This window comes from Cupriavidus sp. OV096 (assembly GCF_900115455.1).
GTDB lineage: Bacteria > Pseudomonadota > Gammaproteobacteria > Burkholderiales > Burkholderiaceae > Cupriavidus.
The window spans coordinates 171119-216887 of record NZ_FOWM01000009.1; the positions used below are offsets into that span (position 1 = coordinate 171119).

Below are 45769 nucleotides of genomic sequence, written 5' to 3' on the forward strand. Positions count from 1 at the left end.
CCAGATCACGCCCGCAATGCGCGTGACCGAACTGCCGGCCTGAGCCCGGATCAGACGCTGCCTAGGCGATCTAGAACAGCGCCGCTTGTGGCCGGGCCTCGTGCCCGGCTTTTTCATGGCCGGACGTCGGGCGGGCCAGGATCTTGCGGATCTGCTCCAGATACCGCTCGCCCACCGCGCGATGGCTCTTGCGAGCCTCGTCCGCCAGCGCGCGGCGCGACGGCGCCCGAATCCCGATCAGGCGGCAAATCGTTGAAAGATAAGGCTTTTTATCGTCGACGGTGGCCCGGTGCGCGGCCGACAGCAGGGCGGCATCACCAATGCGCCCCCGCAGCCAGACCAGCACCTGGCGGTCATATTCGTTCTGCACACGGATCAGGTGGATCAGGTGTTCCATTCCGCACTCCGATATACTGTTCATTCATACAGTTACTGTAAATATATACAGTGCATCGGAATTTTCAAGGTGTGCGTCGGAAAATGCTTGAAAGTTCTTGCGCTGGGCCGGCACGCGTGGCCACCATGGCGGTCTGCCAGCCGCCTTTTCGCATCGAATCATGGACGACACCACCGCCACCTTCCACAAGCTGCGCCCGCGCCTGCACGGGATTGCCTACCGGATGCTCGGCGCCGTGGCCGAGGCCGAGGACGTCGTACAGGACGCCTGGCTGCGCTGGCACACGGCTGACCAGACGGAAATCGAAAATGCCGAAGCCTGGCTGGTCTCGGTAACCACTCGCATCGCCATCGACCGCCTGCGCGCCGCCAAGATCCAGCGCGAGCACTACACCGGGATCTGGCTGCCCGAGCCGCTGATCACGGACAGCCCGGACAACCCCGAGGCCATCAAGGAGCGCGCCGACGACATCTCCGTCGCCTTCCTCCTCCTGCTGGAGCGCCTGACGCCCGAGGCCCGCGCGGCCTTCCTCCTGCGCGAGGTTTTCGACAACGACTACGACGAGGTGGCGCGCGTGATCGGCAAGAGCGAGGCCAACTGCCGCCAGCTGGTCAGCCGGGCAAAAACCCAGCTACGCGACGACCGGCCGCGCTTCACGGTGTCCCCGGACACCCATCGGCACATAGTCCAGGCGTTCGCCCAGGCGATGCAGGGCGGCGACTTCGCCGGCATCCAGGCGCTGCTGGCCAACGACGCCACCCTGGCCGGCGACGGCGGCGGCAGGGTCCAGACCTTCCCCAAGCCGCTCGAAGGCGCCCGCCGCATCGCCCAACTGTTCTACGCCACCCGCCTCAGATTCCCCGGCGAGGGCCTCCGGGTGCGGCTGGTGCTGCTCAATGGCGAATGGGCGCTGCTGCGCTACTTCGACGGTGCGCTGGAGTCCGCGCAGACCTTTGTGGTCGAAGGCGACCGCATCGCCCGCATCCACGTGCAACGCAACCCGGACAAACTGGCGCGGATTGCGGCGTATTTTGGCGGAGAGGCGTAAGGAAGGGGCGGCCGCTGTGAGTTCGTGCGCCTTGATCGCAGTCATGTCCAGGTACGGGCTTGTCCCGGCTGCACCGGCATAACGCCCGGCGGGCGTTTTCTGCGGCCTGATCCAAAAAAGAGCCCGCCAAGGCGGGCCCAAAGACGAAGGGAAAGTCTCCGTCAAGTGGATTTCAGCGTGGCCGCTGCGCTCAGAAGCGGTGGCGGATGCCGACGATGGCGCCGAACTGGTTCTGGCCGGCGCCCACCTGTTCGGTTGTGGCCGTCAGGGTGCTGGCGCTGCGGTTCAGCGACGGGCCGAAGCCGGACAGGCCCATGGCCGAGCCGTCCCGGTTCTGGGCGTAGGCGACGATGGTGTACAGGTCGGTGCGCTTGGAGAACGCGTACGTGCCGGACAGCACGAAGCTGTACGGGTCGCCGCCGCTGTTGCGCACGTCGGTGTAGTAGGCCGCGCCAGTCAGCGTGATGGCCGGCGTGACCTGGTAGTTCGCGCCGATCCAGTACAGGTTGGTGCGCAGCGAGCTGCTGGCGAAGTCGCCGTAGTACCAGCGATAGCCGGCGAAGGCACGGGCCCGGCCGAAGTCGTAGCTGGCGCCGAGGGTGGCGCGGCGCTCGCGGTTGTCGTCCGTGACGACGGTGCTGCCGCGCACTTCGTCGTACACCACGCGGGCGGACAGCGGGCCGGCCGTGTAGCCGACGCTGGCGCTGAAGTTGCGGCCGGCCTTGTAGTCGCCCGGCACCTCGCCGCCGGCGCTGCTGTCGTAGCCGGTGCTGTAGAACAGACCGTAGTACAGCGCGCCGGTCTGGCCGGTGAACTTCACCGAATTGTCGGCGCGGCCGGACATCCACTTGTCGTGCATCAGCACCGAGTAGCGCGTGGCGATGGCCATCGGGTCATAGGCCAGCGAGAAGTCGTACAGCACGGTCTGATGGCGGCCCAGCGACAGCGTGCCGTACTGGTTCTGCAGGCCGACGAACGCCTGACGGCCGAACATGCGGCCGCCCTGGTTGGCGCTGCCGGTGTCGAGGTCGAAGCCGTTTTCCAGCGTGAAGACGGCCTTCAGGCCGCCGCCCAGGTCTTCGGCGCCGCGCAGGCCCCAGCGGGAGGTGGAGAGGTTGCCGGCGGACATCCGCACGACGTTGTTGCTGCCGCCGGTGGCCGCGTTCGGCACGTTGGTCAGGAATTCCACGCCAGCGTCGACGACGCCGTAGAGCGTGATGCTGCCCTGGGCGTGGGCAGCAGCGGGCAGGGCAGGGAGGATGGCCAGCGTGGCCAGGCAGGCGAGACGGGTCTTCATGCGTTCGTGATCCTTGTTATGGTCGCCGCCCGCGCACCCCGTAAGGGCTCGGGCGTGCCGGCGGCGACTGCAATGTAACGAGGGATCAGGAACGGGAGAAGCGCGTCTGGGCTGACAGACTGTCCCGGGATTTGAACAATTGGGGCGTCAAGCGCCCTTCAGCGCTCCGTCAGCGGCTGCCCTTGAGCAACGGACATTGCGACTTCGACGGCGGGATGAACGCCTGGTCGCCCGGCACCGTGGCCAGCACCTTGTAGTAGTCCCACGGGTACTTGGACTCGGCCGGCGTCTTGACCTCGAACAAATACATATCGTGCACCATGCGCCCATCGGCGCGGATGCGGCCGTTCTTGGCGAAGAAGTCGTTGATCGGCATCGCCTTCATCTTCTCCATGGTCGGTGCGGTCTCGTCCGTGCCGGCCGCCTGCACGGCCTTCAGGTAGTGCGTGACGGAGGAGTAGACGCCTGCCTGGCTCATGTTCGGCATCTTCTTGACCTTGTCGAAGTACTTGCGCGACCACGCGCGCGTGGCGTCGTTCATGTCCCAGTAGAACGCCTCGGTCAGCACCAGCCCCTGCGCGGTCTTGAGGCCGAGCGCGTGGATGTCGTTGATATAGAGCAACAGTCCGGCCATGCGCTGCTTGCCGTCGCGCGTCAGGCCGAACTCGGAGGCGGCCTTGATGGCGTTGACCGTGTCGCCGCCTGCGTTGGCCAGGCCCACCACCTGCGCCTTGCTCGCCTGCGCCTGGAGCAGGTAGGAGGCGAAGTCGCTGGTACTGAGCGGATGGCGCGCGGCGCCGAGCACCTGCCCGCCGGCCTCGGTGACCACCGTGGTGGCTGACTGCTGGAGCGTGTGGCCGAACGCGTAGTCGGCGGTCAGGAAGAACCACGTCTTGCCGCCGCGCTGGACCATGGCCTTGGCCGTGGTGTTCGCCAGCGCGTAGGTGTCGTAGGCGTAGTGGACCGAAACCGGCGTGCACAGGTCGTTGGTGAGGCGCTCGCTGCCGGGGCCGGAGAACACCACGATCTTGTTCTTCTGCTTCGCCACGTCGAGCACGGCCAGCGCGGGTGCCGAAGCCGCCACATCCAGGATGGCATCGACCTTGTCCGTATCGAACCATTCACGCGCCTTGTTGGCGGCGATGTCGGCCTTGTTCTGGTGATCCACCACCACCAGCTCGATTTTCTTGCCGAGCACCTTGCCGCCGAAGTCGTCGATGGCCATCTGCGCCGCCGTGGCGCTGCCGCGCCCGGTCACGTCGGCGTAGAGGCCGCTCATGTCGAGCAGCAGGCCGATCTTGACGACATCATCGGAAATCCCTGCCTTCGGCTGGGCCGAGGCGATGCCGGCCACACCGCCAGCACCGGCCAGCGCCAGCAGGGCAGCGGCCGTCCGCCGCCATGTCGCGGAAGTCTTCATGGTTGTCTCCTCCAGTTTTTTATCTAGTTCTTCTACGATTTAAAAACGCACACCGCAGATCACACCGTGGCCACCGGCGTCACCGGCGAGCCCACCGCGCCCGGCAGCCGCAGCGGCGGCGCCGTGAGCATGAAGCGCGAGCGGCGGTGCGCGCGCAGCCAGTCCGCCAGGTCCTTGAGATACCAGAGTTCGCCAAGCGGCAGCCCCAGCTTGAACAGGCAATGGTGGTGGAGCGGCAGCAGCGGATGCGTCTTCGCCTCGTCGGGCGGCGGCAGGGCCGGGTAGCGCTCCACGGCGTAGTTGTCGGCGATCAGCGCGGCGATGCCGGAATCGGTGATCCAGTTCAGCAGCCGGGCGTCGCGCCCGTTTAGCGCTGCGCAACTGTGGTGGAGCACCGCTTCGTCGGGCTCGCGCTGCATCGACAGCACGACTTCGGCAAAGCCGGTGCGCAGCAGGAGCATGTCGCCGGGCTCCACTTCCACGCGATGGGTGTCCATGGCGTGCATCAGGTCGTCGTAGCCGACGTTGCGGAAGTCCATGCCGAACACATCGGCCAGATCCACCAGCACGCCCCGGCCCTGCATGCCCTTGACGGCGAAGTTCTCGATGCCGAGCGCATCCGCGTGGCTATGGGTATGGCCGTGGCTGCAATCGTGGGCGGCGAACTGGTCGTCATCGGCATAGTCGACCGGGCCGACGATGTCCGCGTTGGCGCGATAGCCGTTGTAGTAGACGCGCTCGAGCTTGCCATCGCCGTCCGCATCGAACAGCGCGCCCACGTGCGCCAGCGAGTCCCACTGGGTGGAGTACTGGAGGCAGAGCAGCACCTGATCGTCGCTGATGACATCGGTCGCGGCCGGGTTCACCTTGGCCAGCGGGAAGTTCATGTACGGGGAGTCGTCGCGGAAGGTGGGGCGCAACTCGGGCGGATGGCGGCGCGGATTGAGCTTGTTGCCGCCGGGGTAGTCCAGCGGCAGCGAGAGGCAGAAGCTGCGCCCCGCCTGGATCTCGCGCGCGCCCTTGACCACCTGCTCGGGGCCGATCAAATTGACGCGCCCCAGTTGATCGTCAGGACCGAAATCGCCCCAGTTGGAGCCCTGCGGACGTTGCTGCCAACGCATGCCTGATACCTCCCTCGCGAAAGATGTTGTCGGTTGAAGCGCCGCCGCCACATCGCGGCGCAGCATCCGGTTATACGTGATCCATGCGGCGCGGTCATTCTGCGTCGCATCAAGTTCCGCGTGACGAAATAGGAGGAAGGAAGGCGAGGGGGACGGCTATTCGCCGAGGAACTCGGCCACCACCTCGAGCCCTTCGACGTGGTCGGCCACGACCTTGGCGATGACGGCCAGCGGAATCGCCAGCAGCATCCCCCAGGTGCCCCAGAGCCACGTGAACAGCAGCAGCGAGACGAAGACGGCGACGGCGTTCATGCGCGCCATGCGGCCCGTCATCCAGGTGGTCATGCCGGAGCCGATCAGCGTGGCGATCAGCATCGACCCACCGGCCGCCGCTGCCGCGACGGACAGCGTGCCGAACTGCATGAACCCGGCCACGCCCAGGCACAGGGCGATCAGTACCGCGCCGAAGTACGGCACCAGGTGCAGCGAGGCAGCCGCCAGCGCCCATGCGCCGGCATTGTCGATCGACAGATACCTGAGCAGGATGTACGTACAAAGCCCCAGCGCGGCGTTCGTGATGACCAGCATCAGCATGTAGCGCTGGATCGCCCGGTTGATCTCGTCGAGCATGTGCACGCTGATCTTCTTCTGGCTGATGGTGGTGCCGGCCATCTTGATGAACTTGCGCTTGAACATGTCGCCGCCCAGCAGCAGGAACCAGGTCAGGAACAGCACGACGATGGCCTGCGCCAGCATCGCGAAGACGCCCATCGATCCCACCCAGATGGCGTTGTTGAGGGCGTCGGCGGAACGTTCGACGACGATCGGCGCGCCCTTGGCCGGCGGTGGCTGACCGGTACCGACCAGTACCGTGGTGGCGCGGCGGATCTTTTGCAGCATGGAGTCGTCGCCGCTCACCAGTTCGCCCAGCGAGCGGGAGAGCTTGCTGGCGATGGCGGGCAGCCGGTCGACGATAGATTCAATCTGCCCCTGGAGCAGATAGGCGCCGCACAGCAGCAGGGCCAGCATGCCGAGCAGCACCACGGTCGCGCCCACGGCGCGCGGCACCCGCTGGCGCTGGAGCCACTCGACCATCGGATCGAGCAGGTAGGCGATGACGATGGCCACCACCACTGGCACGATGAAGTCGCGGGCGAGGTGCAGGGTGTAGAGCGATGCGAGCGTCGCCAGAATGACCAACGCCGTGCTGGCGCGGCGCACAGAGACGGACAGCTTGGGGGGCGTACGGGTGGGTGACGCCGGCGCGGCGTCCGCGGGCACCTCAGCCGTGACTGCGGGCACCCCCTCCGGTACGACATCCGGCACAACATCAGGCCCGGCCACGGTGCCGGGCGGGGCGGCCCGCATGGCGGGCTGGATCGGTACGCGCGACATGGATGGCGGGGCGGCTCGCAGACAAGAAGGACATGGCGTCACGAGGCGGACGCCTGCCATAACGATAGTCACTGCGGGGCGCGGGAGGGTGTCGGTGCGTTCCGGGTCGCGGTGTAGGACAGCGGCGCGACCTTCCAAGGCGGGCTTGGGCGTGTGCAGCCTGATACACGAAAGCCCCACCAAAGCAAAAGCCCGGTCTCGTGAACCGGGCTTCTGGGGATTGCGTGGCTGGCGTAGCCGGGGGGCGATCAGCGCATGGCGGGTTAGCGCGTCAGCGTCGAATGATCGTCGCCGTGAGGGCGGGCGCCCGACTGCTTGAGCAGCGGGTCATTCTTGAGCACCCAGCGGGCGCCAAAGGCCAGTGCGACGATACAGGCCAGCATATACGCAACGATCACAGTGAGAGTCAGCATGGCATCACAGGAGTAGGTTGCGACCGCGTTGCCAGCTTTCGTTGGCGGGCCGATGGGAACGAATTGTATGTGAGACAAGACGTTTCACCGGCGCCGATTTGCCTGAAATTTTCTGTATGCCGATCTAAGCCTGACTAATATCGGCAGGTTCTACGAGGGGCATGGATCATGACCGCCTCGCATCAGCCTCGGCCCTAGAAGTAGCACCCCATCTCGTATTGCTGCGAGCGCAAAGCATGGACGTCGCTGCGGTAGCGGTCCGCGCGGCTCCAGTACTCGGTGGTATGCATGGCGCGCTCGGCGGCCCGCGCCTGGTACTCGAGTGCCCGGCACTGATTCCAGAAGACGTTCTGCGCGCGCAGGTCGAGATCGTCCTCGCGCCCCTGCCAGACCTGGATCTGTTGCGCCATCTGGGCGCGGCTCTGCAGGTAGGCCTGCTCGTCCTGGCGGATCTTGGGGGTCTTGGTGATGGTGGTCACATTGGCACGCATGGTGGACGTGACATCGCGGTAGCCCGCCGGGCACGATGCCGCCGTATAGAGCGTGTCCTTGCCGCTCTGGCACTTGGTGACGGCATGGGCGGCGCCGGAGGCGGCCAGCATCAGCAGCAGGATGGCAAATTGTCTGGACATGGCGGCGCCTTGGACGAATAGCGATGTCATCCAATGTAGGCAGCGATGCGCCGCGCTGCCAGTGCGGCAAGGTATCCAGATATTTCAGGTACGGGGGTTGCCGCGCTTTCGGTGTCCAGGCAGCGCCTTGGCGCCCTGCATTTCGGCATTGGCGGTCAGCAGCATGTCGTAGAGCTGCTGCGCCGCCGGCGACAGGGACCGGCCGCGCCGCCGGATCAGCCCCACGGTACGCGAGACGGTAGGCTCCACCAGCGGCACGCTGGTCAGCGTGGGATGCTTGCCCGGCGGCATGGCCAGCCGGGGTACCGCCGCCACGCCGAGCCCGGCTTCCACCAGGCTCACCAGCGTGCTGACGTGCCGCACCTCGCAATACCACTGTGGGCGATCGGGTACATCGGTCAGCGCCAGGTCCAGCAGCATGCGGTTGCCGCTGGCCTTGCCCACGGTCATGTAGTCGTACTGGCCCAGTTCGGCCCAGGTGACCTTGCGCTTGCGCGCCAGCGGATGGTCGGGCGGGCAGGCCACCACGAACGGTTCCTTGAGCACGGGTTCGAACTCGACATCCGGCTCCTGCGTGCCGATGTAGTTCAGGCCGAAGTCGGCCTCGTTGCGCACGATCAGGTTCAGCACCTCGTTGGCGCCTTCGTCGATCAGCCGCACGACGATGCGCGGCCACGTCTCGTGGTACTTGCGCAGCACCGCCGGCAGGAAGTAGCGCACCGCCGAGGGCACGCACGCCACCGTGACTTCGCCGGTCACGCGGGTGGCCACGTCCCGGATGCCGAGCAGCGACTCCTCCAGCCCGTTCAGGAGTTCGCGCGCCTTGCGCGAGAACTCCCGGCCCACGGCGGTCATCTCCACCGAGCGCGTCGTCCGGTCGAACAGCCGCACGCCGAGGGCGTCTTCCAGCTTCTCGATCCGGCGCGACAACGCCGGCTGGGACAGATGCAACTCCGTCGCTGCCGCGCGGAAGCTGCTCAGTTCGGCCACCGCCACGAAGGCGCGCAGATCGGAAAGGCTGAAGTTCATGCGCGGCTCATTTGTGGCTCATGCCGAAATCAGATGCCAGACCGCCTCGGTCTCGCGCGCCACGCCGTCTTCCTCGAGCTTGCGCAGGTGGGCCAGCAGCGAGCGCTGCGCCACCGGATGCATGCGCTCGGGCACGTCGTCGTAGACGCTGGCGAGCAGCGTGCCGATATCGGCCGGCGCCAGCGCGCGCAGCGCGTTCAGCACCTTGGCCTCGCGCTGCTGCCGATGGCGAATCAGCAGCCGGATGGCATCCCGGGGGCGCGGCATCAGGAAGCCGTGGCCCGGCGCAATCCACTCCAGGTCTTCGTCGAGCAGCGCCTGCAGGGACGCCAGATAGGCGCGCATGTCCCCATCGGGCGGATTGATGACGACGCTGGAGCCCTGCATGACGTGGTCGCCCGTGAACAGCGTCTTCTCTTCCTCGAGCAGGTAGCAGAGATGGTTCGATGCATGCCCCGGCGTGTGCACCACCCGCAGCGTGGCGTGCGGGCCGAGCACGATGCGCTCTCCGTGCTCGGGCATGCGGTCCGGCGCGAAAGTCTGGTCCTGGCGGTCCTGCACGGCCGTGACGCGCCCCCAGACCGGCGCGCCGGTGGCCTCGCGCACCGCCACGGAGGCGGGCGAATGGTCCAGGTGGGTATGCGTGACGAGAATCCACTTCACCGGGCCCGGCGCGGCGGCCAGCACGGCGGTGATATGGGCCGGATCGGCGGGGCCGGGATCGATCATCGCCCAGGTGTTGTCCGCGCCGCCGCCCACGAAGTAGGTGTTGGTGCCGGGGCCAGTCATCACGTTGCCGTTGTCCGCCGTGACGCGCCAGACCCGTTCGGAGAGCTTCACCGCTGCGCCCGGCGCCAGCGCGTAGCGGCCATGGCCGGCGCCATCGGGGTCGATCCGGGCGATTTCGGCGTACGGCGCTTCCTCCGGCATCACCGGCCGCACGCCCTTGGGGCCGGTGGCCAGGCGCGGCATGATCTGCACGATGTTGCGCAGCTTTTGGGCATGGTCGAAGCACGCCTGCGCAGTCGGGAAGTGCGAAATCGACTGGAGCATGCGCCGCGTGACGTTGACCAGGGAGATCTCGTTCGCCGGGTCGAGCGCATCGACGGGCCGCATCCAGCGATGCTCGACCGCTTCAACGCCATCGTGCCGCGCGGTCTGCCCAGCCGGCGCCAGCGCGAAGAAGAAGCGCGTGTCGAAGCGCTTCGGCAGGCCCGGCGGCGTCAGCCAGTGGCTGCCGTAGGCCAGTTGGTCCACGGCGAGGCGCACGCCCAGCCGTTCGCAGACATGGGCGATGCCGGCGCCGCCGTAGCCGGCGGCTTCGCGCAGGCTGCCGTAGGTGTCCGCGTCGAGTGCATCGAGATCCACATTCTGGCCGTTGGCATCGCGGGCGAACAGCAGGCCGGCTTCCTCGAACGCTTCGCGTGCGGCGCAGAGGTAATAGTCGAGCCCGTTTTTGTCGACATTGAGCCGGGCGCTGGCGGCGGCATCGTCGAGGCCATCGCACAAGGGGTGAAGTGCCGTATCCTGCTCATCGAGTGTGCCGCCCGGGAAGACAAAGGCACCGGCGCTGCGGTCGTCGTCGCGCTGGGGGCGGCGCATCATCAGCACCTCCATGCCCGCCGGGCCGTCGCGTAGCACCAGCACGCTGGCGGCGGCGCGCAGGGCTTTGGAGCGAACGGGGGCGGCAGTGGCGTGGGTCTCGGACATGGACGGAATGGGGCGCAGTATCAGAACAGGCGCCAAGTGTAATGGGTTCGGGCGGTTCGAATCTGCCGCGATGCAGCAGGAATCCCGCGCTGCTCTTGGGATGGGGGCGGATTTCAGTCCGGAAACAGCGCCATCTGCCCAGTCAGCAGCGTGTCGAAATCATCGTCGAGGAAGGGCAGGATGGCGTCGGCAATCGGCTGGAGCTGTTTTGTGATGTAGTGGTCATAATCGATCGGCGACTGGCGCGGATCGAGCGTCTCCATCGGCATCGGCCCGGCCACCGTCATCACATAGCTGATCCAGCCGCCGTTCTGGTACTGGCGCGGGCGGCCCTGGCTATCGTTATAGGCATCGGCCAGCCGCGCGGCGCGCACGTGAGGCGGGACGTTGCGCTGGTAGTCGCCAAGCTGGCGCCGCAGGCGCTTGCGGTAAACCAGTTGCGCGTCCAGTTCGCCGGCCAGCGTGCGGCGCACGATGTCCCGCACATAATCGCGGTACGGCTCGCGGTTGAAGATCATCGCGTAGAGCGTCTGCTGGAACTGCTGCGCCAGCGGCGACCAGTCCGTGCGCACCGTCTCCAGCCCCTTGAACACCATCTCGGCGCGGCCATCGGCACGCATGACCTGACCGGCGTAGCGCTTCTTGCTGCCCAACTCGGCGCCCCGGATGGTTGGCATCAGGAAGCGCCGGAAGTGGGTCTCGAACTGGAGTTCCAGCGCGCTGTCCAGGTCGAAGGTCTGGCGCAGGTGGTCGCGCCACCAGTCGTTGACGTAGGCGACAAGTTCACGCCCGATGCGTGCCGCATCGTCCTCGGCATGGGCGCCGCGCAGCCAGACGAAGGTGGAGTCGGTGTCGCCATAGATCACGTCATAGCCGCGCGCCTCGATCAGCAGGCGCGTCTGGCGCATGATCTCGTGGCCGCGCATGGTGATCGACGACGCCAGCCGCGGGTCGAAGAAGCGGCAGCCGCTCGATCCCAGCACGCCGTAGAACGCATTCATGATGATCTTCAGCGCCTGCGAGAGCGGCTTGTTCTGCTCGCGCTTGGCCGCCTCGCGGCCCTGCCAGATCCGCGCGACGATGGCCGGCAGGCAGTGCTTGCCGCGCGAGAACCGCGCGCCCCGGAAGCCGGGCACCGAATCGGCGTCATCGGGGTGGGCCAGCCCCTCCACCAGCCCAATCGGATCGATCAGGAAGGTGCGGATGATCGATGGATACAGGCTCTTGTAGTCCAGCACCAGCACCGACTCGTACAGGCCGGGGCGCGAATCCATGACAAAACCGCCGGGGCTGGCCTCGGGCGCCAGTTCGCCCAGATTCGGCGCCACGTAGCCCTGCCGGTGCATCAGCGGCATATATAGATGTGTGAAGGCGGCCACCGAGCCGCCGCTGCGGTCGGTCGGCAGGCCGGTGACGGTGGCGCGCTCCAGCAGGAAGGTCAGCAGCTCGGTGGCGGCGAAGATGCGGGTGACCAGCTCGCAGTCGCGCAGGTTGTAGCGTGCCAGCGCGGGCTTGTCCTCGGCGAACATGCGGTCGATGGCGTCCATGCGGTCGTAGGGGTTGTCGATCGCCTTGCCTTCGCCGAGCAGGGTCTGGGCCACCGACTCCAGGCTGAACGACGGGAAGCTCCACGTGGCGCCGCGCAGCGCCTCGATGCCGTCGATGATCAGCCGCCCGGCCGCCGCCGCGAAGTAGTGCTGCTGCCTGGCGTGCTCGCGCCACTCCATCTCGGCGCCGCCCCGGCCCAGCCGCAACGGCACCTGGAACTGCACTGCGTGGGCCTGCAGCACGCGAAGATCGAACTGAACGAGGTTCCAGCCGATGATGGCGTCCGGGTCGTGCTCGGCCAGCCACTGGTTGAGTTTTTCGAGCAGGGCGGGGCGGGTGTCGCAGTATTCGAGCGCGAAGTCCAGCGGGGCCGGATCGCCCGCCGGCGCCGGGCCGAGCATATAGACCTGCCGCTGGCCGCAGCCTTCCAGCGCAATCGAATACAGCTCGCCATGGGCGGTGGTTTCGATATCGAGCGAGACCAGGCGCAGGGTGGGGCGATAGTCGGTGGCCGGCTTCATCTGCGCTTGGCGCAGCACGCCGTGCGCGTCCGGCTGGCCGTCGAACCAGACCGGCGCGGTGATGAAGCGCTCCATCAGGTAGCGCTCGGGCGGGCGGATATCGGCCTCGTAAACATCCACGCCAGCCTGCCGCAGCGCCTTGTCGATCCGGATCAGCTGGCGGTGCTGCTGGCAGTAGAGCCCGAGCACGGGCCGGCGGTGGAAGTCCTGCAACTCGAGCGGGCGCAAGTCCACATCGCGCTCGCCGCGCAGCAGCGGCTCGGCCTGATCGCGCTGGGCCTCGGGCACGAAGGCCACCGACGGCTGGGGCGGCAGGCGCAGCAGGCGCGGCCCCTGGTCCGTGGCCAGCCAGAAATCGACCTCGGTACCGGAGGGAGTATCGCGCCAGTGCCGGGTCAGGATGAAGCCCTGCTCAAGTGCCACGCTGGAAGCCTATGGAAAACCTGTGGGGAGGTGCTGGCGGGATTCTAGCCCCTACCGAACCGTTTGCAGGAAGGCCAGCAGGTCGGTGATCTCGCTGTCGTCGCCGATGCCCCAGAAGCGCATCTTGTTGCCCGGCACCACCTTGTTCGGGGCGTGGATGAAGGCGCGGAGCGTCTCGGAGGTCCAGACCACCTTCGACGTCTTCATGGCATCGGAATAGCGGTAGTCGGAAGTCGTGCCCGCCGGCCGGCCAACGATGCCGTTGAGGTGGGGGCCGAAGGTGCCGCGCGCCGCCGGGCCGATCTTGTGGCAGGAGGCGCACTTGCGGTCGAACACGGCACGTCCGGTCTCGATATCGCCGGCGGCGTGGGCGCTGGCCTGCATGACGAGGCAGGCAGTCAGCGCGATCAAGGGAAAACGCATGGTAGGTCAGCGAGGAATTGCAGCGGCGACAGTGTAGCCGCCCCCTCGGCTTTTCCCTTCGTCACCCCGAAAAATCGGCCGAATCACGATTCGACATCGCCTGATAACTATGATTATCTCGACCCGATATTTAAGCCGACAACAGCGGGCCGCCAGACAGCCCTGAAACTCGGACAATCCTGTCGCGCGGTGCCTTCCGGGCAGCTTGCGGCTGGCGGCTTGGTATATGCTGTCGCGGCGCCTTTTCGCGCATAGATATAGACAGGTGCCGGTGCCAATGAATGACAGCGTGAAGATGCAGTGGGACGATGGGGAGCGCGTCTTCCATCGAGGGCGGCACCCGGGCGGCGGCAACGGGCCGACCGTCCTGCTGGCGCGGCCCGCCGCCGAGCATCCGCTGCCTGCCTCGCTGGATCGCCTCGCCCACGAATTCGGCCTGAAGGACGAACTGGATGGCAGCTGGGCCGCCCGTCCGCTGGCACTGGTCCACGAAGGTGGCCGGAGCCTGCTGATCCTGGAGGACGCCGGCGGCGAACCGCTTTCGCAGCAACTGGGCGTGCCGATGGAGACGGAGACGTTCCTGGGGCACGCCATCGGCATCGCATCGGCACTGGGCAAGCTGCACCAGCGCGGGCTGGTCCACAAGGACCTCAAGCCCACCCATATCCTCGTGAATTGCGCCGACGGCCAGGCCCGGCTCACCGGTTTCGGCCTTGCCTCGCGGCTGCCACGCGAACGGCAGGCCCCGGAGCCGCCCGAGACCATCGCCGGCACGCTCGCCTACATGGCGCCCGAGCAGACCGGGCGGATGAACCGGTCGATCGACTCGCGCAGCGACCTCTATGCCCTGGGCGTCACGCTGTACCAGATGCTGACCGGTGTGCTGCCATTCGTGGCGACCGACGCCATGGAGTGGGTCCACTGCCATATCGCCCGCCTCCCGGTGGCGGCGCGCACGCGGGTGGAGACCATCCCGGACATGCTCTGCGACATCGTCGCGAAGCTGCTGGCCAAGACGGCCGAGGAGCGTTACCAGACCGCCGCCGGGCTCGAGCATGACCTGCGGCGCTGTCTGGACGACTGGAGGCGGCAGGGCAGCATCGACGCACTCCCACTCGACGGGCACGGCACGCGCGACCGGCTGCGGATACCCGAGAAGCTGTACGGGCGTGAGCAGGAGGTCGATACGATGCTCGACGCCTTCGCGCGGATCGTCGACGGCGGCGTGCCGGAGATGGTGCTGGTCTCCGGCTATTCCGGCATCGGCAAGTCGTCGGTGGTCTATGAACTGCACCGGGTGCTGGTGCCGCCGCGCGGGCTGTTTGCGTCCGGCAAGTTCGACCAGTACAAGCGCGACATCCCGTATTCCACGCTGGTGCAGGCCTTCCAGGGCCTGGTGCGCTCGCTGCTCGGCAAGCCCGATGCGGAGCTCGAACGCTGGCGCGGCGCGCTGCTGGAGGCGCTGGAGCCCAATGCGCGGCTCATGACGGACCTGATCCCGGAACTGAAGCTGATCATCGGCGAGCCGCCGCCGGTGGCCGAACTGGAGCCCCAGCAGGCGCAGCACCGCTTCCTGCTCGTCTTCCGGCGCTTCATCGGCGTATTCGCCCGGGCCGAGCATCCGCTGGCGCTGTTTCTCGACGACCTCCAGTGGCTCGACGCCGCCACGCTGGCCCTGCTGGAAGACCTGCTGAGCCATGCGGACCTGCGCTACCTGATGCTGATCGGTGCCTATCGCGACAACGAGGTCGACGACGCGCATCCGCTGGCGGGCACGCTGCGCGCCATTCGCGGCAAGGGTGTCAGGATCGACGAAATCCGGCTGGCGCCGCTTACCGGCGGCCATGTCGAGCAACTGGTGGCAGAGTCGCTGCATGGCGAGCCGGCGCGCATCGCGCCACTGGCACAGTTGATCTGGGACAAGACCGTCGGCAACCCGTTCTTCGTGATCCAGTTCCTGCACGGGCTGGTCGATGAGAACCTGCTGACCTTCGACCATGCCGCCCGGGATTGGCGCTGGGAGGCCGACCGCATCCACGCCAAGGGTTACACCGACAACGTGGTGGAGCTGATGGTCGGCAAGCTGGCCCGCCTGCCCGACGCGACCCAGCAGGCCTTGCAGCAACTGGCCTGCCTCGGCAACGTCGCCGGCATCACCACGCTCTCGACCATCCTCGGCATGGCCGAAGGGCAGGTCCATGCGGCCTTCTGGGAGGCGATTCGTCAGGAGCTGGTCGAGCGGCAGGAGGGCGCCTACGCCTTCGTGCACGACCGGATCCACGAAGCCGCCTATTCGATGATCCCCGAAGCCTCGCGCGCCGAGGCCCACCTCCGGGTCGGGCGGCTGATTGCCGCCCAGACGGCACCGGGCGAGCGCCAAGGCGCGATCTTCGAGATCGTGGGCCAGCTCAACCGGGGCGCCGCGCTGATCACCGAACAGGACGAACGGGACCAACTGGCCGAATTCAACCTGCTGGCCGGCGAGCGCGCCAAGGCGGCGACGGCCTACGCCTCGGCGCTCACCTATTTCGCGGCGGGCGCGGCACTCCTGAACGACGACGGCTGGGTCCGCCGGCCTGCGCTGCGATTCGCGCTGGAGTCGGGTCGCGCCCAGTGCGAGTTCCTGTCCGGGCAGGCGCCGGTGGCCGAAGCGCGGTTCGCGGCGCTGTCCGCGCGCGCCACGACGACGGTCGAACGTGCCCAGGTCACCTGCTGGCAGGTGGACATCTACGTGGTGCTCGGCCAGCGCGACAACGCCATCGCCGTTTGCCTCGCCTTCCTCCGCCATGTGGGGATCGACTGGTCCCCGCACCCGGACGAGACCGCGGTGCAGGCCGAGTACGCGCGCATCCGGTCCCAACTCGGCGATCGGCCGATCGAAACGCTGATCGACTCGCCGCCGATGGAGGATCCCGCCTCGATCGGTACCGTCGACGTCCTGATCAAGCTTTTCGTGCCGGCGTCGCATACGGATGCCAACCTCGCGTCCCTGACCATCTGCAAGGCGACCAACCTCAGTCTGGAGCACGGCAACGCCGATGCCTCGTGCGTGGCCTACACCAACGTGCCCCGGGTGGTCGGGCGGCGCTTTGGCGACTACGCGCGCGCCTTCCAGTTCGGCCAGCTTGGCTGCGAACTGGCGGAGCGGCGCGGGCTCGATCACTACGAAGCCCGCACCTACCTGTCCTACGCGCTGTTCGCCCGGCGCTGGGCGGAGCCTGTGCGGACCACCAACGACCAGTTGCGCCGCGCCTTCGACGCCGCGAACCGGACTGGCGACGTGCCGTTCGGCGCCTTCGTCTGCAACAGCCTCGCCGCCAACCTGCTGTTCATCGGCACGCCGCTGGCGGAGACCCAGAGCGAAGCCGAACGCGGCCTGGCCTACGTGAAGATGAAGCGCTTCGGCCTCGTCATCGGCTTCATGGAGACCCAGCTTGCGCTGATCCGGATGTTGCGCGGCCTGACGCCGGCATTCGGCAGCCTGGACGACGCGCAGTTCAACGAAGCCCAGGTCGAGGGCCGCCTGCCCATGGGCTCCATCCTGAACGCCTGCTGGTACTGGATCCGCAAACTGCAGGCGCGTTATGTCGCCGGCGACCATGCGGGCGCCCTGGAGGCCGCGTCCCGGGCAGAACCGCTGCTGCCGGCCGCGCACGGGTTCATCGAAGAGGGCGAGTACGTCTTCTATAGCGCGCTGGCCCGGGCCGGCCTGTGCACCGCCATGCCAGCCGACGACCGCCAGCCACATATGGACATCCTGGCCGCCCAGCAACGCGAACTCCGCATCTGGGCCGATCTCTGCCCGGAGAACTTCGCCGGCCATGCCGCGCTGGTGGCTGCCGAAATCGCCCGGCTCGAAGACCGTGTGGTGGACGCCGAACTTGGCTACGAGACCGCCATCCAGCTCGCGCAGGATGGCGGTTATGTGCACAATGAGGCGCTTGTCAACGAACTCGCGGCACGCTTCTATGCGGCGCGTGGTCTGGCGAAGATCGCCCGTGTCTATTTGCGGGACGCCCGTTACGGCTACCTGCGCTGGGGCGCTGCGGGCAAGGTGCGGCAGTTGGAGGCCGAATATCCGCAACTGCGGACGGAGGAAGCCGCGCCCGGGGCGACGAACACCATCGCCACGCCAGTCGAACATCTCGACCTTGCCACCGTGATCAAGGTGTCACAGGCCGCCTCGGGCGAAATCGTCCTGGACAACCTGATCGAGATGATCATGCGCACGGCCATCGAGCAGGCCGGCGCCGAACGCGGCCTGCTGATCCTGTCGGACGGCGGCGAACTGCGAATTGCGGCGGAAGCCACGACCGGCAGCGACGCGATCCTGCTGCAACTGCGCGCGGCGCCCGTGAGCGCGGCCATGCTGCCGGAATCGGTCCTCTACCATGCCCTGCGCACGCGCGAGAACGTGTTCCTCGACGACGCCGTGGCCGAGCCGTCCTTCTCCGCCGACCCGTACATTCGCCAGCATCGCGCCCGCTCCGTGCTCTGCCTGCCGCTGATGAACCAGGCCAAGCTCATCGGCGCGCTGTACCTCGAAAACAACCTGACCGCCCGCGTGTTCTGCCCGGCCCAGATCGCAGTGCTGAAGCTGCTGGCCTCGCAGGCCGCCATCTCGCTGGAAAACGCCCGGCTGTACCGCGACGTGGCGGAACGGGAAGCGAAGATCGGGCGACTCGTGGACGCCAACATCATCGGGATCGTCTTCTGGCGGGGCGAGGGCGAGATTCTCGAAGCCAATGATGCCTTCCTGCGCATGGTGGGATATGAGCGCGAGGAACTGCTCTCGGGGCGCGTGGGCTGGGACGACCTGACGCCGCCGGAATTGCGCCCGGTCAACCACCATGCACTGGCCGAGGCCGTGCGGACGGGGCACGCGCGGCCCTTCGAGAAGGCGTACGTCAGGAAGGATGGCAGCTACTTGCCGGTCATCGTTGGCCTGGCCACGTTCGAAGCCGGCCGGAAGGAGGGCGTGGCGTTCGTGCTCGACCTGACCGAGCGCAAGCAGGCCGAGGAAAGGGTCCACCAGGGCGAGCAGCGCTATCGCGAAGTCCAGGCCGAACTGGCGCACGCCAACCGCGTGGCCACCATGGGGCAGCTTGCGGCGTCGATCGCGCACGAAGTCAGCCAGCCGATTGCGGCGACGGTGACCAATGCGCAGGCGGCACTGCGCTGGCTGGGCGCCAAACCGTCCAATATCGACGAGGTGGGCCAGGCGCTCACCCGTATCGTCAAGGACGCCAACCGCGCGGGGGACGTGCTCGGGCGCATCCGCCAACTGATCAAGAAGGCGCCGCCGCGCAAGGAGCTGGTGGACATCAATCAGGCGATCGGCGAGGTGGTCGAGCTGACCCGTGGCGAAGCCGACAAGGGCCGCGCCACGGTGCAGGCGCAGCTTGCGGATGGCTTGCCAGCCATCGAAGGCGACCGCGTGGAACTGCAGCAGGTGCTGCTCAACCTGATCATGAACGCGCTGGAGGCCATGGGCGGCATCGGCGACGGTGCCCGGCAATTGCTTATCCGCACCGTGCAGGCCGAGGCCGGCAGCGTGTTGGTGACGGTGAGCGACACCGGCCCAGGCTTTGCGCCGCAAGACGCCGAGCGCGTGTTCGCCCCGTTCTACACGACCAAGGCCACGGGCCTGGGCATGGGGCTGTCGATCTGCCGGTCGATCATCGAGGCCCACGGCGGCCGGCTCTGGGCGAGCCCGAACCAGCCCCGGGGCGCCGTGGTCCAGTTCACCGTGCCTGCGCAACCGGCTGCGTGACGGCCGGCGTGGCAGCTTTCGCGGCGGGGGCGGCTGGCGCGGCTGGCGCGCCGGGTGCGGGGTGGGCCGGCTGGGCCACCGTCGCCTGCGTCCATCCGCCGCCGAGCGCCTTGTACAGGCCCACCCGGCTGGTCAGCCGCGCGAGGCGGATCGTCACCAGCGTCTGCTGGGCGTTGTAGAGCTGCCGCTGGGCATCGAAGACGCCGAAGTAGTCATCCACCCCGTTCTTGAAGCGGATTTCCGACAGGCGCCGCGTCTCGGTAATCTCCTTCGCCAGCGCCTCCTGCGCAGCCGTCTGGCGGTCGTAGGTGCCGCGCGCGGCCAGCCCGTCGGCCACTTCGCGGAACGCACCCTGGATGGTCTTCTCGTAGGCGGCCACGTTGATGTCCTTCTGCACCTCGGAGACGGTCAGGCGCGCCTGATTGGCGCCCGCATTGAAGATCGGCAGGGTGATCTGCGGCGCGAAGACCCAGGCCATGCCGCCCGAGAACAGCCCCGCCAGCGTGCTGCTGGCCGCGCCGACGCTGGCGGTCAGCGAGATGGTCGGGAAGAAGGCCGCCCGCGCCGCGCCGATATTGGCGTTGGCCGCCTTGAGCCGGTGTTCGGCGGCCATGATGTCTGGCCGCTGCTCGAGCACGGTGGAGGGCAGCCCGGCCGGCAATTCGGCCACGAAGGAATTGTTCTCGAACGGCTGCGGCGCCGGCAAGTCGGCCGGCAGTTGCCCGCCGATCAGCAGCGCCAGCGCGTTTTCATCCTGCGCCACCTGGCGCGTGTACTGCTCCACGCCCACGCGCGCCGTCTCCAGCTGGGTCTGGGCGCGATGGGTGTCGAGCTGGGCCATGCCGCCCGCGCGCTTGCTGCGGTCGATCATCTGCGCGGCGTCTTCCTGCACCTTGAGCGTGTCCTGCGAGATCTTCAGCAGTTCCTGATCGGCCCGGAGCGTCAGGTAGGCACTGGCAACCTCGGCCACGAGGCTGATTTGCGCGCTGCGGCGCACCTCCTCGATGGCGAGGTATTGCTCCAGCGCCTCGTGCTTGAGGCTGCGCACCCGGCCGAACAGGTCCAGTTCGAAGGCGTTGAAGCCCACGCCGGCGGTCCACGCGTTGATGATCGGGTCCTGCCCCGGCGGGCGCAGGTCGCCGCTGATGCGCGAACTGGCGAAGCCGGCGCTGCCATTGATGGCCGGGAACTGCGCCGCCCGCTGGATGCGGTACTGCGCGCGCGCCTGGTCGATCGACAGCGTGGCGATGCGCAGGTCGCGATTGTTGGCCAGCGCGAGTTCGATCAGCCGGCGAAGGCGCGCATCGGTGAAGAAATCTTCCCAGCCCAGGCTGGCGGCGGGTGCCTGCGCCTGCGCTTGCCCCGGTGAGGCCGCCTGGGCACCGGATGCGCCAGATTGGTACGCGGCGCCGGTCGGCCATTGCTGGGGCACCGGCGACTCGGGCCGCTGGTAGGTGGGTTCGAGCGTGCAGGCGACCAGCGCCAGCGGGAGCAGGGGAACTAGGTAGCGCATCGTCGTGATTGTCTTGGTCATGGTGGTTATCCCGAAAAAGCGCGTCGCAGCAGCTGGGCGATGGCCACGCCGGGCCGGCCACGGTCTGCGATGTTGTGTGCGGGCTCGCTGAACAGCAGGCGGATCAGGCGGTGGCGGGCGGCCGTGTCGGGGCGCAGCGCCACGCCGGCGAGGTTGCCGCGCGCACGCGCCACGCGGCAGGGCACCCAGCCCAGCGGTTCCAGCCAGATCGCCCCTTCGGCGCCGTCCATGCCGCGCGTGACGGCCGCGTTGCCGTCGAGCAGCAGGCCCGCGCCGTTGCAGGAGAGGTCGCGCGTGGTGCCGTGGAATTCGTAGGCGTTGCCATCCTTGCCGAAGAGCCGCAGCACGGCGCGCTCCCGGTGCGGAAAGCGTTCTTCCTTGCGGGGGCGCGGCAGCTCGAAGCACACCAGCAGGGAGGCGAAGTACAGCACCATCGACACCAGCGTCCAGCCGATGTTGAAGGCCAGGCCGGGCGCCGAGCCATCGGCGGCCACGGCACGCGCCAGCCCCATGCCGGTGAGCAGGAACATTCCGCCGTAGAGCGCGGCGAACTTGCCGTGGATCACCAGCTTCGAGCGGTCCAGCCCCTTGTTGGTGACCTTGAACGGTCGCCCGAACGGCTTGAACACGGCGCTGGCCAGCGTGGCGGTCACCGCCAGTGCCGCCACGATCTGGGTGACCTCGGTGAAGATCGGCATCGCCCGCGAGCCGGTGATCCAGATGCTGTAGGCCCAGTACAGTAGCAGCGCCGGCACGCCATAGGCGAGGAACTGGACCGGATCGCCATATAGCGTCGGCACGTTGAAATACCAGTAGAGCAGGGGGCCGGCCAGCAGCATCAAGGTGAACGGGCGGCTCAGCCAGTGGAGCAGGCCGTGCACGTAGTGCAGCCGCTGCCGCAGCGAATAGCCGCGCCCGCGCAGGGGACCATCGGCGGTGAGCGCCACCTGGATCGTGCCCAGCCCCCAGCGGCTGCGCTGGCTGATGTACTCAGGCAGCCCTTCGGCAGACAGGCCCACGCTGAGCCGCTCGTTGAGCCAGCGCGTGATGTAGCCGTGCGGCATCAGGCGGTAGGTCAGGTGGATGTCCTCGGTGACCGTGCCGGTCGGAAATCCGCCGATCTTGGTCAGCGCGTCGCGCCGCACCACGAACGAAGTGCCGATGCAGAACGCGGTGCCCCAGGCGTCCTTGGCCGGCTGCATGACGTCGAAGAAGGCCCGCTGCTCGTCCACCCAGCATTCGGTGGAGCGCAGGTTGTACTGGATCGGGTCGGCGTTGTAGTAGAACTGCGGCGTCTGCACCACGCCGACCACGGGGTCGTCGAACAGGCCGACGATGCGCAGCAGGATGTTCCGGTTCGGCGCGAAGTCCGCATCCAGCACCATGATGAACGGCGCGCCGCCCGCCTCCGCGCTGTGCTGCAGCCCGTTATTGAGGTTGCCAGCCTTGGCGTGGGTGTTGTCCGGACGGGTCACGTAGCGCGCGCCGACCGTGCCGCAGAAGTCCTTGAGCCAGTCGCGCCGGGTATCGTCGAGCACCCAGACGCGGAAGTTGGGATAGTCGATGGCCAGTGCGGCGACGATGGTCTTTTCGAGTACGTCCAGCCCCTCGTTATAGGTGGCGATGAAGATGTCCACCTGCGGCACCTCGGGGCTGCGGCGCAGGACCGCCTCGCCGGCATCGGCCGCCGCGCTGTGGTCCGAGGTGCGCGTCAGCGTGACGATCGAGATCAGCGTGTAGGCAATCGTCAGGGTCTCGAAGCCGAAGAACGCGTACGACCACACGCTCGGGAAGTCCATGCGCCAGTCCGGCAGGGTCTGCGTGCAGCGCCAGACGTAGTAGCACGACAGCAGCACCCCGGCGGCGATGCCGAACAGCCAACGGTCCGCCGCGCGATGGCGGCTGCCGCGCAGGCATAGCACCGCGATCAGGAAGGCGCCGGCGTTGATCTCCATCAGCATCCGGTTTTCGAGAAAATCGGCGAACATCGTCACTCCTTGTTGGCGACATTGGCGGTGTCGGCCTGTCGTCCGCCGGGCTGGAACGGATTCCAGCCGGCCGCGGCCAGGATGGCCCACGCGGTGGCCCCGAGGTGGGGCAGGTGGTAGTAGTAGAAATCGTCGGTGGTGCTGTCCGGGCCGATCTGGAGACCGGTGCGGATGCGGCGCTCGGGCGTGGCAAAGAGGTAGCCCGAGGGCGCCCGCTGGGCCAGCAGCAGCGGCCAGAGCGGGCGGGCCTCGTCCTCGCGGCCCATGGCGCGCAGGACCAGCGCGGCCTGTCCGGTGCCTTCCGTCCAGACGCCATCGGGGCTGGCGTTGAAGCCGTAGCCGCCGCCCACGGCGTGGCGGCTCCGCGTCCAGTCCAGCGCGCGGCGCCAGGTATTGGCCGATTCGGGCACGGCGATCAGCGGCCATAGCGAGGCATCGAGCGCGGACGGCCCGGCGTTGAGCGAGCGCCCATCGTCGCGCGTGCCGATGACGAAGCGGCCTTCGCCGGGCTGCCACATCGCCTCCACGAAGCGCTTGGCGCGGTCCGCGCCGGTGCGCCAGCGCGGGTCATCGCTGTAGCGGCCCAGCCAGCGGAACGCCGCGTAGGCATCGACATTGTGTTCGGTGGACTTCCAGCCCTGCCGCTGCGGCGCGGGCTCATGGCCGAAGAAGCCGCCGATAAAGGCCGCCGGGGGCTCGCTGGCGAAGGTCTGCTTGTCGATCCAGCCCATCAGCGTGCCGGCGGTGTCCAGGTAGCGGCGGTCCTGCGTCGATTCATAGACCGCCAGCAGCAGCAGCGCGGCCCAGGCGACATTGCCGGTGGCCGTGCCCACCTGGTAGCGGTCTTCGAACCATTTCTTGCTCGGCTCGTCCCACCAGCCCGGCAGCGGCACCGGGCCATCGGGCACGGCGCCGGCGCGGTAGGCGTTGCGCACGCGGCCATCGTGGTAGTGGCGGTCACGCGTGACGCCGGCCACCACGCCATCGGCAATCCGGCGCGCGGCGGCGGGCTGCCCGCAGGCAATGAGGGCGATGCCGGCCAGCGCGTTGTCATAGACGAAGGCCGACTGGCGCAGCGGGGCGGGCAGGGGCTCGCCGCCGGGGGCCGGCTCGTAGCTGCCGAGCATGACCGGGCCCTTGCCGGGCAAGGCGCCGACGCGCGCGGTCAGCGCCTGGCAGGCGCCATCGCGCAATTGCTGGCGCGCGGCGTCGGGCGGAACCGGGGGCGCGGCCATGGCGGGGGGCGGCGTGGCGAGCGCGGCGGCCATCAGGCACGCCCCCGCGCACGCCAGCGCTTGGGAGGGTAGGGAATAACGCTGCACGGCGAGGTCTCCTTCCTGCGGGCGTGGGGAACGTGGCGGATTGCCGATCCAGTCGAACGCAATCGAACGCAATCGATCTCAGATCAGGCTCTTGAACCACGGGCGATCGAGGCTGACCTTGGCCCAGTGGCCGAGCGCGCAGCGGTCCGTGCCGCTGCCGCTGCTGCCGGGCAAGTCAGGCAGAGGCTTGTTCAGCTTGGCAATCAGATAGATCTCGTTCTTCTCGATGGGCGGGAAGGGCACGAAGTAGCGCGCCTGGTCGCCATCGGGGGCGCGCGGCAGGATCTCGGACACGGCGCCCGACAGCGGCACGGCCACGCCATCGACCTGCACCTTGACCTTGGCGCCGGGCAGGAGGTCCTTGCTGAGGCTGCGCGGGAACACCGCCACCACGCTCGGCTGGGCGCAGTTGGTGGTGCGCATCAAGGTGGCGCCGGCCGCCACGCGCGTACCCGGCGGGGCGGTCACATCCTCGACGATGCCGCCGCCATAGGCCTTGATGTCGAGGTTGGTGACCCGCTCCACGCGCTCCTGCTCGGCGGCGACGAGTTTGTCGACCGACTGGCCGTACTCCTCCAACTGCTTGATCTCGGCTTCGAGCTGCACGTTCTCCGCGCGCAACTCGTCCTGCCGTTGCGCGAGCGAGCCCAGCGCGCCGTCGGTACTCGACATGTACACCTTGCCGCGCGCCGCCTCGCTGCTGCCGCGTGCGGTATCCAGTTCGGCCTGGATCGCATCCCGATTGCCGGCCAGCACGGTGAGCTGGTTGCGCGAGGCATCGGTATAGGCCTGGCTCACCGCCCCGGCCCACTGCATGGCCTGGTTGCGATTGACGAGGTCGGTCTGTTGGTCGATCTGCTGCTTGGCCACGGAGAGCCGCGCCTCGATGCCGCGCAGCTTGGACGCATGCTCGCGCTGCGCCGCCGACTGGTAGCGCTTGATGTCGTCGCCGGTGGACGCCAGCCGCGCCTGGTTGCCCTCGAGCTTGGCCTTGGCGGCTTCATAGCGCTTCTGGTTGTCGAGTTGCTTGCCGAGCAGTTCCACCAGCAGCGAGCGGTCGGTATTGGGATTCTGGAGCGTCATCAGCGACTGCCCCTGCGCGAAGGTGCTGCCCACAGCCACGATCTGCTTCGTCACGATGCCTTCGACCGGCGTGGTGACGAGGTTCACGGGGCTGTTCACCACGGCGCGCTCGGAAGACCGCGTGAACACGGGCGGGAACATCACGGAGAGGACCACCCAGATGATGAAGGCCACCATCCCGTAGCTGGCCAGCCGCGGCACGATCTGCCACAGCGGCCGCAGGCTCAGCGTGCCGCCACGCCGCGCGACGAGGGGGTCGTCGAGCTTACCGCCGGGCGGGGGCGCGGGGGAGGTGGGCCGGCGCGTCGGCAACGTTGGTTTGTTGTCGGGCTTGTCGTTCTGCATGCCATCCTCCGAACAATAGTCAGCGCCCGTCAAAAAACGGGCAAAAGCGTCCCCACCGCGATGGCCGGAGCGGAATCGCGGAAATCACGGGCAAAAGCTGCACCCCGCACGCGGTGTTGGCGCGCGCGGAGGCGCAACGTCGTCGTCCCCAGGTAGTTCTTATGCGCGTGGTCCCGGGCTGTTGCTACGCGCCGGAACTGGCTTTACTTCCAGACCGGGCAGGCAGGCCGGTCATTTGAGAGGCCCACAAAAGCGGACCGGTACAGCGAGGCGATACACGCCCATTGATGCTCCGTCACACCATATCGCGGATGGGATCGGCATGGCATTGCCGGAGCGATTCAAAGGTAGTCAGTTTGACGGGGGCGTGCTGTAAGGAAGTGTAAGGACTGTATATCGCGATACTTAGTACGGCCGTTCGGTTGGCCGCGTGCGACAAGGGTCATGCGCGCGTCACGCAACACTAGTAATGAAGCGGTGACGTGAGAGCACTGCATCAGGGCATGATGCAGTGTCTCGGTGCAGTTGTGATGGAAGAAGCGTGGGGGAAAATGTTACGAGGTCGTAGAGATTGCAGCGTGCTCACTGCGCGACGCGCGGCACGAGAAGGTCTCCCATGCCCACGCGATGGAGCATCTCGGCACGCAGGCGGTCCAGCACGGCGAAGCCGACGTCGGCGCCGTCCTGCGTCGGATCGACATGCACGCGGAACGGCCGCTTGCCGAACGGCGCGTTGACGACATCGACGATGGCGTCGGCCACTTGTCCCGCATCCGCATCGGGCGGCACGATGCCGGCGAACGCGTGCTGGATTTCATCGCCAAAGCCGGGATAAGGGCCCGACTCGTATTCCTCCGCGCGCGCGGTATCGGCAGGCAACCCCGTGTGCGCGAAATGGTTGGTGCCGCTGGTGAACGCGCCCGGGACGATGATCGATGTCTCGATGCCCCAGCGCGACAACTCGCGCGCGTACTGGACCGCGATGGCATCCATCGCCGCCTTCGCCGCGAAGTAGGGGGCGAGGTAGGGCGGGGTGCCGCCGGCCGAGCTGCTGCTCGAGACCCAGACCAGCAGCCCTTGCTTCTGGCGGCGCAGATGGGGCAGCACCGCGCGGTTCACGCGCTGGGTGCTGAGCACGTTGATGTCGTACAGCTGGGCGAATTGTTCCGGCGTGAACGCCTCGGCGGGGCCGAAGGCCATGTGGCCCGCGTTATGCATCAGCACGTCGATGCGGCCCGTGGCGGTGAGGATGCTGGCCACGGCGTCATCGATGGACGGCTGCGACTGTACGTCCAGCTCCACCGTACGCAGATCAGCGTCATGCCTGCGGGCGAACGCAGCCATTTGCGCCACGACTTCGGCATTGCGGCTGGCCGTGTTGCGCATGGAGGCGTAGACCGTGTGGCCGGCCTTGGCGAGGGCCTCGGCGGTCAGGCGGCCGAAGCCGCTCGACGCGCCAGTGATGAGGATGACTTTCTTCATGATGGACTCCGCTCCTGCATCAGATGATGCCGCCGTTGACGCGGATGGTTTGCCCGTTGACCCAGGCGCCATCGGGGCCAGCCAGGAAGGCCACGGTGTTGGCGATGTCCTCCGGCGCGCCCAGGCGCTCCAGCGGGGCGAGCCGGGCGAGGTTGTCGATGACTTCCTGCGGCTTGCCGTCGAGGAACAGGGCGGTGGCAGTGGGGCCGGGTGCCACGACGTTCACCGTGATGTTCCGGCCGCGCATTTCCTTCGTCATCACATGCGTCATGGCTTCCACGCCGGCCTTCGTGGCGGCGTACACCGCGTAGGCGGGCTGGTAGAGGCCGACCACGCTCGACGACAGGTTGATCACTCGGCCGCCGTTGCGCAGGCGGCGCGACGCTTCGCGCAGCGTGTTGAACGTGCCCTTGAGGTTGATGGCGATCTGGCTGTCGAACAAGGCGTCGTCGCTGTCGGCCAGCTTCGCCAACTTCATGATGCCGGCGTTGTTGACGAGGACGTCCACACCACCGAAAGCGGCTTCGGCGGCATCGAACATGCGCGCCACGGCGGCCGGGTCGGCCACATTGGCCTGCTCCGGAATCGCCCGGCCGCCGGCGGCTTCGATTTCGGCCACCAGCGCCTCGGCCTCGCTGGCGCTGCCGGCATAGTTGACGACGACGGTGAAGCCCTCCTGCGCCAGCCGGCGGGCGATGGCGGCGCCGATGCCGCGTGAGGCGCCGGTCACGATGGCGACCTGCTGGTTGGACTTGGCCTGGGCGGTGGCTTCGGGGGTGATCTGGGTGGTGCTCATGGTTCTTCTCCGGGGTTGGGTGGCCGCCATTCGCTGTGTGGCGCTGCGGGTTGAGTGAACTATGCGCGATTGGAGCGGATAGATAATCGGTCTAAAATTGCCCGCACTTGTTCTGGCAGGGAAACAATCGGCGGAGGGTGGGGTGGACCGGTTCGACGCAATGCGGCTATTTACGCGGGTGGTGGAGCGGCGCAGCTTTACGCTGGCGGCGCACGACATGGAGGTGCCGAGATCGACGGTGACCAAGGTCATCCACGATCTGGAGGGGCGGCTGGGAGTTCGGCTGCTGCAGCGGACCACGCGCGTAGTGCGGCCGACGCTGGACGGGGAGGCGTACTACCGGCGCTGCCTGACCATCCTGGACGACATCGAGGACGCCGAGGGCGCCTTCAACGGCGCCGAGCCGAAGGGGCTGCTGCGGCTGGAGGTGCAGGGCACAATCGCGCGCCATTTCCTGCTGCCGGGATTTCCGGACTTCCTCGCCCGGCATCCGCATATCCAGATCTCGATGAGCGAGGGCGACCGCTGGGTCGACATGGTGCAGGAGGGCGTCGATTGCGTGCTCCGCTATGGCAAATTGCCCGATAGCGAGCTGGTGGCGCGGCAAGTGGCGACCCTGGACCGGCTGACCTGCGCCACGCCGGCTTACCTGGCGCGGTTCGGCACGCCAACGAGCCTGGCATCGCTCGACGGGCACCAGATGGTGGGCATCCGATCGGTTACGACGGGGAATGTCACGCCGCTGGAGTTCGACGTCCACGGGGAAATACAGGCCGTATCGATACCGGCCGTACTGACCGTGACCGGGACGGAAAGCTACCTGGCCGGGATCAAGCTGGGGCTAGGGTTGGCCCAGGTGCCGCGCTTCCATATCGAACGGGAACTGGCCGATGGCGAACTGGTGGAGATCCTGCCGGACACGCCGCCGCCTTCGGCGCCGGTCTCGCTGTTGTATCAGCGGTCCCGGCAGCTATCGCCACGGGTGAGGGCGTTTCTCGACTGGGCCGCCCGGGAATTCGCCGATCGATGCAGAAAAGAGACGGAAAGCGACTGATCGATCATTTCCAGGCGAGATGCTCAATCTCTCGTGATATACCACATACAAAATATTTACAGATGGTGCGACGCATCATATAATGGAAACTCCTAAACGTAGCTGGAGTGCTTCATGGAAGTCGCCACCCTTTTCGCCCTTGCCGTCGCTTTCCTGTTCTCGGGCGTCAGCGTCACCATGGCCATCGCCGATCTCGTCGATCCCCAAGGGGAGCGTGGCGCGGCAGGCGAATTGGTGGACGTGCGCGCGGTGTGAGCGCTTTGTAACCGTCGGCCGCGTTCAGAGTGAACCGTACGAGTGCAGGCCAGCCAGGTACATGTTGACGCCAAGGAAGGCGAAGAGCGTGACGAACAGGCCGGCCACCGCCCACCACGCCAGCACGGGCGCGCTCACCTTGCCCAGCATGCGCAGGTGCAGCCACGCCGCGTAGTTCAGCCAGACCGCCAGGGCCCAGGTTTCCTTGGGGTCCCATGACCAATAGCCGCCCCAGGCTTCCGCCGCCCACAGCGCGCCGAGGATCGTGGCGACCGTGAAGCAGGCGAAGCCGCTCGCGATGGCGCGGTACACCGCTTCGTCGATCCATGCCGGATCCGGCATGCGCGACCTCATGAAACGCCGTCCCGACAGCAGGCGCGCGCCGCCGAGCATGGCTGCGATCGAGAACGCGCCATAGGCGAGGAAGTTCGCCGGCACGTGCAGCTTCATCCAGTACGACTGCAGCGCCGGAATCAACGGCGTGATCGCGCCTGCGCCGCGCACGCCGCCATACCAGAACAGGAAGGCGTAGGCCGCGCACAGCAGCGGCAGGGTGAACACCGTGAACCCCGCCGCGCGATAGCGGGACGCCATGTACAGCATCATCAGGCCGGTCAGGATGATGAAGACGACAAACACCTCATAGAGATTGCTGACCGGTATGTGGCCCATGCCGGCACCGATGCGGTACGACTCGTACCAGCGCGTGAGGAAGGCCGCAGCCGCGAGCCCCAGCCCGCTCCACGTGGCAGCACGGCCGATCGCGGCCAGGCGCGCCCGCTGTCCTACCCAGCCGGCGATGGAGGCCAGCGTGGCAACGCCGATCAGCGCGCCCGAGCCCAGCAACACCGGCTGACTCACCGGGCCGCTGGCGAGGTTGTCGACGGCCACGGCGCCGCCGATATCGCGGCCGAGCTGCCAGCAGAGCAGCGATGCCACGGCACCCGTGCCGGCCATGAACGCCCGCAGGGGCGGCCACGCATTGCCGGCATAGACCAGCCCGGCGGCGGCCAGCGCGAGGATCACGACCTCGTAGCCGTCCATGGCCGCCCACCAGCGTGCGTAGCAGACGGCGACCCCGCCCGCCAGCGCGATGGCGAACAGCTTGCCGGGGAGGGCGCCCGCCGGTGGCGGGTTTCCCACCGCAGCGGCGTTCAGGGCGGGGGCGGAGGCACCCGCCGGGGCGGGCTCTGCAATGGCAGTTTTCATGATGGTTCCGATAAGTCACGGTTGCCGGCGTCCACCGGCGGGAGGGGGCCGAGCGGCGCCAGCCATGCAGCCAGTTCCGCTTCGAGCCCGGGCATCTTGCGATTGGCGCGCAGACCGGCCACCGCCACGCGGCTGGCGGGGTCCCACCACAGCCAGAGGCGCCGCTCGCGCACCGCGTACAGCAGCCACACGCCGATGGCCAGCATCGACAGGCTGACGATCAACAGCGCATCGCCACCACGCCGGGCGACCTGCAGGCCGGAGGCGGCGCGCTGGCTGACGGTGCCGGCCAGCGCCCACGCGGGCGCGTCACTGGCCACCATGTCGTCGTGGGCGTTCAGCAGGTCCTGCAGGCGGCGCCGGGCGGAGGCGTCCTGTGGACCCTGCTCGTCGTCCTCGGCGGCCAGCGCGCGCGCGGCGCGCACCACCAGGCCGGAGAGCAGCGTGGTGGCTGCGCCCCGTTCCGCCTCGGGCACCGTCGCTTCCACCAGCGCGGCGATGCCGGGCGAGCCGTCATGGGCGAACACCTCCAGCGCACGGGCCGCCACGTCCGCCATTTCCGCGGAGGGCTTGGCCAGTATCCGGCGCGCCGCACGCTGCCGCGCGGCGGGATCCTGCAGCTGGCGCTCGAATCGCTCGAACGTGGTCGCCGATCCGTCCGCATCGACAGGCACGCGGATGTACTCGTAGCCCTCGCCATCCGCCCGGCGCACGCCGCTGACGAAGTAGCGGTCGCCGCCAAAGGTCAGCGGCCGCAGGTACGTCACCATGGTGCGGGGCTGGCCAGCCGGGTCGCGCAGCACGTATTCGATGGTCGGTCCCAGGTCGGCGACGGTGCCGGAGCGGCCTTCGAGGTAGCGGCGCAGCAGCCCCTGTGCCGGCGCGTTGCCGGTGTCCTGGATGTTGTCCATGCGCAGGTCGCTCGCCTGGAACGTCCAGGGCGCGTTATCGATCAGCAGCGGCACATCGCTGCCCACGGTGGCCGCCAGCGGCACCGCCGCGCCAGTCCGGGAGAGCATGCGCAGGTTCAGCGTGCTGCCACCATCGGCAAATCCGGACTGGTAGAGCGTGACGCCGTGCTCGGCGAGCGGATGGTTGACGCGCAGCGCGTGGCGTGTCGGCGGCTGCCCGGGCAACTGGATCTCCAGGTCGCTGACGAAGTCCCGGGGCTGGCCGTTGGGATAGCGCTCGATGTGGAAGCGGTGCAGCCGCACGGTGAACGGCAGCGGCTGGACCAGATAGCCATCCCCGATGGGGACGATGGCGTTGCTGGCCGATTCACCTTCGGCAAGGGTGAGCTGGCCGCGATAGCTGAGCGTGCCGGCCGGCAGCACGCTGCTGGGCGGCACGGCATCGACGGGCAGGTCGCGGGTCTCGATCTGCTGGAGGCCGGCCAGCACGCGGCCCCGCACGGCGAGATCGCTGTCAAGGAACGCAGCCACGGTAATCAGGACGATTGCGGCGTGCGTCAGGATATAGCCGACGCGCCGCGCGCCACCGCGCCGCGCCGCCACCAGCAGCGCCCCATCGGCAGTCCGCCGTGTGGCGACACGAAAGCGCTCGCGCCGCAGCGCCGGCATCAGGGTGGCCAGCAGTGCGGCCTCGCCTGCGTCGTGACGGAAGCGCACGCGGCAGGGCAGGGTCTCGACGAACTTGCGGTTCACCTGATCCTGCCGATCGAAGACCTGCCGGAGCATGGCGGGCGTATTGCGCACCACGCAGATCGCCGTCGACGTGGACATGACCACCAGCAGCGCGCCGAACCAGCTCGCGTGGTAGACGTCGGTCATGCCGAGGAACACCAGCACCGCCGTCCAGGTCGTGCCGTATTGGGAGACATAGGCGGCCGGCCCGGCGTTCTGCGGCACGATGCTGCCGATGCAGGCCGCCAGCGCCACGATGACGAGGATCGCCACGGCGAAGCGCATCGAGCCAAGCAGGTGATACAACGCGCGGGCCGCCTTCCGCACCCGTTCCCCGAGTGCGATGGGTGCGGGGTGGGCCGATGGCCGGGTTGGGGCGTTCGTGCTCATACCCGTACCTCCCTATCCAGTGTGCCGAGGCGCGGCGCGCGGGCGGCACGCTCGCGGAACAGCATGACGTAGAGCGCCGGCATCAGCAGCAGCGAGAACACCGGCGCCGACAGCATCCCACCCAGCAGTGGTGCGGCGATCCGCTTCATCACGTCAGCGCCCGTGGCGTCGGACAGCATGACCGGCAGCAGCCCGGCAAGGATCACCGAAACCGTCATGGCCTTCGGCCGCAGCCGCAGCAGCGCGCCGCCCACCACGGCGCGGTAGAAGCCCGCCGAGCCGAGGTGCCCGCCATCATGCCGCCAGCGGCCGACCGCCTGGTCGAGGTAGAGCACCATGACCACGCCGAACTCGGTGGCCACCCCGGCCAGCGCGATCAGGCCGATCACAACCGCGACCGACATCTGGTAGTCCAGCCACCACACCAGCCACACGCCCCCGGCCACGGCGGCGGGCAGGCAGAGCAGCACCAGCAGCACGCGCCGCAGGCTGCGGAAGTGCAGGTAGAGCAGGCCCAGCACCAGCGCAGCCGTGGCGATGCCGATCAGTGCGAGGTTGGCGGACGCGTTCTCGAACTGCAGGTACTGCCCGGTCCAGGTGGCGGTGTAACCCTGCTGGTGGATGCCGGCCGCCGCCAGCGCGGCGCTGGCGCGGCGGTAGTAGCCGCCGATATCGGCGCCAGCCACGTCGACGAACACGTAGCCGATCAGCTTGGCGTTCTCGCTCTTGATCTCGGTGGGGCCATCGCTGATGCGGATGTGCGCCAGATCGCGCAGTGGCGCGAGCGCGCCGGATGGCGCCTTGACCTGCAGCGCGCCGATGGCGTCCGGCGTCTCGCGTTGCCAGGCCGGCAGCCGCAGCGTCACGGGGATGCGCTCCCGCCCGTCGGTCATCACCGTCAACTGCTGGCCGCCGAGCGCGCCTTCGATCACACCCTGGATGTCCGCGATGCGGATGCCGAGGCGCCCGGCCGCGGCGCGGTCGATGTCGATATCCAGATAACGGCCGCTGCCCGCGCGCTCCGCAAACACCGAGCGCGTGCCTTCCACCCGGTTGAGCACGGCCTGGATCTCGCCGGCCATGGTGTCGATGCCCGCGAGTGTCGGCCCGCTGACCTTGAGCGCGAGCTGGCTGCGGATGCCGGTAGACACCATGTCGATGCGCGTGCGGATGGGATAGCCCCAGGAGTTGGTCAGGCCTGGCACGCGCACGGCGGCGTCCAGCTTTGCGATCACGTCCTCGATCGACGTGCCGGGGCGCCACTGGTCGCGCGGATGCAGGCGGATAGTGGTCTCGATCATCGACAGCGGCGCCGGATCAGTGGCCGAGTCCGAGCGGCCCACCTTCCCGAACACGTGCTCGACCTCCGGTACCTGCAGGATCATGCGATTGGTCATCTGCAGGATGTGCTGCGCCTCGGCGGCGGAGACCGATTGCAGCGTGGTCGGCATGTAGAGCAGGTCGCCTTCGTCCAAGGGCGGCATGAACTCGCTGCCCAGCCGGTAGAGCGGCCACGCGGCGCTCAGCACCAGGGCGAGGCCGGCGACCAGCGCCAGACGGGCATGGCGCAGCGTGCCGAAGAGCAGCGGCGCATACACGGCACGCAGGACACGGCTGACGGGGTTGCGGGATTCGCCACGGATCTTGCCGCGCACCGCGTAGCCCATCAGCACCGGCGTCAGCGTGATGGCCAGCCCGGCCGCGAAGGCCATCGCATAGGTCTTGGTGAAGGCCAGCGGGAAGAACAGCTTCGCTTCCTGCCCCTGCAGCGCGAAGACCGGCAGGAAGGACACGGCGATCACCACCAGCGAGAGGAACAGCGAGGGACCCACCTCGTTCGCGCTGGCGCGCACCATCTCCCAGCGGCGCGCGGGTGCGGGGTCGGGTTCCTTTTCCAGGCGCCGGTGCATGCTTTCCACCATGACGATGGCGGCGTCCACCATCGCCCCCACGGCAATCGCGATGCCGCCCAGCGACATGATGTTGGCGGTGCTGCCCTGCAACCGCAGCACGAGCAGGGCGCCGAGAATGCCGACCGGCAGCGTGACGATGGCGGTCAGCGACGAGCGCAGGTGCAGCAGGAACACCAGGCAGACGAGCGCGACGGCCAGCGATTCCTCGATCAGTTTGGTGCGCAGGGTATCGACGGCGCGCAGAATGAGCGAGGAGCGGTCGTACTGGATGGTCACCTTCACGCCCGCCGGCAGACCGCCCTGCAACTGGCCCAGGCGCGTCTTGACCCGCTCGATGGTGTCGAGGGTGTTCTGGCCCTGGCGCATGACCACAATGGCGCTGGCGGCATCGCCGTGGCCGTCCACGTCGACGGCACCCTCGGTGGGGCGCGGCACGGTGGCGATGGTGGCGACATCCCGGAGCCGGATCGCGCCGCCGTCTGCACTGTTCGCCACGGGAATCTCGGCCAGGTCGGCAGGCTTGCGCAGCAGGCCATTGGCGCGCACCACCAGTCGCGAGCGCGCCAGCTCGAACGCGCCGCCCTCGATGGCCTGGTTGCTCTCGCGCACGGCGCCGGCAACATCCGCGATCGAGAGATCGAGCGATGCCAGCCGCTGCGGATCCACCTGGATCTCGTACTGCCGACCCTTGCCACCCACACCCGCGATTTCCGCCACGCCGGGGATGGCGCGGAGTTCCGGCGCGAGATAGTAGTCCTGCAGTGCCTTGAGCCGATCCGGCGGCACCTGCCCGGATGTGTCCTCCAACGCGTATTCGAGGATCCAGCCCACGCCCGAGGCATCCGGACCCAAGGTGGGCGACACGCCGGCGGGCAGGCGGTCGCGGATCTGGTTGAGTTGCTCGGTCACGCGCGCACGCGCCACGGCAGGTGCCACGCCATCACGAAAGACGATGTACAGGTAGGACTGGCCGTACATGGAGAAGCCGCGCACGGCGTCGGCATCCGGAATGGACAGCATCGCGCTGGCCAGCGGATAGGTCACCTGATCCTCGACCAGCTGAGGCGGCTGCCCGGTGTAGTCGGTCTTGACGATGACCTGCGTATCGGAGAGATCGGGCAGGGCATCGAGCGGCAAGCTGCGCAGCGAGACGATGGCCGCCGTGCAAAGCATCGCCGCGGCAAGCAGGACGGCCGCGCGATGCGCTATGGACCAGTCGATGATGCGTCCTATCACGATATGTTCTCCGTCATGCCGATGTCATTGGGGCGGATTCGCTGCCGCCGCGCTGTTGCCTTGTCGTTACAGGATCTCTTTCGCGGCCGCGCCGCCGCCCATGCGCTGGCGCGTGGCCGCCAGAGAAGCCTCCGCACCGAGCAGGAACTGGCCGTTCACGGCGATTGCCGCGCCTTCGGCCAGTCCGTCGACAATCTCAACGCGCTCGGCGTCTTCCTTGCCCAGCCGCACCTCGGTCGGCACGAAACGTCCTTCGCCCAGCGCGACCATGACGAAGCTCCCGTGGCCGGTGCGCAGCACGGCATCGCGCGGTGCCGTTAGCGTGGTCTCGCCCGCGACCTCGACGATGGCATGGAGGAAGGTGCCGGCGACGAGGGCGGCGGGCACCTGGTTGAGCGTCACGCGCACACGGGCCTTGCGGGTGGCCGGGTCCACCTCCGCCGTGGTGGCACGCAGCGGCGCGGTGGCGCGCCAGCCGGGCACGGTGTCCGAGGTCAGCGTGAGCTGGCCACCCTGCGCAAGCAGTGGCAGTTGATCGGGATAGAGCGACAGCGTGGCGCTAGTGCCGCGCGGGTCGCCGTAGGTCAGCACCGGCTGGCTGGGTCCGGCAAAGCCGCCGGGCCTGACATTGATGGCGGAAACGATGCCGTCGCGCTGCGCCAGCACGGGAATGACCTCGGTAATGCGGCGCTCCGTATCGAGCTTTGCCATGACCGCCGGCGGAATCTCGGCTTCGCGCAGGCGGTCCCGCTGGCGGGCAATTTCGCGCGCAAGACTGCCGAGCATCGCGTTGCTCTGTTCCAGCGCGGCCATGCCGCCGGAGGTCAGGCCGTCGCGGCGGGTCAGCAGGTCGAGGTAGTCGCGCTGGCGCTGTTGCGCCTCGGCGGAGTAGATCTCGTAAAGCACCTGGCCCTGACGCACCCGCTCGCCGGTTGCGGCGACGCCCAGGCGCTTGATCCAGCCCTCGAACTTCGGCGTGGCGGACGTGGCACGTCCCTGGTCGGATTCGAGCACGGCATAGGTGTTGATGACCGGCTTCAACTGGCGGTGCGTGACGACCTCCACCGCGATGCCCATCTGCCGGTAGGCGGCATCGCCCACGGTCACGGCAATCGGCGCGGCGGCAGCGGATTGCTGCGCGTGCTGGTGCTGCGGCATCGACTGGGTGGCGCCGGCCTTGACCAGGTGCATGCCGCAGATCGGGCAGCTGCCCGGCTGGGCCGTGACGATGTTCGGATGCATGGGGCAGGTGTACTGCGTGACGCCGCTGGCGGACTTGGTTGCCGCCGTCAGCAGTGCATTCCCGGCTTCAGGTCGACCGTGCATCTGGTCGTGCCCGCCATCCGCATGCGCCCCAGCATCGGCGGTCACCGCCCGCGCCTGGCTGATCAGTGGATCGTTGACGTAGTCGTACGAAGCCACCATTCCCACCACACCAGCCAGCAGTGCCACGGTAGCGCCGCCGATGCCCAGCATCGCACCTTCTTTCATGTTTTTCACCTTGCTCTCTGTGGCCGGCCGCGACGATGTCCCCGCCTCGGCCAGCCGTTAGCCCCGCGCTGCTTACCTCACGAGGATGTTGTCGCCCTTGCCGGCCTTCGGATCGGCATCATTGGAGAACTGCATGATGGCGATGGCGCCCGACAGCGCCTGACGCAGCGAGTGCGACACGATGGCGTTGGCGCCTTCCTTCGGCGAGATCAGGTCGAACGTGGCGGCATCGCCCGGCCCAACCACGAAGCTCTGCATGCCCACGTGGACGTTCTTGGGGTTGCCGCTGCCGTAGACGCGATCCCAGATACCCGCGATGGGGTGGAGCGACGAGAACTCGTTCACACCGGCGTTGACGAAGTAAATGCGCACGCGCTCGCCCGGCTTGGCTTGCAGCACGCGGGTGGCGCTCGGATCATGCACCGGGTCGTACTTGAAGATGCTGCCGTTGAACATGACGTTGGTCCACTTGTTGGCCATCATGTCCGCCTGGTTGTCCGGATTCGCGTACAGCTCGGACTGGATCAGCACATACTCGCGATCCGCCTTCGGCATGGCCTTGGAATCCTTCGGATCCACAATGATCGTGCCGTACATGCCGCGTGCGATATGCTGGATCATCGGGTCCGCGCCGCAGTGGTAGAAGAACACCCCCGGGTAGTCGGCAGTGAACGTGTAGTGGGCTTCTTCACCCGGCTTCACGGCCTCGAAGTCCTTGACGACATCCACGCGTGCCGCGTGAAAGTCCATCGAGTGCGAGTTCTTGTTCGCCTTGTCGTTGATCAGTGTGAACTCGATCGTGTCGCCTTCGGTGACATGGACCACGGTGCCCGGCACCTGGCCGTCGAAGGTCCAGGTGCGGTACATCGTCCCCTTGTTGTCGATAGGCAGGTCGATCTCCTTGGCTGTCATCGTGACCTTGACGGTCTTCGCATGCGCCTGCACGCCGGCCAGGAGAGCGGCGGCGGCAAAGAGCAGGGTTGGAAGGGCTTTCATTTGTCTTGTTTTTCCTCGGTTGCGTATTACTTGGTGCCAGTCTTGCTTACGAAGCGCAGGTAACTGACCATTTCCTTCATGTCGTCGTCGGTGAGCAGGCCCTCCCATTTCGGCATCAGAACGGATTTCCCTACAGCGAGACCACCTCCCTTGATCGCCTTCAACAGCGTTTCATCTGGTGTGTCACCCATAGCCTTGGTGTCGGTGTGATCGCGCGGCTTGACCGCCATGTCGCGGCTGTTCACACCGTTGCCGTCACGGTTCACACCGTGACACTGCACGCAATACGTGTTGTAGAGCCGTGTGGAATGCGCGAACTGGTCGTCGGCATGCGCACGGTTGATGCCAGCGGCCACAAGCAGCGGCGCGAGCATCAGGAAAGTCGTCTGGCGCCTCATTTCGGCTCTCCCTTCAACGTGGTGATGTATCCGGCCAGCTTCTGGATATCGGCATCATTGAGGTCGAGGCGCGGCATCCAGACATGCGGGTCGAATTTCTGTGGATCCTTGATGTAGGCGACCACGTAGTCCGGCTGCAGCCGCGCGCCACCATCCACCATCTCCGGCCCAGAGCTGCCGCCGTTGCCCGGCTTGGCCGAATGGCAGGAGGCGCAGCCGCGCAGCTTGGCAAACAGCAGGCTGGCCATGGAGGCGTTGGGCGGATCGTTCTTGAAGCCGCCTTTCTCCACCAGGCCGGCATCGCCGCCGAGCTTCATCAACTCGGCGGCTACGGCGGCGGCCTCGTCCTTGTCCAGCTTCGGGTGCGGGCTCAACGCGGCGGGGTCGATGGTGTCGGGCCCCTTGTCGGCAGAGGCCTTGACCGCCCGGGCCACCATCACCCCCGCGGGGCGGATGGTGGTCGGGCTCTGCAGCCACTTCTCCAGCCATGGCTGGTTGAACTTGACGCCCGCGTAGTACAGGTCCGGGCCCTTGCGTTGCCACAGACGATCCACATCGAGCTTCTGGGGTTTCGTGACGGCGTGGCAGGCCACGCATTGCGCCTGCAGGACTTCCTGCCCGGTTTTCGCCTGGGCGGCGGTGCCCGCCGCCGTGAAGGCGAGGGCGGCCACGGCAAGGCGCGTGAGGTGAGGGATGTTCATCGAGATCGTTCCTGGGTCGATTACTGGACGGCCTTGCCCTTGAGCAAGTCGTTGCTGTACTGACCGGGACCCTTCTTCAGCGATTCCTCGTAGTAGAAGTTGGGCTGGTACTTCTTGCCGGCCCAGTCGTACCAGGGGTCCGAAGGCACGCCCGCATACTCCACGACGCTCATGATTCCGCCCATCGGACGATCGCCGTTGACGGTATGGGAGTCGACGTGGTCGTGAACCATCCAGCGGCCAGGGTTGTCGGCTTCGAAGATCAGGTCGTAGCGCTCACCGGGCCCGAACAGCACGGTGTCGGCCATGATGGGGTTGGCCAGCGGGAAGCCATCCTTGAAGGCGATCTTGAAGCTGTGCCCGTGCAGGTGGAAACTGTGCGTGCCGTCGCCAGCGCCAATCAGGCGCAGGCGGACCACGTCGCCTTTCTCGATACGGATGGGCTGGGTGTCCGGATAAGCCTTGCCGTTGATCGTGAAGTAGTCGGGCTTGTCTGATGGCAGGCCGCCGAAGCCGGGCTTGTCCGCCCACTTGGAGTCCCACTCGGAGAACATCAGGATGAATTCCTTGGTGACCTTCTTCTCCAGAGCGGTCGGATTCTTCGGCCGGACGATCAACGGACCCCACATGCCGCGCAGGGCGACGTGTTCATTGACGTTGACGTGGCAGTGGTACCACATGGTGCCGGACGGCGCCGCCTTGAACTGATACTTGAAAGAGTCGCCGGGCTTGATGGCCTCCTGGGTGACACCCGGCACGCCGTCGTTCTTCCAGGAGTTCTTCTGGTACATGCCGTGCCAGTGCACGGTGTGGGGCAGGGCGGTCAGGTTGTTGACGGTGACGTTGACATCGTCGCCTTCATCCACCACATACAGCGGGCCTGGCACCTGCCCGTTGAATGCAAACGTATGGAATTGCTGCTTGTCTACCAACGTGACCCGGGTGTCTTCGATGTTCATCTCGAAGTTCCGGGTTGCCGCGCAAGCACCGTGCGCCGTCAGAAGCGCCGATGTGGCAAGGATTGCGGAAAGTAAGGACTTCAACTTGGTACCCCCGATTGTTTGAGTGGCCGGCCTTCGCCTTTAAAGATGCATTCACTATACATCTTTAGATGCGGCAAAGCGGGTTAAGCCACACCACCCGTGAGGACTATCGCGTCCTCCATGCAACGGAAATTTGCCTCTTTATCCGATGCATAGCATTTATGTTGTATTGGTTATGCATCTTTAATAGACTTCATCGAAACATGGATCGGGAAGTCTTGCGAGCAAATGGATACCTATGTCGCTGTCTTTTTCCGCCATCCGACGGTGCCGCCTTGCCGGAATGCGTGATGCGCCTGACCGTCTATACCGAGTACGGACTGCATGCGCTGGTCCATCTCGCGCGCAACGATGGCAGGCCGCAGACGGCGAGGAACATCGCCGACGCCATTGGGCTGCCGCTCAATCACGTCGTCAAGATCGTCCACGCGCTGCGCCGTGCTGGCTACCTCGACACCGCGCGCGGGCGTATCGGTGGAACACGCCTGGCGTGTCCTGCATCGGCCATCACTGTGGGCGACGTGGTCCGGGTCTTGGAATACAGGTTGGACTTGATGGCGTGCTTTCGCGCCGGGGGATTTTGCGTGGTCTCGAGCGTTGCCGATTGTCACGCGGCGCTGAGTGGGGCGCTGGTGGCCTACCTCACCGTGCTCGATGGCTACTCGATAGCGGATCTGCTGCCCTGATCGATGCCCGACATCGCAATAGACCTTTTCAATGCCGTGCGCTGCCATGTCGCATGGCGCAGGCCGATACGTGCTTCGTATGCTTCCGTTGCTTGCCCGGGGTCCATACCACGGCACCTGAAACGTAGACGAGAACAAAATGAGATCTGAAAAAGCCTGGCGCAAGACCGCCATTGCTGTAGTCGTACAGACGCTCGCGCTGAGCGGCGCGGCCATCGCGCAAACCAACGCCACGCAGGCATCCAATGACGCGCCACTCCCCACGCTGCCCACCATCACCGTCAGCGCAGCGGCGCCAGCCGAGGGTTCACTCACGGTGCCCGGCGTGGCCCGCCAGCGTGACACGCTGTTCCAATCGGCCGGGTCGGTCGGATTTGTCGATGCGCAGTCTTACACCGATACCTACGCCAGCAATCTGCGCGATGTCCTCAAGGACTCGCCCGGGGTCTACGTACAGGAGCGCTACGGCCAGGAGCTGCGCCTGTCGATCCGCGGCTCCGGCATCTCGCGCGGCTTCCACACGCGTGGCCTGGAAATCCTGCAGGACAGCGTGCCGACCAACTTCGCGGACGGCAGCGGTGACTACTACCAGATCGATCCCATCGGACTTTCCGCGGCCGAGGTCTACAAGGGCGGCAACGGGCTGGCATTCGGCAGCTCGACGCTGGGCGGCGCCGTCAACTTCACCACGCCAACCGCGCTGACGGCGGATGCGCCAAACATGCTGCGCGTGGACGGTGGCAGCTTCGGCACCGCGCGCGCCAGCGGCCAGGTATCGCGACAGATCGGCGCATTCGACTTCCTCGCCAATCTCAGCGTCAATCACTCGGAGGGCTACCGCAATCACGAACGCGGGCAGTACGAACAGCTCAACGCCAACTTCGGCTACCGCTTCAGCCCGGCCGTGGAAACGCGTTTCTACTTCGGGGCCTACGTGGTCGACCAGCTGCTGCCAGGCACGCTCACGCTCAATGAGGCGCTCAACGATCCGCGCAAGGCGTCCGCCAGTGCGCTGGCAGGGGACCAGGCACGTAACACGCGCACCGAGCGGCTGGCCAACGTGACCAGCGTGAAGCTGGACAACGGCCAGCTGGACTTCAGCACCTGGATCATCCACAAGAGCCTGTACCACCCGATCTTTCAGGTCATCGATCAGGACTACTGGACCTACGGCTTTGCGCCGCGCTACACCGGCAACTTCACGCTGGGCGGCATGCGCAACCAGTTGATCGCCGGGGCACGCTTCTTTGGTGGCAACAACAATGCCCGCCAATACGTCAACGTTAATGGCGACCGCGGCGCACAGACGCTGAACGCCCGGCAGGATGCCTTCAACTACGAGGCCTATCTCGAAGACCGGCTGTACGTGCGGCCTACGGTCGCGCTGATGGCGGGAGCGAAGGCGTACCGCAACCGGCGGGAGTACCAGGACTACGGCGGCTTGTCCGCCAGCCCAACGGCCAAGTCGGACAGCGCCACCTACAGCGGCGTGAACCCGAAGTTCGGCGTGCTGTGGGAGCCGCGCAAGGACGTGCAGGCCTTCGTCGACATCACGCGCAGCGCCGACGTGCCGGACTTCTCGGACCTGAACCAGACCATCGGCGCGACCAACCAGTTCGTGCCACTGGCGCAGCAGCGCGGCTGGACGGTGGAGGCGGGCACGCGCGGGCAACTGGACCGCTTCGGCTGGGACCTGACACTCTATCGTTCGCTGGTGCGCGACCAGATGCTGCAGTACACGGTCAGCCCCGACGTGCCAGCCTCCACGTTCAACGCCAACCGGACCATCCTGCAGGGCGTGGAGCTGGGCGCCAGCGCCGAGATACTGCGCAATATCATTGGCGCAGGCGACCGGCTCACGCTGTCGCAAATGTGGAACTACAGCGATTTCCGCTTCGACAACGATCCGGTTTACGGCAACAACCGCATCGCGGGCGTGCCGCAGCATGTGCTCCGCACGACCGTGGCCTACAACAGGGGCTCCGCGCTGCGCGTGGCGGGCACGATCGACTGGGTGCCGACCGGCGCCTACGTGGACTACGCCAACACGATGAAGGTGCCGGCCTACGTGCTGTTCGGCATCCAGGCCAGCTACGAATTCCAGCGCGGCGTCACGCTGTTCCTCGACGCCCGCAACCTGGCCGACAAACGCTACGTCAGTGACTTCGGCACCGTGGCGAATGCGCGCACTGCCAACACGGCGGTTTTCTACCCAGGGGTCGGACGCGCGTTGTATGCGGGGGTGAAGTACAAGTTCTGATCGTGGTGGGATGCGGCGGTCCTGGCGGCCGCATTCCACCTGACTCGGAGGTCGATTCCCTAAAAGATGCATTTGGCGCGTAAGATATACTGACGCGTCCCGTCCTGGAGGCGAGTGGGGATCGAAGATGAGACTGACCGACTACACCGACTATGCACTACGTACGTTAATCTACATTGCTGCGCACCCGGACGAACTGGTGACGATCCAGCGGATTGCGGACAGCTTTAGCATTCCCAGGAACCACCTGATCAAGATCGTGCACCGGCTGGGGCAGGAGGGTTTCCTGCATACCCTCAGGGGCCGCTCCGGCGGCGTCCAGCTCAACCGTCCCGCGTCCAAGATCAACGTCGGCGAAGTGATTCGCACGATGGAGAGTGATTTTGCGATGGTCGAATGCTTCCACGCGGAAGGCAATCAATGTGTCATCACCCCGATATGTGGCTTGCGCGGCGTGCTGCACGCGGCGCTGGACGCATACTTCCGGGTGTTGGACGAACACACGCTCGAAGATCTCATTCTCAAGCCGAAGATGATGCAGCGCGTGCTGGACGAGCACGCTGCCGCGTCTGTGCTGGCGCGGATCCCCGTCAAGGTCTCGAGGCAAGCTGCGAAGACCTGACGAAGGGCAGGGGTTTATCTGCGCATTCGTCAGCCCCGACTATATAGATGATAAGATGCATTCGTGATGCATCTTTTAGGGATGACGATGCCCGGGAATAACCTTCAGACCGCCAGCGACGCCGTGGCCCAAGGCGCGCAACTGCCCGACGAAGCCGAAATATCGGCATTTGTCCGTGCCTTCTACGTGCGGGTTCGCGCCGACGAGAGTATCGGCCCGCTTTTCGACCGAGTCATCTCCGGCCGATGGGACCAGCATCTCACAACGATGGACACGTTCTGGTCAAGCATTGTCCTTGGGAGCAAGCGCTACCGGGGCCATGTCCTGTCCCGCCATATGATGCTCGCGGGGATCGAGGGCCATCATTTCGACCGCTGGCTCGAGCTCTTCATCGACACGGCACAAGCCACTTTCAACAAACCAATAGCAGCCGAGTTCGTGCGGCCGGCATTGCGCATTGCCAAGAGCCTGCAGTTGGGGATGTACGGCATGTCCTACGAGGTGCCAGCCGGGCAACGGGAGCTGCTGGAACGGTACACAGGCAGGTAGCCAGCCGCAGCATGGCCGGGGCAAGGCTGCCTGCAGGGCTTTCGGCCTCGGATCATTGATTTAACATAATACGCATTATGCGTATAAGGGATGTTGGCCGTTATTAGTAATGTCACCTTTGCGACGAATAGAGATGTCACCTGAGGCTGCCTCCCCGTACGCTCCGAGTTTCGTCGGGCGCTTTGGGAGGCAGCCATGCACAGACAAGGATTGGTGACCATGAGCATGCGCGAAGTTGACCGCATGAAGGTGATCCAGGCTGTGGCCGATGGGCACCTTGCGCGCTGGCGGGCAGCCGAACGTCTGGGCGTCAGTGCCCGGCATGTCAGACGGCTGGTCTTGCGGCTCCTGGAGGACGGGCCAAGCGGGCTGGTATCGCGCAAGCGCGGACGTTCCAGCAATCGCCAGTTGCCTCCCGGCCTGGAATCTCGTGTCCGCGGCCTCGTCCGCGACAGCTACGCCGACTTTGGGCCGACCCTGGCCGCCGAGAAGCTGCGCGAGCGCCACGGCATTGATATCTCCTCCGCGTGCGTCCGCCGGATCATGATCGACGCCGGCTTCTGGGTGCCGAGGAAGCTGCGCCCGCCCAAGGTCCACCAGCCGAGGAACCGCCGCGCCTGCCTGGGCGAGCTGGTGCAGATCGATGGCAGCGATCATCACTGGTTCGAGGACCGGGCGGCGGCGTGCACGCTGCTGGTCTACGTCGACGACGCCACCGGCCGGCTGATGCAGCTGCTGTTCGTGCCGACCGAATCGACGCCAGCCTACTTTGCCGCCACCCGGGCCTATATCGAACGGCACGGCAAGCCGATGGCGTTCTATTCCGACAAGGCTGGCGTCTTCCGCGTCAACCGACAGGAGAATGCCGAAGGCCGCGGCTATACGCAGTTCGGGCGCGCCCTCTTCGAGCTGAACATCGACATCCTGTGCGCCAACACGAGCCAGGCCAAGGGCCGCGTCGAGCGAATGAACGGCACGCTGCAGGACCGGTTGGTCAAGGAATTGCGGCTGCGGGAGATTTCCAGCATGGAAGCCGCCAACGCCTACGCGCCGGCCTTCATGGCTGACTTCAACGCGCGCTTCGCCAAGGTGCCGCGCAGCGACTTCGATGCCCATCGGCCGCTGCGCGGTGACGAGGACCTGGAACGGATCTTCAGCTGGCGCGAATGGCGCAAGGTCTCGCAGAGCCTCACACTGCAGTATGCGAAGGTCATGTACCTGATCGAGGACCTGCCTGAACATCGCCGGCTGATCCACCGCTATATCGAGGTGGCGGAGTACCCCGATGGCCGGGTCGAGCTATGGGCCGATGGCGCTGCCCTGCCCTACACCACCTATGACCGGTTGCCGGAGGTGGATCAGGGCGCGATCGTGGACAACAAGCGGCTCGGGCACGTGCTCGCGATTGCCGCCACGGTCCAGGCCGAGCGGGACAGCCGGCACTGGAGCGCGCCGTCGCGCACGCTCTCGGGCGAGTCGCCGCGCCCGGCCAAGGTGCCCTTGAACGTCAAGCGCCAACGGCTGATCAACCGGCTGGATCTGGAACGCGCCATCGCGGGAACGGAATGTCCCACCCTGCTCCCGGCTCAGGCGCCATCGGCCAGCGCCACCGCCTTACGGGCA

General features: G+C 67.0%; 35 protein-coding genes (1 of these 35 only partly in view). 10 read left to right on the forward strand and 25 right to left on the reverse strand.

Features of this window, described 5'->3' with window-relative positions; translation table 11 throughout:
• Positions 1–43, forward strand: the end of a protein-coding gene (locus tag BM115_RS19670) for a thiamine pyrophosphate-binding protein (protein ID WP_092297867.1). Its footprint begins 1637 nt before the window's first position; 43 of the gene's 1680 nt are visible here — the last part of the coding sequence; the start codon falls outside the window, past its left edge; the stop codon is at positions 41–43.
• A gap of 27 nt (positions 44–70) precedes the next feature.
• Here BM115_RS19670 and BM115_RS19675 read toward each other — a convergent pair whose 3' ends face one another.
• Positions 71–388, reverse strand: coding sequence for a hypothetical protein (locus tag BM115_RS19675; protein WP_092297970.1), 318 nt, complete (start codon positions 386–388; stop codon positions 71–73).
• Positions 389–557: 169 nt separating this feature from the next.
• Between BM115_RS19675 and BM115_RS19680 the strand changes: the two genes are divergently transcribed.
• Positions 558–1445: an RNA polymerase sigma-70 factor gene (locus tag BM115_RS19680; RefSeq protein WP_092297973.1), complete on the forward strand. Its 888-nt coding sequence runs from the start codon at positions 558–560 to the stop codon at positions 1443–1445.
• A 190-nt stretch (positions 1446–1635) separates the two neighbouring features.
• Here BM115_RS19680 and BM115_RS19685 read toward each other — a convergent pair whose 3' ends face one another.
• The 10 genes from BM115_RS19685 to BM115_RS19725 form a co-directional block, all read right to left on the reverse strand.
• Positions 1636–2742: a porin gene (locus tag BM115_RS19685; protein ID WP_092297870.1), complete on the reverse strand. Its 1107-nt coding sequence runs from the start codon at positions 2740–2742 to the stop codon at positions 1636–1638.
• Between the two features lie 169 nt (positions 2743–2911).
• Positions 2912–4162 carry an ABC transporter substrate-binding protein gene (locus tag BM115_RS19690; protein ID WP_092297873.1) on the reverse strand — a complete coding sequence of 417 codons (1251 nt, stop codon included), beginning with the start codon at positions 4160–4162 and terminating at the stop codon, positions 2912–2914.
• A 59-nt stretch (positions 4163–4221) separates the two neighbouring features.
• Positions 4222–5283, reverse strand: a complete 1062-nt coding sequence (locus BM115_RS19695) for a cyclase family protein (protein WP_092297876.1) — start codon at positions 5281–5283, stop codon at positions 4222–4224.
• A gap of 156 nt (positions 5284–5439) precedes the next feature.
• On the reverse strand, positions 5440–6678 hold the full coding sequence (locus BM115_RS19700) for an AI-2E family transporter (RefSeq protein WP_092297879.1): 1239 nt from the start codon (positions 6676–6678) through the stop codon (positions 5440–5442).
• A 263-nt stretch (positions 6679–6941) separates the two neighbouring features.
• Positions 6942–7091 (reverse strand): hypothetical protein, encoded by a 150-nt coding sequence (locus tag BM115_RS27335; RefSeq protein WP_177219971.1) that lies wholly within the window; start codon positions 7089–7091, stop codon positions 6942–6944.
• 194 nt (positions 7092–7285) lie between these two features.
• Positions 7286–7723 (reverse strand): hypothetical protein, encoded by a 438-nt coding sequence (locus BM115_RS19705; protein ID WP_092297882.1) that lies wholly within the window; start codon positions 7721–7723, stop codon positions 7286–7288.
• A gap of 84 nt (positions 7724–7807) precedes the next feature.
• Positions 7808–8752 (reverse strand): LysR family transcriptional regulator, encoded by a 945-nt coding sequence (locus BM115_RS19710; RefSeq protein ID WP_092297885.1) that lies wholly within the window; start codon positions 8750–8752, stop codon positions 7808–7810.
• A gap of 18 nt (positions 8753–8770) precedes the next feature.
• Positions 8771–10462: an MBL fold metallo-hydrolase gene (locus tag BM115_RS19715; protein WP_092297888.1), complete on the reverse strand. Its 1692-nt coding sequence runs from the start codon at positions 10460–10462 to the stop codon at positions 8771–8773.
• 113 nt (positions 10463–10575) lie between these two features.
• A complete protein-coding gene (locus BM115_RS19720) occupies positions 10576–12954 on the reverse strand; it encodes a DNA polymerase II (protein ID WP_092297891.1) in 2379 nt (792 codons plus the stop codon).
• 51 nt (positions 12955–13005) lie between these two features.
• Positions 13006–13377 (reverse strand): c-type cytochrome, encoded by a 372-nt coding sequence (locus BM115_RS19725; protein ID WP_092297894.1) that lies wholly within the window; start codon positions 13375–13377, stop codon positions 13006–13008.
• Positions 13378–13654: 277 nt separating this feature from the next.
• On the opposite strand from BM115_RS19725, the gene BM115_RS19730 reads away from it, so the two are divergent.
• The gene (locus BM115_RS19730; protein ID WP_177219972.1) at positions 13655–19150 is read left to right on the forward strand and encodes a trifunctional serine/threonine-protein kinase/ATP-binding protein/sensor histidine kinase; all 5496 of its coding nucleotides are present in this window, start codon (positions 13655–13657) and stop codon (positions 19148–19150) included.
• On the opposite strand, the gene BM115_RS19735 is transcribed toward BM115_RS19730, so the two are convergent.
• From BM115_RS19735 to BM115_RS19760, 6 genes are all read right to left on the reverse strand, one after another.
• Positions 19122–20684, reverse strand: a complete 1563-nt coding sequence (locus BM115_RS19735) for an efflux transporter outer membrane subunit (RefSeq protein WP_092297897.1) — start codon at positions 20682–20684, stop codon at positions 19122–19124. The genes BM115_RS19730 and BM115_RS19735 overlap by 29 nt on opposite strands.
• A gap of 5 nt (positions 20685–20689) precedes the next feature.
• The gene (locus BM115_RS19740; RefSeq protein WP_092297900.1) at positions 20690–22672 is read right to left on the reverse strand and encodes a glycosyltransferase family 2 protein; all 1983 of its coding nucleotides are present in this window, start codon (positions 22670–22672) and stop codon (positions 20690–20692) included.
• A gap of 2 nt (positions 22673–22674) precedes the next feature.
• Positions 22675–23940 (reverse strand): hypothetical protein, encoded by a 1266-nt coding sequence (locus tag BM115_RS19745; RefSeq protein ID WP_369823508.1) that lies wholly within the window; start codon positions 23938–23940, stop codon positions 22675–22677.
• A gap of 132 nt (positions 23941–24072) precedes the next feature.
• Positions 24073–25422: an HlyD family secretion protein gene (locus BM115_RS19750; RefSeq protein ID WP_255370912.1), complete on the reverse strand. Its 1350-nt coding sequence runs from the start codon at positions 25420–25422 to the stop codon at positions 24073–24075.
• A 582-nt stretch (positions 25423–26004) separates the two neighbouring features.
• Positions 26005–26904, reverse strand: a complete 900-nt coding sequence (locus tag BM115_RS19755) for an SDR family oxidoreductase (RefSeq protein WP_177219973.1) — start codon at positions 26902–26904, stop codon at positions 26005–26007.
• Positions 26905–26923: 19 nt separating this feature from the next.
• Positions 26924–27700, reverse strand: coding sequence for an SDR family oxidoreductase (locus BM115_RS19760; protein ID WP_092297903.1), 777 nt, complete (start codon positions 27698–27700; stop codon positions 26924–26926).
• Positions 27701–27842: 142 nt separating this feature from the next.
• Here BM115_RS19760 and BM115_RS19765 point away from each other — a divergent pair, with 142 nt between their 5' ends.
• Positions 27843–28754, forward strand: a complete 912-nt coding sequence (locus BM115_RS19765; RefSeq protein WP_092297906.1) for a LysR family transcriptional regulator — start codon at positions 27843–27845, stop codon at positions 28752–28754.
• 114 nt (positions 28755–28868) lie between these two features.
• Positions 28869–29009, forward strand: a complete 141-nt coding sequence (locus BM115_RS27340; RefSeq protein WP_177219974.1) for a hypothetical protein — start codon at positions 28869–28871, stop codon at positions 29007–29009.
• 24 nt (positions 29010–29033) lie between these two features.
• Here BM115_RS27340 and ccsB read toward each other — a convergent pair whose 3' ends face one another.
• The 8 genes from ccsB to BM115_RS19805 form a co-directional block, all read right to left on the reverse strand.
• Positions 29034–30218 carry a c-type cytochrome biogenesis protein CcsB gene (gene ccsB, locus BM115_RS19770; RefSeq protein WP_218158045.1) on the reverse strand — a complete coding sequence of 395 codons (1185 nt, stop codon included), beginning with the start codon at positions 30216–30218 and terminating at the stop codon, positions 29034–29036.
• The gene (locus tag BM115_RS19775) at positions 30215–32251 is read right to left on the reverse strand and encodes a cytochrome c biogenesis protein ResB (RefSeq protein ID WP_092297909.1); all 2037 of its coding nucleotides are present in this window, start codon (positions 32249–32251) and stop codon (positions 30215–30217) included. Before BM115_RS19775 ends, ccsB begins: the two co-directional genes overlap by 4 nt.
• A complete protein-coding gene (locus BM115_RS19780) occupies positions 32248–35400 on the reverse strand; it encodes an efflux RND transporter permease subunit (protein WP_143093921.1) in 3153 nt (1050 codons plus the stop codon). The genes BM115_RS19775 and BM115_RS19780 overlap by 4 nt, the downstream gene beginning before the upstream one ends.
• Before the next feature lie 66 nt (positions 35401–35466).
• Positions 35467–36891, reverse strand: a complete 1425-nt coding sequence (locus BM115_RS19785; RefSeq protein ID WP_092297912.1) for a heavy metal-binding domain-containing protein — start codon at positions 36889–36891, stop codon at positions 35467–35469.
• Between the two features lie 72 nt (positions 36892–36963).
• Complete coding sequence (locus BM115_RS19790; RefSeq protein WP_092297915.1) at positions 36964–37887, reverse strand: multicopper oxidase domain-containing protein; 924 nt, start codon at positions 37885–37887, stop codon at positions 36964–36966.
• A 26-nt stretch (positions 37888–37913) separates the two neighbouring features.
• Positions 37914–38285, reverse strand: a complete 372-nt coding sequence (locus tag BM115_RS19795) for a c-type cytochrome (protein ID WP_218158046.1) — start codon at positions 38283–38285, stop codon at positions 37914–37916.
• Positions 38282–38986: a c-type cytochrome gene (locus tag BM115_RS19800; protein ID WP_092297918.1), complete on the reverse strand. Its 705-nt coding sequence runs from the start codon at positions 38984–38986 to the stop codon at positions 38282–38284. Before BM115_RS19800 ends, BM115_RS19795 begins: the two co-directional genes overlap by 4 nt.
• Positions 38987–39006: 20 nt before the next feature.
• On the reverse strand, positions 39007–39945 hold the full coding sequence (locus BM115_RS19805; RefSeq protein ID WP_092297921.1) for a multicopper oxidase domain-containing protein: 939 nt from the start codon (positions 39943–39945) through the stop codon (positions 39007–39009).
• 374 nt (positions 39946–40319) lie between these two features.
• Between BM115_RS19805 and BM115_RS27345 the strand changes: the two genes are divergently transcribed.
• The 5 genes from BM115_RS27345 to BM115_RS19830 all read left to right on the forward strand — a co-directional run.
• Positions 40320–40715, forward strand: coding sequence for an RrF2 family transcriptional regulator (locus BM115_RS27345; protein ID WP_177219975.1), 396 nt, complete (start codon positions 40320–40322; stop codon positions 40713–40715).
• Positions 40716–40854: 139 nt separating this feature from the next.
• A complete protein-coding gene (locus BM115_RS19815) occupies positions 40855–42975 on the forward strand; it encodes a TonB-dependent receptor family protein (protein ID WP_092297927.1) in 2121 nt (706 codons plus the stop codon).
• Between the two features lie 127 nt (positions 42976–43102).
• On the forward strand, positions 43103–43597 hold the full coding sequence (locus BM115_RS19820) for an RrF2 family transcriptional regulator (protein WP_092297930.1): 495 nt from the start codon (positions 43103–43105) through the stop codon (positions 43595–43597).
• A gap of 81 nt (positions 43598–43678) precedes the next feature.
• Positions 43679–44146 carry a group III truncated hemoglobin gene (locus BM115_RS19825; RefSeq protein ID WP_255370913.1) on the forward strand — a complete coding sequence of 156 codons (468 nt, stop codon included), beginning with the start codon at positions 43679–43681 and terminating at the stop codon, positions 44144–44146.
• 195 nt (positions 44147–44341) lie between these two features.
• Positions 44342–45769, forward strand: a 1428-nt coding sequence (locus tag BM115_RS19830; protein WP_369825674.1) for an ISNCY family transposase, incomplete at its 3' end; no start/stop codon positions are given.

Excerpts from the sequence above, each read along its gene's own strand:
- BM115_RS19680 (WP_092297973.1), top strand. The coding sequence starts at position 558 with ATGGACGACACCACCGCCACCTTCCACAAGCTGCGCCCGCGCCTGCAC.
- BM115_RS19685 (WP_092297870.1), bottom strand. The coding sequence starts at position 2,742 with ATGAAGACCCGTCTCGCCTGCCTGGCCACGCTGGCCATCCTCCCTGCC.
- BM115_RS19690 (WP_092297873.1), bottom strand. The coding sequence starts at position 4,162 with ATGAAGACTTCCGCGACATGGCGGCGGACGGCCGCTGCCCTGCTGGCG.
- BM115_RS19695 (WP_092297876.1), bottom strand. The coding sequence starts at position 5,283 with ATGCGTTGGCAGCAACGTCCGCAGGGCTCCAACTGGGGCGATTTCGGT.
- BM115_RS19700 (WP_092297879.1), bottom strand. The coding sequence starts at position 6,678 with ATGTCGCGCGTACCGATCCAGCCCGCCATGCGGGCCGCCCCGCCCGGC.
- BM115_RS27335 (WP_177219971.1), bottom strand. The coding sequence starts at position 7,091 with ATGCTGACTCTCACTGTGATCGTTGCGTATATGCTGGCCTGTATCGTC.
- BM115_RS19705 (WP_092297882.1), bottom strand. The coding sequence starts at position 7,723 with ATGTCCAGACAATTTGCCATCCTGCTGCTGATGCTGGCCGCCTCCGGC.
- BM115_RS19710 (WP_092297885.1), bottom strand. The coding sequence starts at position 8,752 with ATGAACTTCAGCCTTTCCGATCTGCGCGCCTTCGTGGCGGTGGCCGAA.
- BM115_RS19715 (WP_092297888.1), bottom strand. The coding sequence starts at position 10,462 with ATGTCCGAGACCCACGCCACTGCCGCCCCCGTTCGCTCCAAAGCCCTG.
- BM115_RS19725 (WP_092297894.1), bottom strand. The coding sequence starts at position 13,377 with ATGCGTTTTCCCTTGATCGCGCTGACTGCCTGCCTCGTCATGCAGGCC.
- BM115_RS19730 (WP_177219972.1), top strand. The coding sequence starts at position 13,655 with ATGAATGACAGCGTGAAGATGCAGTGGGACGATGGGGAGCGCGTCTTC.
- BM115_RS19735 (WP_092297897.1), bottom strand. The coding sequence starts at position 20,684 with ATGACCAAGACAATCACGACGATGCGCTACCTAGTTCCCCTGCTCCCG.
- BM115_RS19740 (WP_092297900.1), bottom strand. The coding sequence starts at position 22,672 with ATGTTCGCCGATTTTCTCGAAAACCGGATGCTGATGGAGATCAACGCC.
- BM115_RS19745 (WP_369823508.1), bottom strand. The coding sequence starts at position 23,940 with ATGGCCGCCGCGCTCGCCACGCCGCCCCCCGCCATGGCCGCGCCCCCG.
- BM115_RS19750 (WP_255370912.1), bottom strand. The coding sequence starts at position 25,422 with ATGCAGAACGACAAGCCCGACAACAAACCAACGTTGCCGACGCGCCGG.
- BM115_RS19755 (WP_177219973.1), bottom strand. The coding sequence starts at position 26,904 with ATGAAGAAAGTCATCCTCATCACTGGCGCGTCGAGCGGCTTCGGCCGC.
- BM115_RS19760 (WP_092297903.1), bottom strand. The coding sequence starts at position 27,700 with ATGAGCACCACCCAGATCACCCCCGAAGCCACCGCCCAGGCCAAGTCC.
- BM115_RS27340 (WP_177219974.1), top strand. The coding sequence starts at position 28,869 with ATGGAAGTCGCCACCCTTTTCGCCCTTGCCGTCGCTTTCCTGTTCTCG.
- ccsB (WP_218158045.1), bottom strand. The coding sequence starts at position 30,218 with ATGAAAACTGCCATTGCAGAGCCCGCCCCGGCGGGTGCCTCCGCCCCC.
- BM115_RS19775 (WP_092297909.1), bottom strand. The coding sequence starts at position 32,251 with ATGAGCACGAACGCCCCAACCCGGCCATCGGCCCACCCCGCACCCATC.
- BM115_RS19785 (WP_092297912.1), bottom strand. The coding sequence starts at position 36,891 with ATGAAAGAAGGTGCGATGCTGGGCATCGGCGGCGCTACCGTGGCACTG.
- BM115_RS19790 (WP_092297915.1), bottom strand. The coding sequence starts at position 37,887 with ATGAAAGCCCTTCCAACCCTGCTCTTTGCCGCCGCCGCTCTCCTGGCC.
- BM115_RS19795 (WP_218158046.1), bottom strand. The coding sequence starts at position 38,285 with ATGAGGCGCCAGACGACTTTCCTGATGCTCGCGCCGCTGCTTGTGGCC.
- BM115_RS19800 (WP_092297918.1), bottom strand. The coding sequence starts at position 38,986 with ATGAACATCCCTCACCTCACGCGCCTTGCCGTGGCCGCCCTCGCCTTC.
- BM115_RS19805 (WP_092297921.1), bottom strand. The coding sequence starts at position 39,945 with ATGAACATCGAAGACACCCGGGTCACGTTGGTAGACAAGCAGCAATTC.
- BM115_RS27345 (WP_177219975.1), top strand. The coding sequence starts at position 40,320 with ATGCGCCTGACCGTCTATACCGAGTACGGACTGCATGCGCTGGTCCAT.
- BM115_RS19815 (WP_092297927.1), top strand. The coding sequence starts at position 40,855 with ATGAGATCTGAAAAAGCCTGGCGCAAGACCGCCATTGCTGTAGTCGTA.
- BM115_RS19820 (WP_092297930.1), top strand. The coding sequence starts at position 43,103 with ATGAGACTGACCGACTACACCGACTATGCACTACGTACGTTAATCTAC.
- BM115_RS19825 (WP_255370913.1), top strand. The coding sequence starts at position 43,679 with ATGACGATGCCCGGGAATAACCTTCAGACCGCCAGCGACGCCGTGGCC.